Origin of the sequence: Bacteroides pyogenes DSM 20611 = JCM 6294 (genome assembly GCF_000428105.1) — a bacterium.
GTDB classification, from domain to species: Bacteria; Bacteroidota; Bacteroidia; order Bacteroidales; family Bacteroidaceae; genus Bacteroides; species Bacteroides pyogenes.
Window position 1 is genome coordinate 1 of the sequence record NZ_ATZH01000011.1, and the last position, 57671, is coordinate 57671.

At 46.3% G+C, this 57671-nt stretch carries 47 protein-coding genes, 6 tRNA genes, 2 pseudogenes and 1 riboswitch (1 of these 56 running past the window's edge); of the genes and pseudogenes, 22 read left to right on the plus strand and 33 right to left on the minus strand.

Annotation, left to right across the window (positions count from 1 at the left end):
• A pseudogene (locus tag C234_RS15760) lies at positions 1-188 on the plus strand (IS1182 family transposase); the annotation flags it as partial.
• Between the two features lie 67 nt (positions 189-255).
• Here C234_RS15760 and C234_RS17955 read toward each other — a convergent pair.
• Together C234_RS17955 and C234_RS0103010 are read right to left on the minus strand one after the other, a co-directional pair.
• Positions 256-420, minus strand: a pseudogene (locus tag C234_RS17955) (monofunctional biosynthetic peptidoglycan transglycosylase); the annotation flags it as partial.
• Entirely contained in the window at positions 401-1075 is a 675-nt protein-coding gene (locus C234_RS0103010) for an OmpA family protein (protein WP_027324559.1), read from the minus strand. The gene C234_RS0103010 and the pseudogene C234_RS17955, both read right to left, overlap by 20 nt.
• A 342-nt stretch (positions 1076-1417) precedes the next feature.
• Between C234_RS0103010 and C234_RS0103015 the strand changes: the two genes are divergently transcribed.
• The 4 genes from C234_RS0103015 to C234_RS0103030 all read left to right on the plus strand — a co-directional run bounded on the left by C234_RS0103015 (position 1418) and on the right by C234_RS0103030 (position 4058).
• Entirely contained in the window at positions 1418-3718 is a 2301-nt protein-coding gene (locus C234_RS0103015; protein ID WP_027324560.1) for a patatin-like phospholipase family protein, read from the plus strand.
• Positions 3719-3797: 79 nt separating this feature from the next.
• Positions 3798-3871: transfer RNA gene (locus tag C234_RS0103020), tRNA-Arg, on the plus strand.
• Between the two features lie 22 nt (positions 3872-3893).
• A tRNA-Arg gene (locus C234_RS0103025) sits at positions 3894-3967 on the plus strand.
• Between the two features lie 17 nt (positions 3968-3984).
• A tRNA-Arg gene (locus tag C234_RS0103030) sits at positions 3985-4058 on the plus strand.
• Between the two features lie 338 nt (positions 4059-4396).
• Here the strand turns inward: C234_RS0103030 and C234_RS0103035 are convergent.
• The 4 genes from C234_RS0103035 to C234_RS0103050 all read right to left on the minus strand — a co-directional run bounded on the left by C234_RS0103035 (position 4397) and on the right by C234_RS0103050 (position 6934).
• Positions 4397-4469 (minus strand) — tRNA-Lys (locus tag C234_RS0103035).
• Between the two features lie 30 nt (positions 4470-4499).
• A tRNA-Lys gene (locus C234_RS0103040) sits at positions 4500-4572 on the minus strand.
• Positions 4573-4663: 91 nt separating this feature from the next.
• Positions 4664-5467, minus strand: coding sequence for an MBL fold metallo-hydrolase (locus C234_RS0103045; RefSeq protein ID WP_027324561.1), 804 nt, complete (start codon positions 5465-5467; stop codon positions 4664-4666).
• Between the two features lie 78 nt (positions 5468-5545).
• On the minus strand, positions 5546-6934 hold the full coding sequence (locus C234_RS0103050; RefSeq protein WP_027324562.1) for an MFS transporter: 1389 nt from the start codon (positions 6932-6934) through the stop codon (positions 5546-5548).
• Between the two features lie 96 nt (positions 6935-7030).
• Between C234_RS0103050 and C234_RS0103055 the strand changes: the two genes are divergently transcribed.
• From C234_RS0103055 to C234_RS0103065, 3 genes are all read left to right on the plus strand, one after another.
• The gene (locus C234_RS0103055) at positions 7031-7450 is read left to right on the plus strand and encodes a BT0820 family HAD-type phosphatase (RefSeq protein WP_027324563.1); all 420 of its coding nucleotides are present in this window, start codon (positions 7031-7033) and stop codon (positions 7448-7450) included.
• A gap of 182 nt (positions 7451-7632) precedes the next feature.
• Positions 7633-8070, plus strand: a complete 438-nt coding sequence (locus C234_RS0103060) for a DoxX family protein (protein WP_027324564.1) — start codon at positions 7633-7635, stop codon at positions 8068-8070.
• Positions 8071-8160: 90 nt separating this feature from the next.
• Positions 8161-8715 (plus strand): DUF3332 domain-containing protein, encoded by a 555-nt coding sequence (locus C234_RS0103065; RefSeq protein WP_027324565.1) that lies wholly within the window; start codon positions 8161-8163, stop codon positions 8713-8715.
• Between the two features lie 144 nt (positions 8716-8859).
• Here C234_RS0103065 and tamL read toward each other — a convergent pair whose 3' ends face one another.
• Positions 8860-11169 (minus strand): translocation and assembly module lipoprotein TamL, encoded by a 2310-nt coding sequence (tamL, locus tag C234_RS0103070; RefSeq protein ID WP_027324566.1) that lies wholly within the window; start codon positions 11167-11169, stop codon positions 8860-8862.
• 185 nt (positions 11170-11354) lie between these two features.
• Here tamL and C234_RS0103075 point away from each other — a divergent pair, with 185 nt between their 5' ends.
• Complete coding sequence (locus tag C234_RS0103075; protein ID WP_027324567.1) at positions 11355-12119, plus strand: TrmH family RNA methyltransferase; 765 nt, start codon at positions 11355-11357, stop codon at positions 12117-12119.
• On the opposite strand, the gene C234_RS0103080 is transcribed toward C234_RS0103075, so the two are convergent.
• From C234_RS0103080 to C234_RS0103120, 8 genes are all read right to left on the minus strand, one after another.
• A complete protein-coding gene (locus C234_RS0103080) occupies positions 12070-12522 on the minus strand; it encodes a hypothetical protein (RefSeq protein ID WP_027324568.1) in 453 nt (150 codons plus the stop codon). The genes C234_RS0103075 and C234_RS0103080 overlap by 50 nt on opposite strands.
• 9 nt (positions 12523-12531) lie before the next feature.
• Positions 12532-13605, minus strand: coding sequence for a DUF4296 domain-containing protein (locus tag C234_RS0103085; protein ID WP_027324569.1), 1074 nt, complete (start codon positions 13603-13605; stop codon positions 12532-12534).
• A complete protein-coding gene (locus C234_RS0103090) occupies positions 13595-14251 on the minus strand; it encodes a lipoprotein signal peptidase (protein ID WP_021647014.1) in 657 nt (218 codons plus the stop codon). The genes C234_RS0103085 and C234_RS0103090 overlap by 11 nt, the downstream gene beginning before the upstream one ends.
• A gap of 120 nt (positions 14252-14371) precedes the next feature.
• Positions 14372-14752, minus strand: a complete 381-nt coding sequence (locus tag C234_RS0103095) for a TraR/DksA family transcriptional regulator (RefSeq protein ID WP_021647013.1) — start codon at positions 14750-14752, stop codon at positions 14372-14374.
• A gap of 42 nt (positions 14753-14794) precedes the next feature.
• Positions 14795-18283 (minus strand): isoleucine--tRNA ligase, encoded by a 3489-nt coding sequence (ileS, locus tag C234_RS0103100; RefSeq protein WP_027324570.1) that lies wholly within the window; start codon positions 18281-18283, stop codon positions 14795-14797.
• Positions 18284-18672: 389 nt separating this feature from the next.
• The gene (locus tag C234_RS0103110) at positions 18673-19722 is read right to left on the minus strand and encodes a ribonucleotide-diphosphate reductase subunit beta (protein ID WP_027324571.1); all 1050 of its coding nucleotides are present in this window, start codon (positions 19720-19722) and stop codon (positions 18673-18675) included.
• A 31-nt stretch (positions 19723-19753) separates the two neighbouring features.
• Positions 19754-22273, minus strand: coding sequence for a ribonucleoside-diphosphate reductase subunit alpha (locus C234_RS0103115; RefSeq protein ID WP_027324572.1), 2520 nt, complete (start codon positions 22271-22273; stop codon positions 19754-19756).
• Positions 22274-22331: 58 nt separating this feature from the next.
• Positions 22332-22552, minus strand: a riboswitch (cobalamin riboswitch).
• Between the two features lie 11 nt (positions 22553-22563).
• A complete protein-coding gene (locus tag C234_RS0103120; protein ID WP_027324573.1) occupies positions 22564-24102 on the minus strand; it encodes a carbon-nitrogen hydrolase family protein in 1539 nt (512 codons plus the stop codon).
• A gap of 223 nt (positions 24103-24325) precedes the next feature.
• Here C234_RS0103120 and thiD point away from each other — a divergent pair, with 223 nt between their 5' ends.
• From thiD to C234_RS0103150, 5 genes are all read left to right on the plus strand, one after another.
• Entirely contained in the window at positions 24326-25120 is a 795-nt protein-coding gene (thiD, locus tag C234_RS0103125) for a bifunctional hydroxymethylpyrimidine kinase/phosphomethylpyrimidine kinase (RefSeq protein WP_027324574.1), read from the plus strand.
• A 90-nt stretch (positions 25121-25210) separates the two neighbouring features.
• Positions 25211-26098, plus strand: coding sequence for an ACP S-malonyltransferase (fabD, locus tag C234_RS0103130; RefSeq protein ID WP_027324575.1), 888 nt, complete (start codon positions 25211-25213; stop codon positions 26096-26098).
• A 982-nt stretch (positions 26099-27080) separates the two neighbouring features.
• The gene (locus C234_RS0103140; RefSeq protein ID WP_027324577.1) at positions 27081-27344 is read left to right on the plus strand and encodes a hypothetical protein; all 264 of its coding nucleotides are present in this window, start codon (positions 27081-27083) and stop codon (positions 27342-27344) included.
• A gap of 23 nt (positions 27345-27367) precedes the next feature.
• Positions 27368-28165 carry a patatin-like phospholipase family protein gene (locus tag C234_RS0103145; RefSeq protein WP_027324578.1) on the plus strand — a complete coding sequence of 266 codons (798 nt, stop codon included), beginning with the start codon at positions 27368-27370 and terminating at the stop codon, positions 28163-28165.
• A 59-nt stretch (positions 28166-28224) separates the two neighbouring features.
• Positions 28225-29922: an alpha-amylase family protein gene (locus C234_RS0103150; RefSeq protein ID WP_027324579.1), complete on the plus strand. Its 1698-nt coding sequence runs from the start codon at positions 28225-28227 to the stop codon at positions 29920-29922.
• Positions 29923-30036: 114 nt separating this feature from the next.
• On the opposite strand, the gene C234_RS0103155 is transcribed toward C234_RS0103150, so the two are convergent.
• The 12 genes from C234_RS0103155 to C234_RS0103215 all read right to left on the minus strand — a co-directional run bounded on the left by C234_RS0103155 (position 30037) and on the right by C234_RS0103215 (position 44152).
• A complete protein-coding gene (locus C234_RS0103155; protein ID WP_027324580.1) occupies positions 30037-32049 on the minus strand; it encodes an alpha amylase C-terminal domain-containing protein in 2013 nt (670 codons plus the stop codon).
• Between the two features lie 19 nt (positions 32050-32068).
• Entirely contained in the window at positions 32069-32515 is a 447-nt protein-coding gene (locus tag C234_RS0103160) for a NanQ anomerase/TabA/YiaL family protein (RefSeq protein WP_027324581.1), read from the minus strand.
• A gap of 40 nt (positions 32516-32555) precedes the next feature.
• Positions 32556-33221, minus strand: coding sequence for a DUF2461 domain-containing protein (locus C234_RS0103165; protein WP_021646997.1), 666 nt, complete (start codon positions 33219-33221; stop codon positions 32556-32558).
• A gap of 75 nt (positions 33222-33296) precedes the next feature.
• Entirely contained in the window at positions 33297-33893 is a 597-nt protein-coding gene (locus tag C234_RS0103170) for an aminotransferase class IV family protein (RefSeq protein ID WP_027324582.1), read from the minus strand.
• Positions 33877-34875: an aminodeoxychorismate synthase component I gene (locus tag C234_RS0103175; protein ID WP_027324583.1), complete on the minus strand. Its 999-nt coding sequence runs from the start codon at positions 34873-34875 to the stop codon at positions 33877-33879. Before C234_RS0103175 ends, C234_RS0103170 begins: the two co-directional genes overlap by 17 nt.
• A gap of 447 nt (positions 34876-35322) precedes the next feature.
• Positions 35323-36054, minus strand: coding sequence for a tetratricopeptide repeat protein (locus C234_RS0103185; RefSeq protein WP_027324584.1), 732 nt, complete (start codon positions 36052-36054; stop codon positions 35323-35325).
• 399 nt (positions 36055-36453) lie between these two features.
• Positions 36454-36816: a helix-turn-helix domain-containing protein gene (locus C234_RS0103190; RefSeq protein WP_027324585.1), complete on the minus strand. Its 363-nt coding sequence runs from the start codon at positions 36814-36816 to the stop codon at positions 36454-36456.
• A 14-nt stretch (positions 36817-36830) separates the two neighbouring features.
• A complete protein-coding gene (locus C234_RS0103195) occupies positions 36831-37130 on the minus strand; it encodes a type II toxin-antitoxin system HigB family toxin (protein ID WP_027324586.1) in 300 nt (99 codons plus the stop codon).
• 226 nt (positions 37131-37356) lie between these two features.
• A tRNA-Arg gene (locus tag C234_RS0103200) sits at positions 37357-37430 on the minus strand.
• A 201-nt stretch (positions 37431-37631) separates the two neighbouring features.
• Entirely contained in the window at positions 37632-39086 is a 1455-nt protein-coding gene (locus C234_RS0103205) for an AbgT family transporter (protein ID WP_027324587.1), read from the minus strand.
• Complete coding sequence (locus tag C234_RS0103210) at positions 39076-39804, minus strand: DUF5932 domain-containing protein (protein ID WP_021645822.1); 729 nt, start codon at positions 39802-39804, stop codon at positions 39076-39078. Before C234_RS0103210 ends, C234_RS0103205 begins: the two co-directional genes overlap by 11 nt.
• Before the next feature lie 37 nt (positions 39805-39841).
• The gene (locus tag C234_RS0103215) at positions 39842-44152 is read right to left on the minus strand and encodes a DUF5113 domain-containing protein (protein WP_081688102.1); all 4311 of its coding nucleotides are present in this window, start codon (positions 44150-44152) and stop codon (positions 39842-39844) included.
• Between the two features lie 152 nt (positions 44153-44304).
• Between C234_RS0103215 and C234_RS0103220 the strand changes: the two genes are divergently transcribed.
• Positions 44305-45243, plus strand: a complete 939-nt coding sequence (locus tag C234_RS0103220; protein ID WP_027324589.1) for a ribose-phosphate pyrophosphokinase — start codon at positions 44305-44307, stop codon at positions 45241-45243.
• A 464-nt stretch (positions 45244-45707) separates the two neighbouring features.
• Entirely contained in the window at positions 45708-46244 is a 537-nt protein-coding gene (locus C234_RS0103225) for a hypothetical protein (RefSeq protein ID WP_027324590.1), read from the plus strand.
• 61 nt (positions 46245-46305) lie between these two features.
• Here C234_RS0103225 and hemG read toward each other — a convergent pair whose 3' ends face one another.
• From hemG to C234_RS0103245, 4 genes are read right to left on the minus strand one after another with little or no spacing between them, the layout of a single operon-like run.
• The gene (gene hemG, locus C234_RS0103230; protein ID WP_027324591.1) at positions 46306-47697 is read right to left on the minus strand and encodes a protoporphyrinogen oxidase; all 1392 of its coding nucleotides are present in this window, start codon (positions 47695-47697) and stop codon (positions 46306-46308) included.
• A 14-nt stretch (positions 47698-47711) separates the two neighbouring features.
• Complete coding sequence (gene hemN, locus C234_RS0103235) at positions 47712-49076, minus strand: oxygen-independent coproporphyrinogen III oxidase (protein WP_027324592.1); 1365 nt, start codon at positions 49074-49076, stop codon at positions 47712-47714.
• Entirely contained in the window at positions 49073-50311 is a 1239-nt protein-coding gene (locus tag C234_RS0103240) for an MFS transporter (protein WP_051290136.1), read from the minus strand. The genes hemN and C234_RS0103240 overlap by 4 nt, the downstream gene beginning before the upstream one ends.
• A gap of 11 nt (positions 50312-50322) precedes the next feature.
• Positions 50323-52389: a TonB-dependent receptor gene (locus C234_RS0103245; protein ID WP_081688106.1), complete on the minus strand. Its 2067-nt coding sequence runs from the start codon at positions 52387-52389 to the stop codon at positions 50323-50325.
• Between the two features lie 295 nt (positions 52390-52684).
• On the opposite strand from C234_RS0103245, the gene C234_RS0103250 reads away from it, so the two are divergent.
• The 5 genes from C234_RS0103250 to C234_RS0103275 all read left to right on the plus strand — a co-directional run bounded on the left by C234_RS0103250 (position 52685) and on the right by C234_RS0103275 (position 56888).
• Positions 52685-53629, plus strand: coding sequence for a tyrosine-type recombinase/integrase (locus C234_RS0103250; RefSeq protein ID WP_027324595.1), 945 nt, complete (start codon positions 52685-52687; stop codon positions 53627-53629).
• A gap of 413 nt (positions 53630-54042) precedes the next feature.
• Positions 54043-54540: a DUF3575 domain-containing protein gene (locus C234_RS15765; RefSeq protein ID WP_051290137.1), complete on the plus strand. Its 498-nt coding sequence runs from the start codon at positions 54043-54045 to the stop codon at positions 54538-54540.
• A 273-nt stretch (positions 54541-54813) separates the two neighbouring features.
• Entirely contained in the window at positions 54814-55311 is a 498-nt protein-coding gene (locus C234_RS0103260; RefSeq protein ID WP_027324596.1) for an HU family DNA-binding protein, read from the plus strand.
• 231 nt (positions 55312-55542) lie between these two features.
• A complete protein-coding gene (locus tag C234_RS0103270) occupies positions 55543-56496 on the plus strand; it encodes a peroxiredoxin family protein (RefSeq protein ID WP_027324597.1) in 954 nt (317 codons plus the stop codon).
• An 11-nt stretch (positions 56497-56507) separates the two neighbouring features.
• Positions 56508-56888, plus strand: a complete 381-nt coding sequence (locus tag C234_RS0103275; RefSeq protein WP_154656390.1) for a hypothetical protein — start codon at positions 56508-56510, stop codon at positions 56886-56888.
• A 24-nt stretch (positions 56889-56912) separates the two neighbouring features.
• Here the strand turns inward: C234_RS0103275 and C234_RS0103280 are convergent, their stop codons facing one another.
• Positions 56913-57107 (minus strand): hypothetical protein, encoded by a 195-nt coding sequence (locus C234_RS0103280; protein ID WP_158330244.1) that lies wholly within the window; start codon positions 57105-57107, stop codon positions 56913-56915.
• Positions 57104-57301, minus strand: coding sequence for a hypothetical protein (locus tag C234_RS0103285; protein WP_152532481.1), 198 nt, complete (start codon positions 57299-57301; stop codon positions 57104-57106). The genes C234_RS0103280 and C234_RS0103285 overlap by 4 nt, the downstream gene beginning before the upstream one ends.
• 356 nt (positions 57302-57657) lie before the next feature.
• Here C234_RS0103285 and C234_RS15770 point away from each other — a divergent pair, with 356 nt between their 5' ends.
• A protein-coding gene (locus tag C234_RS15770; RefSeq protein WP_034537287.1) for a hypothetical protein crosses the window boundary here: on the plus strand, positions 57658-57671 show its beginning. 178 nt of this gene lie beyond the right edge of the window; the window shows 14 of its 192 coding nt (coding positions 1-14); the start codon lies at positions 57658-57660; the stop codon falls past the right edge of the window.

Below are 57671 nucleotides of genomic sequence, written 5' to 3' on the forward strand. Positions count from 1 at the left end.
TTGGAAAGGACAAGGTCTTTATGGACTTTTCCTTCCTGGCCATTGCCTTCAATATAAAAAAGATGTGTGCAAAAATGACAAAAGAAGGCATGGATTGGCTAATTAGGCTGTTTTATGAGCTTACTGCCGCTTTATTTAAGTGCTGGAAACACATAAATCAAAGAAATCTTCAAAATATCGCAGCTTAAAGATAATGAACCGATTTGTATAGCGATGAACAAAAAAGGAAGTGCATCGTGCATTACGACACACCTCCTTATCTCCTGACATAATCTGTTGAACACTGCGAATAACCATAAGAGGAGTAACGTAAACCGGAACGAATCGGTACACCCAAACAGCTAGAATGGTAGAAGAAAAAAAGAAGATCAACAGATTACGCGCATATCGCAAAGCTTTTTTAATTAGCGGTTTGTGCATTTTTTATCATTTGTTCGCTGGCATACATATAAACTTCCACACGACGGTTCTGATCTGCTGATTTAGATTCGTCGTATTGTGAATAGCCCATTCCTTGCACGACTTTGAACTGAGAGGGAGCTACTCCGCACTGTTGCAAATATTTTTGCACTGCAAATGCGCGGTTGTTGGAGACCTTTTGATTGGCTTCGTAAGTTCCCACTTTGTCGGTATGACCAAGGACGGCTATGTCGATCGTCGGATCTTCTTTCAATACTGTAGCAAATTCGGCCAATGCGCTCTTTGAACTGCTGCTCAATGCAGAAGAGTTAAACGGGAAAAGAATACCGGAACTAAAAGATACTTTTACAGCGTCCAGTCCATTGACATCTTTTACCTTTTCTACTTGAGCACCTTCGATTCTTGCAGCTTCTTCAGCCTTTTTATCCATCTTATGTCCAATTGCAGCACCGGCACCGGCACCTACCGCCGTACCAACAGCCGCACCGATAGCTGCACCTTTACCTTTACCAATAACACCGCCGAGAATAGCTCCTAAAGCTGCTCCCGAACCACCACCGATGGCTGCACCCTTACCAGCATTATTCATACTGGCACAACCGCCCAAAATAATAGCGAGGCTCATAAACAGAACCATAAATTTCATTTTGTTCATAATTTCATTTTTAATTAGTTCATAAAAACAATCCACTTAAGATAATACTGCAAAGATAAATATTATTCGTAAAATCGGTAATTTTTAAATGGTAAAAATGGTTTTATTACGAAACATAATCCTGTTTTTATTTTTTTATATTTGTTTTTCCACACTGTTCTAGTTAGAAATTGTACAAAAGACACTATCTTTATACACCTTGAATTTACCGGGTTTCCATACTGAAACAGCTCTGAAAACAGAGGCTATTAAAGTAAAAAAACGGTCTCGGAGAAGATTCTAAGAAATTATCATGTATCTTTGAAGTCTGAATGAATGAGGGATAAAAGCTTAGTCCAGGATATGAGAAAAATTCTTTTTGTATTTATCGCTTTATATTTATGTATACCTGCTGCATTGGCACAAAAAGTGGGGCTTGTGTTAAGCGGCGGTGGAGCCAAAGGACTTACACATATAGGTGTCATTCGTGCTTTGGAAGAAAATAATATTCCGATCGATTATATTACAGGCACTTCCATGGGAGCCATCGTGGGTTCTCTGTATGCCATGGGGTATACGACGGACGAAATGAGCGATTTGTTGAAGTCGGAAGAGTTCAAGCGATGGTATTCCGGTGAGATAGAAGACAAATATATGTACCATTTTAAGAAAGATCTTCCCACACCGGATTTTTTCAATATACGATTCTCTTTTAAAGACTCATTAAATGCTTTTAAACCTCAATTCCTTCCGGCAAGTGTGGTCGACCCCATACAAATGAATCTGGTTTTTGTCGATTTATACGCGCGCGCTACAGCTGCTTGCAAAGGCGACTTTGACAAACTTTTCGTTCCCTTTCGGTGCATCGCCTCCGATGTGTACAATAAAAAACAACTGATTATGAAAAACGGAGATTTAGGAGATGCCGTAAGAGCTTCCATGAGTTTTCCTTTCATGTTCAAACCTATCGAGATAGGTAATGTGCTCGCATATGACGGAGGTATTTACAATAATTTTCCTACAGATGTAATGAGAGAGGATTTTCATCCGGATATCATCATAGGAAGTGTTGTATCTGCCAACCCGACCAAGCCGAAAGAAAACGATCTTATGAGTCAGATAGAGAACATGGTAATGCAAAGAACCGACTATTCCATCCCCGATTCGACAGGTGTCTTGCTTACATTTAAATATGACAATGTGAATTTAATGGATTTTCAACGCATAGACGAACTCTGTGATAGCGGATATATCCGGACCATCGGCATGATGGATTCTATTAAAAGCCGTATCCATCGACGTGTGAATATAGATAATATACGTTTAAGAAGAATGGTGTATCGCAGCAATTATCCTGAACTGCGTTTTAAAAATATAATTATTGACGGGGCCAATGCTCAACAACAAATTTATATCAAGAGAGAATTTCACCGATCGGCTAACACGGAATTCACTTATGAAGACTTGAAGCGAGGCTATTTCAGGTTGCTTTCAGACAACATGATCTCCGAAATCATCCCTCATGCTGTATATAATCCGGAAGACGATACTTATGATCTCCATTTGAAAGTGAAAATGGAAAGCAACTTTTCGGTGCGGTTGGGAGGCAATATCTCCACATCCAATTCAAACCAGATTTACATGGGAGTGAGTTATCAGAATTTAAACTATTATGCAAAAGAATTTCTTTTAGATGGTCAGATAGGAAAGGTATACAACAACCTGCAATTTATGACAAAGGTGAATTTTGCCACCACCATACCCACCTCATATCGCTTAATTGCGTCTATTACCACTTTCGACTATTTTAAGAAAGATAAACTGTTTTCGAGAAATGACAAGCCTGCGTTGAACCAAAAGGATGAACGCTTTTTGAGAATTCAAGCGGCTTTGCCTTTTCTATCCAACAAACGTGTGGAATTGGGTATAGGAATCGGCAGAATCGAAGACAAATACTTTCAAAAAAATATCATCAATTTCGAAGAAGACAAGTATGACAGAAGCCGCTACGATCTGATAGGCGGACTCATCAGTTTCAATGGAAGTACACTAAACGCACGTCAATATCCCACTCAGGGGTATCGTGAAGCGCTTATTGCACAAGTTTTCACCGGAAGAGAATATTTTCATTCCGGAAGCCATGCGGATGAAAATAAGAATTACAAAGAAAGGCATTCGTGGCTGCAATTATCATATATGAAAGAAGCCTACCACAATATGGGCGAACATTGGACCTTAGGCTGGTATTTTAAAGCTTTGTACGCTTCGAAAAACTTCTCGGAAAATTATATGGCAACAATGATGCAGGCCTGCGAATTCGCTCCCACGCAACATAGCCAAATTAACTATAATAACGCTTTCAGGGCTAATCAATTCGTGGGAGCCGGTATTCGTCCCATATATCGAATCAATCAAATGTTTCACCTGCGTGGAGAATTCTATGGCTTTATGCCCATTTATCCCATCGAAAGAAATTTCCTGAATAAAGCACAGTATGGAAAAACTTTCTCAAAATTCGAATATTTAGGAGAAACTTCCTTCGTCTGTCAACTCCCATTCGGATCTATTTCCATGTATGTAAATCATTATAGCTCACCGAAAAGAGAATGGAACGTGGGATTAAGCATAGGCTGGCAACTATTCAATTATCGTTTTATCGAATAATTATTTTAATCAAAAAGTCGCTGAAAAGCTTGCTAATTCAGGAAAAAGCCGTATCTTTGCACCCGTTAAACAAATAATCGGTCGCGTAGCTCAACTGAATAGAGTAGCTGACTACGGATCAGCCGGTTACAGGTTTGAATCCTGTCGCGATCACTTTTATTTGAATTAACAAAATGGCCGCGTAGCTCAACTGAATAGAGTAGCTGACTACGGATCAGCCGGTTACAGGTTTGAATCCTGTCGCGGTCACTTTTATTTCATTCATTGGTCGCGTAGCTCAACTGAATAGAGTAGCTGACTACGGATCAGCCGGTTACAGGTTTGAATCCTGTCGCGATCACAAGAGAGAATTAAAAAAGTCTCCAAGAGAGAAGCATTAAGAAACAGCCCAAGTTTACGACAATTACGTATGCTTAGGCTGTTTCCTTTTTCCGCTCACCGACCTGAGTCGCACATCAATATAAAAAAAACGGGGTACTTCTTCCTTATATATATCCCGTATAAGAAAACGTTTTCTCTATGCTCTTCTAAACCCTATCCGAAACCTAATAACCGAAATTCAAAAATACATGTTTCGGGATCCCCGCATAAGCACCGACTTTACATATAATCTCAAATTATCCAAAACCGCAATCCGATGAAAATAAAAAGGCGATCGGAAGACGACCGCTTTCAAAGTACACCCTCAGGGATTCGAACCCTGGACCCACTGATTAAGAGTCAGTTGCTCTACCAACTGAGCTAAGAGTGCGACATAATCATTGCTGCAATCTCAAAATTGTACACCCTCAGGGATTCGAACCCTGGACCCACTGATTAAGAGTCAGTTGCTCTACCAACTGAGCTAAGAGTGCGTCAATTCTTTCGTTTGCGGTTGCAAAAGTAGTCCTTTTATTTTATTTAGCCAAACAATCGGACAGCTTTTTCAACAACTTTTTTCTTCGATTATTCGAACACATAAAGTTCAGAAGGTGTATTTCGCTTTAAGGCAAGCAATTGCACATCTTTCCCAACAACAACACCTTTATTTTTCAATTTCCACTCTACGGTTTTATATGCTAATTCCGGATGATTATTGTCTTTACTCAAATGGCATAACCATATATAGCGCAGCTTTTCAGTAATATGCTCCGCAAGAAATTCTGCGGTATCCGCATTGCTCATATGTCCGGTTTTACTTACAATTCGTTCTTTCAGATATTTCGGATAAGGCCCCATCATCAACATCTCTTCGTCATAGTTCGCTTCCAGAATCAGGTAGTTGGCTTTACAGATATAATGCGCCGCTATAGGCGTAATCTCACCGAGATCGGTTAAAAAAGAAAACACTTTATCACCCACTTCGACACAGTATCCTACATTATCCGTTCCATCATGCGGCACTTCAAAAGATTCCAGCCGGAAATCATCGAGCATCATAGGCTCACCTTTTTCCATATACCTGATTGAGGAGCTAAGCTTTTCCGTCATGCAATAACTGCGATTAATCCCTGCATGAATACGTGCGGTAGTATATACCGGAATATGCATTTTTTCACCCAAATGCCCTACCGCTTTTATATGGTCCGCGTGGTCATGTGTAATAAATACGCCACATATGCTTTCCATCGGGATGTTATGTTCTTTCAGCGTTTTTTTTATAGTTCTGATACCTATTCCGGCATCAATCAGTATTCCGTTATTCTCAGTGCCCAGATAGTAGCAGTTACCGCTACTGCCACTTGCCAGGCTTATAAATTTTACTTTCATACCTTTTCTGTTAAAATACAAAATGCCGTCAGCTTTTACGACAAAGTGACGGCAAATATACATAAAAAAGAAGAGACCTTACTGAGAAAGTTCTTTCTTTTTATCTATAGATTCGGTGATTTTTGCAAACGCCAGCAAGGCTATTGCAGCTATCAATCCGATGGCAGCAAAGTAATACCATATGTAATGCGCATTTACACTCGCTTCTTTCCATGCTTCGTGAGATTCGAACAAAACAGGATCGGGACAATATTTAGTCAACAATACTCCTGCTATCCCAAAACCAAACACCGATGATAAAAACGAATGCAAATGACTAAAGCCCAAATACATGCCTTCTTCTCCCTCGGGGGCTTGCAAAGAGAAATACTCTAAATAGCGTGGAGAAATAAAACATTCGGCAAGAGCCTGCACCACAATTCCTGCAATCATCATCAAAGTGATATTACTCATCCCCGCAATGAGGTCATTGCCGAGCAAGTTTCCGCAAGCCATAAGCAAAGCGGATACCGGAATCAGGAACATACCTACATTCATCGAAGTAATAGCGCTTCGCTTCGCCATCAAACGCGTAACGAAACTCACACAACATACAACGACAAAAGGATTTACATTGGCAATCCAACCCGGTTTGGCTGTTTCACCGGCCATTCGGATTACGTATTTAGGCATCGTAGCGTATAATTGTTGTTGTACCATCCAGAATCCTGTAACAATCAGAATAAGAATCAAGAGACGCCAATTGGTAAGAATACGTACAAACCCCTGCCCTATTTCACGCAGGCTTTTTCCTTCGCCGGCTGTGTGAGCAGATTTATATAAAAAAAATACTGCCAGCAAAGCAATAAGCGTCATGCTACCCGAAAAGTAATTAATATAGATATAGGCTTTTTCTCCTATCACATTTCTCAAAGGATCTATAATCGTCTTTCCTGTAAAAGCGCCAATGTTTACCATCATGTAAAAAATCGAATATCCGCGAGCGCGAGTGGCTTCGGTTGTTTCTTTGGCAACAGACGCCGAAATAATCGATTTGATAAACGAACCGCCTATCATAAGAACTGTCAGCACCGGAACAATCATCCATCGAAGGGTGCTGTCGGGCAATCCGTTGAAACGTGTTGTCGCCCCGTAAGTCACCAATCCTGTGGCTTCCAGCAAAGTGGGCAATGCTGCCAAGCCCAGATAGCCTACAGACAATAACGAAAAAGCTATAATCATAGATTTCCGGAAACCTATCTTGTCGGCGTAAGCTCCGGAAAAGATAGGAAGCAAATAGAGTCCTCCCGAAAAGAGACCGGAAATCATACTGGCTTCAAAATCATTAAAACCTAAAATTGTAGACAGATAGATGGTGAGAACGATAAAAATGGCATAATATGCCATACGTTCAAACAGTTCGACTGTGTTGCTCACCCAAAAAGCTCTTGAGAAGCCTCCGGCTGTGCGCTGAGGAGAATTGTTCATATTTTACGGTTTGTTAAAATGTTAATTTGGCGCAAAGATACATTTTTTTGACGTACTGTCCGTATCTTTGCCGACAATTACATTTTTTAATATATTATGATCATAGCAGTTGATTTTGACGGAACCATCGTAGAACATCGTTATCCGCATATCGGTGAAGAAATTCCATTTGCAATCGACACATTAAAATTATTGCAACAAGAAAAACATCGTTTAATTTTGTGGAGTGTACGCGAAGGGGCGTTATTGGATGAAGCGGTAGAATGGTGCAAAAGTCGGGGACTGGAATTTTATGCAGTAAACAAAGATTATCCGGAAGAAGAACGCAATCATCAAGGATTTTCCCGTAAATTGAAAGCCGATATGTTCATTGACGATCGAAATCTGGGCGGGCTTCCGGATTGGGGCGTTATCTACGAAATGATAAAAGGCAGAAAAACATTTGCGGATATGTACAACCTGCAATCCATAGAGAAGCCGGTGCAAAAGAAAAAGAAACGGTGGTTTTCTTTTTAGATATCGTTTTTTATTTTTTGTTCTTTGAACTCAAATAAGGTTTTTCCGCAATTGCTTGCGAGATAAGGGAGACTGCAAGCCATCGGACGAAGAGATGAAGTAATCCTTTTTTGTGGGGAATACGAACAATTCTAATAAATTTCGTGTTTATTTAGACGTAGATAATCTAAAAATAGAAATTTATGATTTATAAATTATTATTTCCGACAAAGCCCAATCAAAACAACATTTCTTTTTTGCTGTTGACAGCCCGAATCGTTTTCGGTTTGTTATTTTTATTTCATGGAGTAGCCAAATGGAATAATTTCGAAAATCTATCCGCTTCTTTCCCCGATCCTTTGGGAGTAGGAAGTTCGGTCTCATTAGGGTTAGCCATCTTTGGCGAGCTGATATGTTCCATCGGATTTATCATTGGCATTTTATATCGCTTAGCCATGATTCCCATGATTTTCACGATGGCAATGGCTTTTTTCGTGATTCATGCCGATGATCCGTTTGCAGTAAAAGAATTAGCATTGGTATATCTATTCATCTTTATATTAATGTATATTGCCGGCCCCGGTAAATTTTCAATCGATTCTTTTATCGGAACAGCAATTACACAAAAGCAAAGAAAATAGAACAATTGCTTTAATAAGTCGAAAAAAGACTATATTTGCATGTATTCAGAGAAAAACATTTTTATTTTATTCATTAAAAACTTTTTAGCTATGAGAAAGAATAAACTAACGTTAGTGGCATTCGTGCTGAGCGGAAGCATACTGCTAAGTTCTTGCGTAGGATCATTCGGGTTGTTCAACCGCTTGAGTTCATGGAATCGGACTTTGGGAAATAAATTTGTAAACGAACTTGTTTTTTTGGCTTTTAACATTGTGCCCGTATATGGTGTTGCAGCTTTGGCAGATATGTTGGTTATCAACTCAATCGAGTTCTGGACAGGTTCCAACCCCATGGCGAGCGTAGGTGACGTGAAAAAAGTTAAAGGCGAAGACGGGAGCAATTATCTGGTAACAACGCTTGAAAACGGATATTCCATTACAAAAGAAGGCGAAAGCGCTTCGATGGATCTCATTTACGATCAGGAAAACAATACATGGAATGTGGAAGCCAACGGAGAAAAGACCGAACTTTTGAAGATGAACAACAACGGAACAGCCGATTTATTCCTGCCCAACGGAGAAAAGATGAATGTGACGCTTGACAATCAAGGAATGATGGCTGCCCGTCAGGCTGTGATGAGCAATCAGATGTTCGCTGCCCGATAAAGAATCATTGGTAAGAAGCAACACAAGCTTTCTCGTCGAAAAGGCTGTATGCTTCTATCAAGACAATACTGAAGCGCAGATTTACACGAACCGCATGTACGAATTCATGCAAGCGATGTGTGTAAATCTGCGCTTTTATTTCTATCAGAAAGGATATCCCACGGCAAAGTGGAAAGCAAAATCGCGGCTGAACTTGGGTGAAGTAAAAGGGTAACGATCTTTACCGCTTTCATAAACAGGATTAATCGCTTTCATTCCTCCATCGAAACGGAGAATAAAGAAATCCAGATCCAGTCGAAGTCCCAAACCGTAGGCTACAGCAATTTGCTTATAAAACTTATTGAATTTAAATACGCCTCCGGGCTGACTGTCGTAATTGCGAATGGTCCAGATATTTCCCGCATCCACAAACGCAGCTCCCTGAAATTTCCAAAACAAACGGCTCCGGTATTCGATGCTGGCATCCAGTTTAATGTCTCCCGAGCGCTCGAGCAAACTGTTCCTCTCTTCCGACTCTTTGAAAAACGAGCCCGGTCCCAACGTACGTACCCCCCATCCCCGTACACTATTTGCCCCGCCCGAAAAATATTGTTTCTCAAACGGTATGGTTTTTGCGTTTCCGTAAGGAACCGCTACCCCAAGTCCTACATGAAAAGCGAACCAGTTTCTATGATCGATTCTTATATTTTTTGAAAAATCGAATTCTCCCTTCATATATTGGGCGTAAGGAATTCCTAAAATAGCATATTCTCCATCGCTGTTCTTACGGATATGAGTCGCTTTCGACAGAGCATACATAATATTTCCCGCCGATTCCAGATTGAAACGTATGGAATAAGAGTCGGAAGCTATTGTGTTGTTCAAGATAGAACGCCCCACACTGCTATAGTAATAGTTATATCCCATATTAATAATCAGGCGATCCTGATAGCTGTATCTGAAAAGATCATTCTTGTCAATATAGACTTCTTTGAATTTTCCGGAAATCCAAGGCAGATACAGGAAACCTATGTTTATCAGGTCGAACCGATGCTGAATTTTCTGCCGCCGGCTCCATTTATAACTCCAAAAGGCCGAAGCCATCGTGCGCGAGAATTCGGGGCGTATCTGATAATTATACTGTAACCCCACTTCGGTAGTGGCTCTGATTCTGCGTTTATAATCCGATGAAAGAAAAGGGAACAGGAAATTTGGGAAATTAATGCCGGTTTCCACTCCATATTCCGTGTAATTATTCTTGGAATATCCGGGCTGAAGTCCGGATATCACTTCATAAGCTCCTCTGAATTTAATCATAAAAGTCTCCGAACCGCGAAAGATATTCCGGTTTTGAAACGAAACAGAAGCGGCCGCTCCCAAATCTCCGGCAGAATTGGTTCCTTCTACTTCAAAAGTAACGGATCTATGCTTGCTTTTAGTCAGCATCACATAGCAATTCAAGTCTGCGGTATCTTTTGCCGAGGTTTCGAGAAAACGGATATTGGTATATTTCAAAGCGGAAAGACGACCGAAGTTGGAATAAGTTTGTTGCACATGCGACTCGTTATACATATCGCCCGGCGCAAAGCGCAGATTATCGACAAGCACCTTGGGACGCAAATAAAGTTTATTCTGGTAATAGATGGGATATCCTTTATAATCTACCGAGTCGTTGATGTTCATACTGCTTGACAAAGACTGCAATACATCATAATCGGTAATAAAATGAACCTTGCCAATCCGGTACTGTTTATGAGGCTGCATCGAATCGACGAGACTCGCTTTGAATCCTTGCAAATGTAACGTCAAATCCACCAGATAAGTACCTCGAACGGTATCGGCCGTATAGGCAATATAATCCTTATTGAACTTATAGTAACTGTTTCGCAACAAATAGCCGGTAATTCGCTGGCGTTCTTCATCCAAGACGTTCACGTCCAGATTCATCCCTCTTTTCAGCAGGCTGTTCGCCGAATCCGGTTTTAAAAGACCGGCTATCTTAGCATCTTGTATATCGTATTTGACAGAATTCACCGTATAAGGTTTCCCTACTGTCACATCGAAGTACTGCTTGATCTTTTTCTTCTTGATTTTTGTGGAACGCTCCACTGTGGCGGCCATGTATCCCATGTTATGAACCGCTTTCGCTATTTCCTCCTGCGAGCGTTGCGCTTCTTCTTCGTTGTAAATCACCGGCGCGTCGCCGATTCTACGCAGAAAACGGTTCCATTTCGTAGAGTCCCGCCCCGAAAGGTTATAAATATAGAGTTGGGTTTTAATAAGGCTGAACCATTTCGAATTCGGATTCTGCCGCACATACATGCGCAAAGAAGAAGGGCGCACATCTTTATTGTCCGTACGGATACGCACTTCGTCGAGCAGATATGAACCTTCCGGCACAAACTTGGTGGAGGAACACGAAGCCAGTGAAAAAAGAATAGTTAAAGTCAAGAGTTTACGAATACGTTCCTTCATATGCGGTTGCCATCCAATACGATGGAAAATTTAATGCATACAAAGATAATTGATATTTCCAGATGCAAAAAATAACAGGATAAAAACTTTGAAAAGAAGAAAAATAAGAAAATCAGACAAATAAAAACAGAAAAGTAAAGACGGATTGCAAATATCTTTATAGCTTTGCCGTAAAGTATGACAGAATGGGCACATTAAGCAAAAACAAAATCAAATATATCCGTTCGCTGGAAGTAAAGAAAGTACGAAAAGAAGAGCGTGTTTTTTTGGCGGAAGGGCCTAAGCTCGTAGGCGATCTGCTCGGACATTTCCACTGTCGCTTTTTAGCCGCTACTTCTTCATGGTTCCGAAAGCACACAAACGTCTCTGCCGATGAACTGATCGAAATTTCTTCGGAAGAACTTTCCCGCGCCAGCCTTTTAAAGACACCGCAAGAGGTACTTGCCGTATTCGAGCAACCGGTATATGAATTAAGCGATCGATTCGTCCGCCGTTCGCTTTGTCTGGCTTTAGACGATATTCAGGATCCGGGCAACTTGGGAACAATCATCCGGATTGCCGATTGGTTCGGTATCGAGCACGTCATTTGCTCGGCAAACACGGTGGATGTGTATAACCCCAAGACGATTCAGGCAACCATGGGGGCAATCGCACGAGTAAAGGTACACTACACTTCACTCCCCGAGTTTATCCGTTCATTAGGAGACGTTCCCGTATTCGGAACTTTTCTGGATGGAAAGAACATATACCAACAGCCTTTATCCGCTCATGGACTGATTGTGATGGGAAACGAAGGGAACGGGATAGGAAAGGAAACCGGAGAATTGATTAACCGCCGCCTCTATATACCCAACTATCCGGAAGGGCAAGAAACATCCGAATCGCTCAATGTAGCCATCGCTACCGCAGTAATTTGTGCCGAGTTCCGGCGACAGGCTGCATGGAAGTAAAATCGAAAGGATAAAATACGCAAGGGTACAAGAATATGCTTTCTTCTTTCAAGGCTTTTATCGTTGCCTGAAAGTGTCGGGATGACTGCTCGCAACCATCTTGATGGTTGTGAGCAAAGCCCGCCGCCTTTTTTTCAAAGCCCGCCGCCTTTTTTTCAAAGCCCGCCGCCTTTTTTTCAAAGCCCGCCGCCTTTTTTTCAAAGCCCGCCGTGTTTTTTTTCAAAGCCTCCAATTGTTCTGCGGAAAACAAGGCAATCACTCCCGGAATCCATTCCACCGACTCTACTTCATGCGTCAATGGAGCTATCGCTTCCACGAACCCTTCGTCGGAAACGGTTATGACTTGCTGTTTCAGGAACCCTGTACCGGGCAAATAAAGATAATGGGAAGCAAAATGTTTCATAATGAGGAATCAGCGACGCGTTTGAGATCTCTGTTGGTGGATTCTGCGTTGATTTATTTCCCGCTCCTTTCTTTGCTGTTCCTGCTCTTCCTGAATATGGCGCTCCACTTCTATCTGTTCCTGCCTTTTTTCGGGACGAACGCCTGTGCGTCTGCGGTTCATTTCTTCGGGAGACAAACGTATGGGAGTTTCTTTAGGCTCGGCTTGCTGCAAAGAATCGGAGGGTTGCGCAGAAGGTTGCTGCTTCAACGAGTCGGTTTTCAGTTTTTCCGCCTTATTCACCGAGTCTCTCGCAGCGATGGAAAACGTGTCCGTACAATGATAGCGAAGAAGGCTGAACCGGTCCGCCAACAGCGTTCCTCCTTGCAACGAATCGTTCGATGCATAATAAATAAAACCTTTCACTTCTCTTATCGTACCCAAAGTATCGGCAAACAGACGTATCCGGTAAACACCCGGGCCATCTATATGTTCCAAACGGCTGATCGTATCTTTGTCGTATACGATCTGCATCGCCATGGCAGCCCCTCCGGTCGAGTCCGCAGGCATCGTATGCAGGAAATGATACCGTGCCTCCCAAACCAATGTGTCGCGGTCTTTGTAATTCGAGTCGCCCGGCAACACGAACGTATAATAATTATTCAACTTTTTGCCGGTCAGCCGCAACATCCGCCTCCAAGGCCATACATCTATACTATCCCCCGGCTCGCTCATCTTCGGCTTTTTGTCGCGTAGCGCAATCAGATGATTTATTTCATCCTGATTGGCTTTCATCCGTTTATTGATTTTCTCATAAATTTTGGAAAGGACTTCCGTATTTCGCGTGTACCAGACAAGGGAAGAGTCGAACACGGCTTCCGTAGTGCCGTACTTTTGAAATACAGCGTCAATGTACAACACCTTTTTATAGCTTTCGTTATAAGGCAGATAATCGCCCATGGCTTTTGCAATATGATAATCATAAAGCAAGTTCTCCATTTCCGGCTCCGACAATACATTGTCGGGTCTTTTCACTTTGCATGCCGTTAAAGAAAACGCAAGAAACGAAACGAAACACAGATGAAACCAAAATTTATTTTTCATTGCTTACAGCCGCTTTTTCATCTCTACGGGATGAATGACAAGATTCGTTCAGGTATTTACTATAGAAAATCAATAAGGCGATAATGCCGCAACTGATGGCGGCGTCCGCAAAATTGAAAATCGGGCTGAAAAAGATGAAATGCTCTCCTCCCACAAACGGCATCCATGCCGGCCAATTGGTTTCAATAATCGGGAAATAGAACATATCTACCACTTTCCCGTAAAACCAACCGGCATATCCCCCGTCGTGGGGCATGAAAGAGGCTATCTGAGAATGGGTACTTTCATTGAAAACGACACCATAGAAAACACTGTCGATGATATTTCCCAAAGCGCCCGCCAGAATCAAAGAAACACAAACGATATATCCGGTTTTGAATCCTCGTTTGACAATTCTGTAAAGATACCAGCCGATAAGTCCGACGGCAAAAATACGAAAAGTAGTCAGAAAGAGCTTTCCGATAAATTCCATACCGAAAGCCATGCCGTTGTTCTCGGTAAAATAGATATAAAACCAATCGGTCACTCGGATACTTTCGTGCCAATACATGTGAGTTTTAACCCAAATCTTGATTATCTGGTCGATAATCAGTACGGAAAAGATAATGAGCAGGGCCGTTCTCCCCTTCGTAAAAAAATTCTTCATCATTTTTAATTGTCAAAATTACAAACTGCGGACTACAGGCAAAACAACGAGCTACAAGTTGCCGTGCGTAAATATTGCGCAGCTACTTGTAGCTCGTCACTCGTAGCCTTCAGCTATCTGTTATCTTTTACCGCTGTTTTTAGCTTCGATGCTCAATGTAGCATGAGGAACAGCGCGCAAACGTTCTGCAGGAATCAGTTTTCCCGTTTCGCGACAGACACCGTAGGTTTTATTCTCTATACGAACCAAAGCGGCCTGCAATCCTTGGATGAATTTCAACTGGCGTTGTGCCAGGCGTGTCGTTTCTTCTTTAGAAAGCGTATTGGCTCCTTCTTCCAACACCTTATATGTGGGAGAGGTATCGTCGGTGTCATTGCCATCCAATCCCATCAGGCTCATTTTCAACTGTTCGTAATCACGCTGAGCCAACTCCAATTTATCCATTATGATGGCACGGAACTCCTCGAGCTCCGCATCCGAATATCTGGTTTTTTCTGCCATATCTTTACTGGTTTAAAAGGTTAATCAATATTTCATTCAGTATTATTCTTTCATTACATCTACAAACAACGAAAAATCATCGAAACTAAGTTCTACCCCATCTTTTACTTCGTCCGACAATTCGAGAGAGGTGCCTAAAACTTGGTTGCAAATATAGCCATTATATTCATTTACCGCATCATCTGTTTGCTTATTTTTCGAGATTGTGATTTTAATCTTGTCGGTTATCTCGAATCCGCTCGATTTTCGTATGTTCTGAATACGATTTACTAGTTCGCGGGCAATGCCTTCACGGCGAAGTTCTTCTGTAACCACTACTTCGAGCGCCACGGTCAGTTTGCCTTCGTTGGCAACCAACCAGCCGGGAATATCTTCGCTGATGATTTCCACATCCGACGCTTCGATTGTCGCTTCCATTCCGTCCAACGACAAGGTGTAACGGCCGTCTTTTTCCAACCGGGCAATGGCTTCCTGAGACATTTCGGCTACGGAAGCGGCAACCGCCTTCATCTGCTTTCCGAATTTGGGTCCCATCTTCTTAAAGTCGCACTTCACTTTCTTCACCAGAATGCCCTGAGCATCGTCAACAAACTTAATGTCTTTTACATTCACCTCGCTCATGATCAGGTTTTTCACTGCCTCGATGTGCATTTTTTGCTCTTCATCCACCGCCGGTATCATAATGCATTGCAGCGGTTGACGCACTTTGATATTGACTTTACGGCGCAAAGCCAATACCATGGAGGTGACATCCTGCGCCATCTTCATACGGGCTTCCAATTCTCCGTTGATCATTTCTTCCCGGTATTGCGGGAATTGGGCCAAATGAACGGAAACAACCTGCTCATGGCCGGATGCGGCAATCAAATCGGTATAGAGACGATCGGCATAGAACGGAGAGATAGGAGCCATCAATTTGGCTACGGTTTCAAGGCAAGTATACAATGTCTGATAGGCGGAGAGCTTATCTTGCGTGAATTCGCCTCCCCAAAAACGTTTGCGGTTGAGACGCACGTACCAGTTAGACAAATTGTCGTTCACAAAATCGGCAATCAACCGGCCTGCCTTAGTAGGCTCATATTCGTTGTAGCAGTTGTCTACTTCCTTAATCAGGCTATTCAGCACCGATAAGATCCAGCGGTCGATTTCCGGACGCTCTTCCATCGGCACATCCGCTTCTTTATATTCGAATCCGTCTACATTGGCGTAAAGCGCGAAGAACGAATATGTATTGTACAGTGTTCCGAAGAATTTGCGGCGGACCTCCTCTACTCCCTCCACATCGAACTTCAGGTTATCCCACGGGGAAGCATTGGTAATCATGTACCAACGCAACGGGTCGGAACCGTATTTCTCGATAGTGGCGAACGGATCGACCGCATTGCCCAAGCGCTTCGACATTTTGTTTCCATTCTTGTCGAGCACCAGTCCGTTGGAAATAACCGCTTTATACGAAACACTGTCGAAAACCATGGTCGCAATGGCATGCAAAGTAAAGAACCAACCGCGTGTCTGGTCCACTCCTTCGGCAATGAAGTCGGCGGGATATACCTGGCGGTTGTCCAACAACTCTTTGTTTTCGAACGGATAATGGATTTGAGCGTAAGGCATGGAACCCGAATCGAACCAAACGTCGATAAGGTCGGATTCGCGCTTCATGGGGCGGCCATCTTTAGAAACGAGAATAATATCGTCGACATACGGACGGTGAAGGTCGATCTTGTCATAGTTCGCTTCGGTGTATTCGCCCGGCACGAAACCTTTTTCCTTGTACGGATTCGACTTCATGAATCCGGCAGCCACCGATTTCTCTATTTCGTTATAAAGTTCTTCTACAGACTCGATACATTTTTCGTCCGAATGATCTTCTGTGCGCCAGATAGGAAGCGGCGTTCCCCAATAACGCGAACGGCTCAGGTTCCAGTCGTTCAGATTCTCCAGCCATTTGCCGAAACGTCCGGTTCCGGTAGATTCCGGTTTCCAGTTGATGGTCTTATTCAGTTCCATCATCCTTTCCCTGCAAGCAGTGGAACGGATAAACCAGCTGTCGAGCGGATAATAAAGTATCGGTTTGTCCGTACGCCAGCAATGCGGATAATTGTGAACATGCTTTTCGATCTTGAAAGCCAGATTGCTCATCTTCATCATCATGACAAGGGCGATATCCAGCGACTCCGCCGCCTGCGCCGCGTTCTCGTCGTACTTTCCGTCGACGGTAAACTGAGGATCGTAAGCGTTCTTCACCCATGCTCCCTGATATTCCTTATATTTGTCTGCATCTATACATTCTTTGACGAATGTTTCGTCCAGTTCATCGAGAGTATAGAATTTGCCGGTGAGATCCACCATCGGGCGGGTCTCCCCTTTTTTATTAATCATGAAAAGAGAAGGGATGCCTGCCGCACGTGCCACATTGGCGTCGTCGGCACCGAAAGTAGGCGCGATGTGTACGATACCCGTACCGTCTTCCGTCGTTACATAATCGCCGGGAATGACACGGAAACCGTTATCGCTTCTCGTCCAGTTTCCTTCTTCGGATACTTCTACCGGCTTCACCCATGGAATCAACTGTTCGTATTCCATGCCGATAAGGTCGGTACCTTTATATTCGGCTATTACTCTGAAAGGTACGAGCTTGTCTCCCGCTTTATAATCTTCGAGCTTCAGCTCGGCAGCCTTCGGATTGAAGTGCGCGTTCAGCAACGCTTTTGCCAGAATCACGGTGATGGGATCGCCTGTATAGGCATTGTACGACTGCACGGCAACGTAATCGATTTTCGGTCCTACGCAGAGTGCCGTATTCGAGGGCAGCGTCCACGGAGTCGTAGTCCAGGCGATAAAATAAGGAGTTCCCCATCCGGCCATTTCCGCTTTGGGATTTTTTATCTTAAACTGAGCGACAACAGTGGTATCTTTTACATCGCGATAGCATCCGGGCTGGTTCAACTCATGAGAGCTCAGGCCTGTTCCCGCAGCCGGCGAGTAAGGCTGAATGGTATATCCCTTGTATAGCAAACCTTTCTTGTAGAGCTGTTTCAGCAGCCACCACAAGGTTTCGATATAACGGTTGTCGTAGGTGATGTAAGGATGCTGCATATCCACCCAATACCCCATTTTATGTGTCAGATCTTCCCACTCTTTGGTGTACTTCATCACCTCCTTGCGGCAGGCGGCATTATATTCGGCAACGGAAATCTTTTTTCCGATATCCTCTTTCGTAATGCCCAACGCTTTTTCCACGCCCAACTCCACAGGAAGACCATGCGTATCCCAACCGGCTTTACGCTTTACCTGGTATCCTTTCATCGTTTTGTAACGGCAAAAGATATCTTTAATGGTACGAGCCATTACGTGGTGAATACCCGGCATACCGTTTGCCGAGGGGGGTCCTTCGAAAAAAACAAACGAAGGACAGCCTTCACGTTCTGTCATACTTTTGGCGAAAACATGGTTCTCGTCCCATTTCTTCAATACCTCTTTGTTCACCTGAGAGAGGTCAAACTGCGAATACTCAGTAAATCTCTTACCCATGAGTTTATTTATCTATTTAACTATTTTACAATTACCGTTTTAGGAATATCCCATTTTTAAGGGTGCAAAGTTACAAAAAACATTTATTTACTGATATAAAGACGAAAGGAAAAAATAAAATTCTTCTGTTTCCCGATCATTCGGAAGAAAAAAATCAGTTGCCCGACAGAGTGCGTTCGGACAACTGATTCAACTTTATTCAAGCAGAGCTTTATTTCAACAGAGTATTTATGTTGCAATGCATATTTCATTGTAAAACAGCGATATAACAGATTGAATAACATTCGGAATTATATACGATACAGAAAGGAGATAGAATCGCTTTCCGAAGATTATGTTTTCTTTTTCCGGTATCGCCACTTTTTTCTCACAAACGATGCCGTAATCTGCTACAAGTCGTCTTCCAACGCGGTACTCTTTGCGTAAGCGGTGCTTTTCGCTTCGAAGAAATCGGTTTTCACCATGTTGGCATTCGAATATTGCGACACCCAATGCATGCTTTCCGGCTCTTTCCGGTTGTCTTCGTACAAAGGGTCGAAGCCGAGACTGCTCCAACGCAGATTTCCAAGGAAGCGAATGTAGTCGGCAATCATCTTCTTATTCAACCCTTGTATATGATCACCTATCACATATTGCCCCCACTCTATTTCCTGCTGCACGCCTTCGCGCATCATGGCCTCGTACACTTTCACCTTATCGGGAGTGAACAAATCGGGCTCTTCTTTCTTCAGTTCCAGAATAATATTGCGGAACAACCAGAGATGCGTATTCTCATCACGGTTGATGTAGCGGATTTCCTGAGCCGATCCGGACATTTTCCCGTTGCGGCTGAGGTTGTAGAAAAACATAAAACCGCTGTAAAAGTAAATGCCTTCGAGAATATAATTGGCGATGAGCGTCTTCATGAGCGTAAACCCGTCCTGACTTTCCTGAAACTCGTTATAGCAGTTGCCGATAAACGTATTCCGCTTCAGCAGATGCTCGTCGGTCTTCCATTGATACAGAATTTCATTCCGTTCTTCGGGACTGCAAATCGTATCGAGCATATAGCTGTAGCTCTGACTGTGCACACACTCCTGAAACGCCTGAATATGAAGGCAAAGGTTCACCTCGTTGGCGGTGATATACTCGCTAATGGTTGGCAGGTTGTTGCTCTGCAAAGAATCGAGGAACACGAGGAAGCTCAGAATCTTGTCATACGCAGTCCGCTCCACTTTGTCCAGATGCGGATAGTCTTTGGTATCTTGCGTTAAGTTGATTTCTTCGGGTATCCAGAAGTTGTTCATCGCCTGACGATACCAATCGCTTACCCATTTATAGCGCATGTTGTTGAAGTCGTTCAGATTGGTTGTATTTCCCCCGATCATTCGCCTCAGCCGTATTTCCGTGTCGCCCTGCGGATTGAAGAGGGCATTCTTCTTTAATTTCTTGATTTCCATCATTCTATTTCTTTTTTATTTTTCTTCTTCTTTAAGATGCACAGCTTTCGCATTCTTCCACTTCCAGCGATTTGCCGCGCACGTAATACAATGTTTTCACGCCGCACTCCCATGCCAGCAGATATAAATTAAGAACCTGCCTCATGCTGAAATCATTGGTTATATAAAGGTTCAGACTTTGAGATTGGTCGATATGCAGCTGCCGAATGCCGGCGGCGCGGATACTCCATTGCTGGTCGATCAAGTAAGCTCCTTTGTACATCCAGAAAGTCTTGTCGGACAAAGCCGGAGCCACACGGGGAAGCATCGCCCCTTTCTTCTCCTCCAGAAAGAAACGTTTCATTACCGGATCGATACCTGCCGTAGTTCCCGCAATGATGCCGGTGCTGCTGGTAGGAGCGATGGCAAGCAAATAAGCGTTTCGCATGCCGCATGCGGCAACCTTTACCGCCAGTTCGTTCCAAGCCTGCGAAACGTACCCCCGTTTGGAGAAATAAGCTCCGGTCTGCCAGTCGCTTCCTTCGAAATAAGCATAGCTTCCTTTTTCTTTAGCCAGCTCGGCACTTGCTTCGATAGCGGCATAGTTGATGTTTTCGAATACCCTATCGGCAAAGCGGAGGTGCTCTTCGCTCTCCCACGCAATGCCGCGAATGGCCAAAGCATGATGATAACCGCTCACTCCCAGTCCGATGCTGCGATAGCGATGATTCGTTATCTTAGCATATGGAAGGGGATAAAAGTTCAGATCGATCACGTTATCGAGTGCGCGCACCACTGTTGCCACCTTCTCTTTCATCTGCGCTTTGTCTTCCAACGGCAGGTGTCCCAACGACAGGCTGGCGAGGTTGCATACGACAAAGTCGCCGGGACGGACAGTATTCACCACTATCGTATCGCCCTCTTCCGAGCGGATTTCGGTGGAAACCGTTTCTATGGGCGACATATTCTGGGCGATTTCCGTACACAGGTTCGAACAATAAATAATGCCGCGGTGGTTGTTCGGATTGGCCCGGTTCACCGTATCGCGGTTGAACGTGAACGGAGTGCCCGTTTCGACCGCCGATCGCAACGTCAGCCTCACGATATCCTTAATGCTGATGGTACGCTTGGAGATGCGGGCATCTTTCACACAATCCAGATATCTTTTCTCCCACTCTTTCCCGTAATAATCTTCCAGACAATAACCTTTGATTTTCAGAATCTCATTGGGGCAGAATAAATGCCAAGTCTGGTTCAGATCCTCTTTCGCCATTTTCCAAAAGAGGTCGGGGTAGCAAACGGCCGGGAAGATGTCGTGCGCTTTCATGCGGTCGTCTCCGTTGTTCGTGCGGAGCTGTAAAAATTCGGGCAGGTCTTTGTGCCAAACATCGAGATAGACGGCTACGGCACCTTGCCTCATACCCAGCTGATCGACCGCAACAGCCGTATCATTGACCAGCTTCATCCAGCGAATGACTCCGCCCGCCACTCCTTTAAAGCCACGAATGTCACCGCCTGCAGCGCGAACCTTGCCGAAGTACAGCCCCATTCCACCGCCGAACTTGCTGACCATCGCAAAGTTGTCGATGCTCCGGTAGATTCCTTCCAGACTGTCGGGAACCGTATCGATGAAGCAACTGGAAAGCTGGTGGTAAGGTTTACGCGCATTAGCCAGCGTTGGCGTAGCCATCGTCACTTCCAGTTTGCTAAGCAAGTCGTAGAACTTACGAACCCACTGAAGCCTGTCGTTCTTTTCGGGCATCGCCAGATGCAAGGCTATGCCCAGGTACATTTCCTGTACCGACTCCACCGGCTCATGCGAATGGGTACGGATGAGATAACGCTTCGCTAATAAATCCAGTCCCGAATAGTTCAGCAACTTATCCCGTTCGGGCTGCATAAAGCCGGCGGCCTCCTCAATCTCTTCCTGCGAATACGTATTGAGTATATAGCTGCCATACAACCCTTCTTCCGTAAGATAGCGCAATTTGTCGTAGAAAGAACCGATTCCCGCGGCTTCGGCTTGCCGTTCGAGCTTTGCCTTCAACTGATGGGCGAGCAAGCGCGCGGCGATGAATTCCCATGAAGGCGCATCCTGCGTAGTAAGTTCCACAGCCGCTTTGATAAGCGCTTCCAATCGTTCGCCGGACGACATCTCCGGTTTGCAAAAGCCGGAAAATTTCTCGGCAAGTGCAGCCGGATTGTATTCGTTCTCCGGAAAATCCGCCTGTATGCCCTTTAGCACATGCGTAATGCTTTCATCACGCAGTTCGTCTGCAATATGATTCAACGCTTTTCTACGTTCCGTCCGTTGCCAGCGATACAGGATATAGTTTTTCGCCTCGGCGTAGAAACCGTGCTCCATCAAAACTTTTTCCACCTCATCCTGAATCTTTTCTACGCTGCGGTTGTCTATGTGGCTGCGGACAAACGTTTCCACCTCGTCGGCCATAGCGTAAATGATCTGATCGGCGACTTGCTGCCCGGTGCTTGAGAAACTTTTTCGCATGGCGACGGCAATCTTCTCTTTCTCATAAAGCTCCGTCGTCCCATTTCTCTTGATTATTTCCATGAAATGTTTTTAATGAATTATGAAATCTTTCGCACTGCTTCCCTATCCCACGAGTAGAAACAGCCTTTGATGAACGGCAGGTCTTCTGACTGACTCCTCATTTCCGACGCCTTCCCGGCGCTTCGTCTCCTCGAAGCAGCCAGTGGCCATTATAGTATTTATCGTAATTTATAAAAACGGAGTTTCACAGCAGCGGGACTGTCCGGGATTTGCACCCGATTCCCTTTTCATCCGGATAGAGGAAGAACTCTGCCCGGAACCAATTCGGCAACAAAGATAATGGAATTTAGTTATTTCTTATATCTTACTTCATACAAATCATTTCTGCGATCTTTCAAATTACGCACGCTTCCGTAAGTATGAAGTTCGTTCAGCAAATCAAGGTCTACGTCCGAAACCAAAATCATTTCCGTATTCGGTGTCGCTTCCGCACGTTTCCCGTCTGTAGGGAAAGGGAAGTCGCACGGAGTAAACACTCCCGACTGCGCATATTGGATATCCATGTTATGTACACGCGGAAGATTACCCACAGAACCGGCAATCACCACAAAACATTCGTTTTCGATGGCACGTGCCTGGGCGCAGGCACGAACACGGGAATAGGCATTTTGCGTATCTGTTACAAACGGAACAAACAAAATCTGCATGCCTTGATCGGCCATCAATCGCGAAAGTTCGGGAAACTCCACATCGTAGCAAATCAATACACCGATTCTGGCACAATCGGTGTCGAAGGTTCTCAAAGATTTTCCGCCCCTTAGTCCCCAGCTTTTGATTTCGTCCGGAGTAACATGCAATTTCTCATACATTTCATACGTCCCGTCACGGCGGCAAAGAAAGCCAACGTTATACAACATTCCGTCTTCCTTCAGCAATGGCATGCTGCCGGTAATGATATTGATGTTGTAGCTGATGGCCAGATTGACGAATCGCTCGCGAATTTCCTCGGTATATCCCGCCAGCCCGCGAATGGCTTGCGATTCGCCCTGATCATTATATTTAGACATCAGCGGAGCGTTGAAATATTCGGGGAAAAGAATAAAATCGCTCTTATAATCGGATACCGCATCTACAAAAAACTCTACTTGTTCGAACAGGTCATCCAATGTATGATAGCTGCGCATCTGCCATTGCACCAAGCCTACGCGAACGGTCGTCTTAGGCGATATGTATTCCTGAGTAGGCGCCTGATAATAAATATTGTCCCATTGCAGCAAACAGGCGTAATGCTTCGATTCTTCATCATTGGGCAAGTAGTTTGTCATAACCTTGCGAACGTGAAAATCATTAGACAGTTGGAAAGTCAACACCGGGTCGTATATTTCACGCTGCCGCACGCGCGCGATATACTCTTTCGGACGCATCCGATCGGCATATTTATAGTAATTCGGAATGCGACCGCCAAACATGATCGCTTTTAAATTCAACGTTTCACAAAGCTCTTTGCGATATTCGTACATGCGGCGGGCCAGTCGCAGACCGCGGTATTCGGGATGGATAAAGACTTCAATTCCATATAGAATATTGCCGTTGGGATTATGCGTGTTAAATGTTTCTTTGCCTGTGACTTGGGCGTATGTATGATCGTTCTTCACTTTATCATAATCGACAATGATAGACAACGCACAGCCGACAATCTTATTGTCCACAATAGTGACAATCTGACCTTCCGGGAAAATTCGAATCAGAGTTTCGATTTGCCGGCGTGTCCAAAAAACGTCACTCCCTCCCGAATAAACACGAGTAAATGATTGGGACAATTGCGAATAATCTTCTATCTGAAGATTTCTAAGTTCCACTTTATTAATTTTAATCGGATGCTGTTCCATGACATATATATTTAGTAGGTATAAAAGCAAATATACGAATTATACTTATCAATTGCACATACTTCATAGAGAAAGTTAGAAATACCCGCAAAGCACCACCGGTAAATCTAATTTGGAGAAAAAAAACGACATAGATTGAAGCTCTTCATGCTGCTTCTCCCCAAAATCTGTTTGACATTTTCTTCTTTTTCTCTATCTTTACCGCAAATCTGCAAACAGCGAAATGAAAAGTCATCCGGTCATTTTATCCATTGCCGGTTCCGACTGCTCCGGAGGAGCCGGAATACAGGCGGACATGAAGACAATCTCGGCATTGGGCGGGTATGCGGCAACCGCCATCACGGCGATTACCGTACAGAACACGTGGGGCGTAGCGGCGGTATATCCGGTTCCTGCGGATGTCGTACGCGGGCAAATAGAAGCGGTAATGGATGATCTGAAGCCTTCCGCCGTGAAAATCGGGATGATTTATGACGCCGATATGGTAGGAACCATAGCCGCCTGCCTGCGGAAATACCGTCCGGCACACGTTGTTTACGACCCGGTAATGGTATCTACCAGCGGAAAGAGGCTGATGACGGAAGAGGCCGTAGGAAGGGTGAAGCAGGAATTGTTGCCCCTCACCACCCTTGTCACGCCGAATCTTAACGAGGCGGAAATCCTTTCCGGCGAAACGGCGGAGGGCCTGCAAGAGATGCGGGAGGTTGCCCGCAAGTTGGCAGATACTTACCATACTTCGGTGTTGATAAAAGGAGGACATCTGCCGGGCGACAAGGCGTGCGACCTGCTTTGCGCCTCGGGCACAACGTTCGGCTACGAGCAACCGAAGATAGAAAGCCGCAATCTGCACGGAACGGGATGCACGCTTTCTTCCGCCATAGCCACCTATCTTGCGCGGGGATGTTCTTTGCAAGATTCGGTGCGGCAGGCGAAAGACTACATCACCCGCTCCATCCTCGCCGCAAAGGAACTCAACATCGGACACGGCAACGGTCCGTTGTGGCATTTCCATAAGTGAATTGCATAAAAAGCGGTTTTTTGTGCCGCCGTATTGTAAAAAAGTATACCTTTGCGATGCAATTAACAATAAATTAAAAATAGAAAAGACATGAAAGCATTCGTATTTCCCGGTCAAGGCGCCCAATTTGTCGGAATGGGCAAAGACCTGTATGAGAATTCAGCTTTAGCAAAGGACTTGTTTGAAAAAGCCAATGGTATCCTCGGATACCGTATCACAGATATTATGTTCGAAGGAACGGAGGAAGACCTCCGTCAGACAAAGGTAACCCAGCCTGCCGTGTTCCTGCATTCGGTTATCTCTGCGCTTTGCATGGGCGACGACTTCAAACCTGAAATGACCGCCGGGCATTCGCTCGGAGAGTTTTCGGCATTGGTGGCCGCCGGCGCGCTGAGCTTCGAAGACGGTTTGAAGCTGGTTTACGCACGTGCGATGGCGATGCAGAAAGCCTGCGAGAAAACGCCTTCTACAATGGCAGCCATCCTTGCGTTGCCCGACGAAAAGGTGGAAGAGATCTGCGCCTCAGTGTCTGCGGAAGACGAAGTGTGCGTGGCTGCCAACTACAACTGCCCGGGACAAATCGTAATTTCCGGTTCGGTTCCCGGCATCGAAAAGGCGTGCGAACTGATGAAAGCAGCCGGAGCCAAACGCGCGTTGCCGTTGAAAGTCGGCGGAGCGTTTCATTCTCCGTTGATGGATCCGGCAAAGATAGAACTCGCCGCAGCCATTAATGCCACCCATTTCCACACTCCGAAATGCCCGGTATACCAAAACGTAGACGCTTTGCCGCACACCGATCCGGAGGAAATCAAGCAGAATCTGGTGGCGCAACTCACCGCTCCCGTACGTTGGACACAGACTGTTGTAAAAATGATAGCCGACGGTGCGACAGACTTCACCGAGTGCGGTCCCGGCGCAGTGCTTCAAGGGTTGATTAAAAAGATCGACTCTACCGCAAATGCGCACGGTATCGAATAAACAGGCGTAACTTCGGGAGATTCGTTTCGCCGAAAAGCAAACCGGCTCGAAACCAAGCGAGAAGCGGCAGAGGGTGAAAAAAGATTTTGCGGGAAACGAAAAACGAATCGGCGGGGAACCTGACGAGAAATTTCCCAAACGCGCAACGTGGATTGATACAATAATCACAAGATTTATAAGCGAGTGATTATGAAGTTTCCAATTTTACTCCATGCGGATTTATACAATCACCGCAAGCTCAAGGGCTTGTCTCCTATGTATAAATCCGCATTTTTCTGTTTCCGCCATACGGAATCCCCTTACTTCCGCTGCTTCACCGGATTCGTCCCGTCGGTTTTAAAAGTCGTGCTTTGTGCCGGTAAAACCTAACGTTCCATCCGGTTAGAAACTCTTTCCGGATGGACGAAAACCCGGCGCAGGACAGATGAAAATTCCACCTGCTCTTAAATAGAGAGTCTATTGGGGCCGAATAGAAGTTCTGTTTACTCCGGACAGAAGCTCTGCTTTCGAAGAATAGCGCCTCTGATTTCACAGAACAACCTCTCTGATTTCGAAGAATAACGTCTCTGCTCTCGCAGAATAACCCCTCTGATTTCGCAGAACAGAGCTTTGGCTTTCATCAGTGAGAAGCTCTGTTTTCACCCGGCAAAAGCTCTACATCACCTGGACAGAGTCTTCGTTTTTAATCCGACAAAGTGATAGCTTTCATCAAAAGCCTGCCGATTCAGTCCGGCAGAATCATGCTCTTTCTTCCAGACAAAGTTTGTCTACGAGCACACCTATTTCAACACATCCCGCAGAGAATCACACTTTTTCGGGAAAAATCTCCCCGCTTCAAACCGGCAAAACCCCTGTTCCGTTCCCGAAAAAAGCAACGCCCCAATTTGGAACACTTCTGTTTGTTCAAAACCTGTTCTTCTCAAGTTTCCCGGAAAATCTTGTTTCAGACTGCTGCGCCTCTGTTTCTTTCCCCAAAAAGAAGATGAATGAGGCATCCCTCTCCTCCATCGCATCCAAAATCTGCCGCAAATCCGCCGATCCATCACCCTCGAAGAGGGCTTTCGGCAGCATACTTCCACTCGGAATACGTATTGCCGCCCGATTCACAGCGCAGAAAACCTCAAACAACACCATATCATCGCAGTTTCAACCGTATATCCGTTCGGCCGGATTGCAAATCGGACAAAAAACTATCTCCTATCCTTCCGTTACTTTCAATAAATTCATTAAATTCGTGGCGAAGTAAATGAAAAGCAAGAGTAGTTAGTTATGAACGAGAAATGGAATAGCCGGAAATATCAGATAGGCTATGCGCTAAGCGGGGGATTTATCAAAGGATTTGCTCATTTGGGAGTCATGCAGTCCTTGTTGGAACACGACATCAAGCCGGATATCATCTCCGGAGTAAGCGCGGGCGCGCTTGCGGGGGTGTTCTGCGCCGACGGCAACGAGCCTTATCAGGTTATCGAATATTTTGCAGGACATAAGTTTCTCGACCTTACCAAACTTACGATTCCTAAAAGGGGATTGTTCGAATTGAGCGAATTTATGGACTTTCTTCGCACCCATCTGAGGGCCCAACGAATGGAGGAGCTGCAAATACCGCTGATTGTCACAGCCACCGATCTCGACCACGGGCGCATGGTACACTTTCATCGCGGGCCGATAGCCGAACGCATCGCAGCCTCCTGCTGCATGCCCGTGATGTTCGCCCCCGTGAAAATAAACGGTACGAACTACGTAGACGGGGGGCTCCTGATGAATCTTCCCGTTTCTACCCTTCGCAGAGTATGCGACAAGGTGGTCGGGGTAAACGTAAGCCCGCTCATGGCGGAAGACTATAAAATGAATATCCTGACCATCGCCATGCGTTCTTTCCACTTCATGTTCCGCGCAAACACTTTTCCCGAAAGAGCAAAATGCGACTTGCTGATCGAGCCGTACAACCTGAACGGATATAGCAACACGGAACTGGAAAAAGCGGAAGAAATATTCAATCAGGGATACGAAACCGCCAACCGGCTGCTCGGCTCGTTGCTCGAAGAGAAAGGGAAAATATGGAAGTAAAGCCGTTGCGCTTTGCAATACCCAAAAAGAATATCGACACTGAAGAAAAAAACAACATAATGGACAACGAAAAGAAAATCATCATCTATCAGGTTTTTACCCGCCTGTTCGGAAACAACAACAACCATTGCGTGCGCAACGGGGATATCGTTACCAACGGCTGCGGTAAAATGGGAGACTTTACGCTCAAGGCTTTGGGAGAAATCAAAAAGACGGGAGCGACGCATATCTGGTATACCGGCATCATCGAGCATGCCACGCAGACCGATTACCGCCGCTACAACATCCGCCCCGACCATCCCGCCATCGTGAAAGGAAAAGCGGGCTCGCCCTACGCCATTAAGGATTATTACGATGTAGACCCCGATCTGGTGAACGACATACCCGAACGGATGAAGGAATTCGAGAATCTGGTTCGCCGCACGCACCGTGCAGGACTAAAGGTGATAATCGATTTCGTTCCGAACCACGTGTCGCGTCAGTACCATTCGGACATGCAACCCGACGGGACTGTAAACCTCGGAGCCAACGACGACCCGGCGCAATCATTCAGTCCTTACAATAACTTTTATTACATTCCCAAAGCCGAACTCCGCGGACAGTTCGACATGACGGCGGGAGCAGCGGAACCTTACCGGGAGTTTCCCGCCAAGGCGACAGGCAACAACCGGTTCGACGCGACGCCAACGGTGAACGACTGGTATGAAACCATAAAGCTGAATTATGGCATAGACTATCAGAACGGAGGCACGTGCCACTTCTCGCCCACTCCGGATACATGGTTCAAAATGTTGGACATACTGCTGTTCTGGGCTTCGAAAAAGATAGACGCTTTCCGGTGCGACATGGCGGAAATGGTTCCCGTAGAGTTCTGGGAATGGGCGATTCCACAAGTAAAAGAGGCTTATCCCGACATCCTTTTCATCGCCGAAGTCTACAATCCCGCCGAATACCGTAATTACCTGCAACGGGGAAAATTCGATTACCTGTACGATAAAGTCGGCTTGTACGAAACACTTCGCAATGTAATCTGCGGCTTTCAGTCGGCAACAGCCATCACCCAATGTTGGCAAAGCCTGAACGGAATGGAGAAATATATGCTCAACTTCCTCGAAAACCACGACGAGCAGCGCATCGCTTCCGATTTCTTTGCGGGAAACCCGCGCAAAGGTATTCCGGGTCTCATCGTTTCGGCCTGCATGAACACCAATCCGATGATGATCTATTTCGGACAGGAATTCGGCGAACGGGGCATGGACAACGAAGGATTCAGCGGTAAAGACGGGCGAACCACCATATTCGACTATTGGAGCGTGGACACCATCCGAAGGTGGCGGAACGGAGGCAAGTTCGACGGAAAGATGTTATCCGAAGAACACAAGCGTTTGTACACCGTCTACCGGAAAGTGCTCACCCTTTGCAACGAAGAGCAAGCCATCGCTCAAGGGCTTTTCTTCGATCTGATGTACGCGAATATCAACGGATGGAAGTTCAACGAACACCGGCAGTACACATTCATGCGGAAGTTCGGCAATGAGTTGTTGTTTTTTGTAGTCAACTTCGACAGCCAGCCGGTCGACGTTGCCATCAACATACCTTCGCACGCTTTCGACTATCTGCAAATGCCGCAGACCGACGTTTGCAAAGCCACCGAACTGCTGACCGGAAAAGAGGAAGAAATCAGTCTGCTGCCGTATAAAGCCACAGAAGTATCCGTAGGCGGATACAGCGGCAAAATACTGAAAATCATCTTTTGACGGCTTATTCGGGGATATATCACAAAACGACAGCTTTACACCGCCCCGTCGGAATCCCGACACGAGAACAACCGGTGTAAAGCTGTCGCCTGTATCCTACACATCTCCGCTCGCCTACTTCTTCTTCCTCAGCACCACTGCGGTACGGGCGGGGATATAAAGTTTCAGCCATTCTTTCTTTTCTTTCTTATACAAGGGGTCGGCGATGGTAAAGTGAACGACGGAATCATCGGCGAAACCGTTTCCGCCAAACGACACGCTGTCCGTATTCAAGATTGCTTCATACGCTCCGGGAGCAACGAGGAAACCATAGTCGGTAAACGACTGCTTCGGATTGAAGTTGAATACAAACAGCAAATCCTTGCGCGCGTAAGCCAGAATCTGATCGCCGTCGTTGTGCCAGATTTCCTGAACCGGCGTTGCCTGAAAGTCCTTCACGCTTTTGATGGCCTTCAGCATTTCCCTGTCGAAATCCCCCAGATAGTGATAAGCCAGATTCTTATTGTCCACCAAATCCCACTGACGGCGGGCGTACTTATACGACCATCCGTTTCCTTCACGCGGGAAATCGATCCATTCGGGATGCCCGAACTCGTTTCCCATAAAGTTGAGATAACCGCCGTTGATAGTGGATGCGGTCAACAAGCGAATCATTTTGTGCAAAGCTATTCCTCTGTGAACCACATAATTCTCGTCTCCCTTCTGCATGTGCCAATACATATCGGCATCGATCAGGCGGAAAATGATCGTCTTATCGCCTACCAATGCCTGATCATGACTTTCGGTATACGAAACGGTCTTTTCGTCCCGACGGCGATTGGTCACTTCCCAGAACATGCTCGAAGGCTTCCAGTCCTCGTCCACTTTCTCTTTGATCGTTTTAATCCAGTAATCGGGAATATTCATCGCCATGCGGTAATCGAATCCGTAGCCGCCGTCTTCCGCTTTGGCGGCAAGTCCCGGCATCCCCGATACTTCTTCGGCAATGGTTATCGCCTTCGGGTTCACCTGATGAATCAACTTATTGGCCAACGTCAGATAACAAATGGCATTATCATCCTGATGACCGTTGAAGTAATCGCCGTAATTGCAAAAAGCCTCGCCCAATCCGTGACTGTAATAAAGCATGGAAGTAACTCCGTCGAAGCGGAACCCGTCGAATTTGTACTCTTCCAACCAATATTTACAGTTAGACAGCAGGAAGTGAATCACTTCGTTTTTGCCGTAATCAAAGCATAGAGAGTCCCAAGCCGGATGCTCACGCTGCTCGCCCTGATAAAAATACTGGTGAGGATCGCCGGCAAAATTGCCCAATCCTTCCACTTCATTCTTCACAGCATGCGAATGTACGATATCCATGATGACGGCAATGCCCATTTCATGAGCCGTATCGATGAGTTCTTTCAGCTCATCGGGAGTGCCGAATCTTGAAGAGGCCGCAAAGAAGTTGGAAACGTGATAACCGAAACTTCCGTAGTAAGGATGCTCCTGTATGGCCATAATCTGAATACAGTTGTATCCGTCTTCGGCTACACGCGGAAGAATTTTTTCGCGGAATTCGGCATAGCTGCCTACCTTCTCTTCGTTTTGCGCCATTCCGATGTGGCATTCGTAAATAAGCAAAGGAGAAGTGTTCGGCTTGAACGCTTTCTTTTTGAATCGATACGGATTCTCGGGCGCCCATACCTGTGCGCTGAATATATGAGTGCGTTCATCCTGAACCACATAATTGGCCCATGCCGGAATGCGTTCGCCCTGTCCGCCTTCCCAATAGATGTTCAGCTTGTACAAATCGCCGTGATGAATAGCTTCTTCGGGGAGATTGATTTCCCAGTTTCCGTTTTTCAGCTTTTTCAGCTTATAAGCAGCCTGTTCTTCCCAGTTATTGAATGTGCCTACAAGATAAATATGTGTAGCGTTTGGCGCCCATTCACGGAAAACCCATCCTTGCACTGTGCGATGCAATCCAAAATAAAGATAACCCGAAGCAAAGTCGGCAAGGCTTTGCTTCCCTTTGTCGGTCAACTCGGCTTCCTTTTTCAACGCATGCCCGTAACGACCGATAATCGCTTCGGCATAAGGTTCCAGCCAGGGATCATTTTTAATAAGATTCAGAGTCTTTTCCATATCAGAGCAGAATAAAAGGTTATGCTTTCACTTTTACGATTACTTTTTTCACGCCGTCGGGGGTAATGCCGGGCGCATGTCCGTCTTGCGGAAAGAAGATAGCGAACATCCCCGGTTTCAGGGAAACGTAGGTTTCGGCCGCTCCGTCGAAAAATACGATATCGTCTTCGGCATTAAACGGAGCGTCTGCCGGAACACAACGGGCCAAAGGAGTATACCCGATGACTTCAGTCCCCGACAAAGGCAGCTGAATATCGATAAACTCCCTGTGGGCTTCGAGCCTGGCTTCTTCTTTCTTTTTAGGCTTTGTCCGGACGATATTGACTACCAGCTCTTTCCCTTTCACTTCTGTTTTGCCCGCTTCCATGGCTTGCAGGTCGTGCGATTTCAAAAACTCGACAGCTTGTGCGAACAAAGGATTCAAAACCACGTATTTCTCAATGTTTTCTAACGTATCTACTATCATAATAATCTCTCTTTTTAATGTATATATTTTAAAGTTTCAGTCATTCGAAATCATCGATGGTATAGTTGATAAAATCGGCAAAACGCTTGAATTGCCTGAACACCTTTTCTATTTCGTCCAAAGCGCCGGGACGGGTGAAAAAGTCGTCGGGCACTTCATGCGCGCAAATATATTGCTTGCACTTCAAATAGTCGATGTAAGGAAAGTCTTTCGGAAATCCTTTCGGAGCAGTCTTCAGGAAATCATCGCCCACAACGGGAAAATATGTTTTAAACTCCGGATCTTCTACAATCGAGATGTATTCTTCCACGTTGTCGTAAATAGATTGTCTGACAGCCTTCAACACATTCGGGGGCAAGCAGTAGCTTCCTCCCGCGAGCATACACCCGCCGGGCTGCAAATGTATATAATAACCGCAATGATCGGATTTCTTGCCTTTCGCATTGATGTAGCCGCCGAAATGATTCTTGTAAGGGGTTTTATCGGCAGAGAAGCGTGTGTCGCGGTAAATACGGTACGTACAGTCTTTCGGCCGGATTCCCCGGATTGTTTCGTCGAAGAGTGAGAGACGTCCGATGACGGCCTCCAGCAATTTATCAAACTCATTGCGGGCTGTCTCATATTCTTCCCGGTGTTCGTTAAACCATTCGCGATTGTTGTTCGCCGAAAGATCTTTTAAAAACCGGAAGATAAAAGGTGCATTCATTTTAATTGTTTTCAATGATTCACCTACAAACGTACGAATTTTATTTTAAAAAACACACAAAACAGGCAATTATCGCTATAGCATTAAGCTGTTTCCGTCCACCGGAATAATGAGTCGCTCCCAGTCGATCAGGGCATTGAACAGCATGATACGTGAAAAGCAGCCTAATTGCAGCCACGTGATTTCCCGTTCTACTATCAGACCTTTATCCAGAAGTTCCGCACGCTTGGTACCTTTCAGCAAAGGAAAAGCCGGAGTACACCACTTGTTGCCGTCGTAAAGAGCCACATTGGCTATCGAAGTGTCCGTCAGGTATCCGTTCCTCACAATCAATACATCATCTGCCCGACCTCTTTGCCCGAACAAAGCATTCAGTTCGCTCCGGTCGGCACTTTTATAAGTATAGTCGATCGTGTCCGAAGCAATCAGGCGCAAGGAACTTACCTCCCTCATCCGGTAAGGAGCGTATGTCACCTCTTCAATCTCTTCGCCGTACACCACACGGCATTTATAAACGCCTTCCGCAGAAGGTGGCGAGACCACATCGGACAGGGCAACCGGAGCGGAATCTTTCCCGAAAGCCGCACGCGTGCGGTTGAACCGCGCGGCATGATAGTCGAGATTGCATATCCGTCCGTTCTCTATCCTGATGGTTTCAATAAATAGGCACATATACTTTTTGCTTCATTTCATCATACTCGCTTTTCGCTTCACTCCGGCAAGTGATGCCGCCCCCGCTTTTGAAAAAGAGCTTTCCTCCCTCCTGCTCCACAAAACGTATCATGACGGCGCTATCCAGTACGTCGCCATCGAAATATCCCATGACTCCGGTATAAAACCCTCTTTCGTAAGTTTCCGCCTCGGCGATAATCTCCGTTGTCTTCTTTTTAGGCGCGCCGGTAATCGATCCCGCAGGCAAAAGCCGGAAGACGATTTCTCCCAGTCTTTCCTGAAAACGCTCCGGCAAAACTCCCTGAATTTCGGAACTTGTTTGAAGAATCCTTCCCCGATTAGTCTGCAACTCGTCTATATATCGGTAGCGGAATACCGCGACTTGTTCGGCTACCATGCTCAGGTCGTTGCGGATCAAATCGACAATGGTGGCATGTTCGGCAGTTTCCTTCGGGTCTTCCATCAACATCCGGGCCGCATCGGGCAGAGTGGCGTCGATGGTTCCTTTCATCGGATAAGAACTTATTCTCCCCTGCCGTATCCGAACGAATATTTCGGGAGAGAAGACAGTGAACGAGTCTTTTACCCAAAGTTTATACAACGCTTTCGACCGAAAGAAAATGTCTTTCAAACTCAGATTTGTCTCTATCGGCGTGCAACAAGTCAGGTTGGTCAGAAAGCTGTTTCCCGCCAGAATATTTTGCCTGACCACTTGAAACGAACGCCGGTATGCTTCGAAAGATTCCGGAAAAGGTTTCCATAAAACGGGTTCCGCCGAAGGAACCGAACACTCTCTTCGGTCTTTCCCGCTAAGGTTGCTGAAGCCGTTCAGATCGTACAGCACTTCGTTGCCGTCTACCGACGACACTTCTTCTATATAAGAGGCGTTCCGGGCATAATTAATAATAAAAACGAAGGGTGAACCGCTCTTCCCCAATTCATTCATCCGACCGATAGCCTGATTTTTGGTATATAATCGCATATAGCTTTCTTCTTGTTGAAACAAAATAAAGATGAGCAAATGTACGAAACAGAATGCGATAAAAAAACACATAAGGTTGCTTTTTTATTCGTTACCGTGGTTCGGAAAAAAGGCGGCGGGCTTTGAAAAAAACACGGCGGGCTTTGAAAAAAAGGCGGCGGGCTTTGAAAACAAAGACGGCGGGCTTTGAAAACAAAGACGGGCGAGTTTCAGAATCAAGCATGACAGGCTTAGAGATGAGCAGAGAATCTTTGAAGAAAACCCGATAACGAAATATCATTCAATCAACTTGAGAATATTGCTTTACCTGCTTGGAAATAAGGACGATTCCACCTTTTTCACTTTTAAACGGCAAGCAAAAGAAAGGGGTTGCCCACTTCGGCCAGCCCCAACTTCCGGAAACAATCGCAGAAAAGAATGTTTCCGCTATGCGAGTTTCATCAAAAATTACATTGCGCTTTTCACCTGAGTAAGCATCTGCTTTATTTCGGCTCGCTCCGGAGAAACTTTCGCCGCTTCATCCAAGTAACCGACCGATTCTTTGAATCTGGCATCGGCAACAGCTTTTTCAGCCGCATATTTCTCTGCATCGGTATTAGCTAGCGGAGCGGCTTTCTTCAGAATATCGGCGCCATTGTTATAACACAGAACACCAAGGCTGTACAAAGCATCTGTCTTATATTTCTTGTTGTTCAGCGTGCTTACTTTTTTATAACACTCTTCGGCTTCGGCAAGTTTACCGGCTTTTTGAGCGTTAACTCCTGCTTTCAGCAGATAAACGCCATAGCTTTTTTCCAGCGCCTCGTTGCCCGGAACAGCCTTTAGCCCCTCTTCCAAAGTTGCCACATATTCATCATTTTTTTGCTGCGCTTCCAAAGCCATCGCTTTGCGGACGTATGAATTTCCCGTATTATAATTCTTCTGAATAGCTATATCGAAATAAGTTACCGCTTCCGCATACTTCTTCAGCTTATCCGCTGCAATACCGCAATAATAAGCCACTGCAGAGTCATTATTATCGGTAAGTTTCAGGTATTCGCTGAACTTCTCATATGCTACCGGATAGTTTTTCGCATTAAACGCGCTTCCCCCTTCTTTTTTCAGTTGGTTAGGATCATTTTGTGCAAAAAGACCGGATACAGTTATACAAAAGACAAATAAAGGAATTAATTTCTTCATAATTTTAATGTGTTTTTAGTTATTATTCTCTCAAAAGTAAAAGTAATAATAGAAAGGCATATAATAATTTTAGGTTTTTTGTATTTTTTGAATGCTATATAACGTTCGTTCCTTTAGCCGGACAACAAAAAAAGCAGCTACCGGAGTAACTGCTTCACTGTGATTCCGAAGCGATTCGAACGCTTGACCCATAGTTCGGGAATGTCCCCTCGAATCATAAAATAATATCATTTACCCTCAATCGTTACATTGAATAAAGCTGATCTTAAGGAGAATCTTTCTTACCCAGAACATTGATTTTTCGCTCAGCTCAAGTTTAGGGCTATAGCTCTAAAGCCAATAAATATTATTTCTATTCGTATTGCTCAAAAAGGTTATTCGCAAGAGCATCTTAAGCGATCAGTATCCCAACATTGCCTCAGGAGAGATATTAAGTACCCGACAAAGCAATCGCGCTATTCTCAAAGTAGGTTCCGAACGCCCTGATATGTAATCATTCACTCGTGAGGGACTTACACCTATTTCACCGGCAAGTTGCTTTTGAGTCATCCCTTTTTCATTCAAAGAAAATTCGATCAACTCAGCTACAGTTGGCTTTTCTATCGGATAGTGTTCTTTTTCGTAAGCTATCACTATGTCTGAAACAACGGATAGCTCTACCGATTTTTTATCATTTGCAGGGGTGTTCTCGTCAATCAATGGCAAAAGTTCCTCTACTCTTGCCAATGCAAATTCGTATTGCTCTCTTGTAATATTACTCATAACTTTCTCTTCCTTTATATAGTTGAACAATCTATTTTATCATATTCTTTATGAGTACCGACCCAGCGGATAAAGATATATCCGATTGTAAACTTGATCACTACAACCAAGCGGTAATTGTTTCCTTTGACATTGAAAACATAGTGCTGGTTACCGACATAATCAGTAGCGGGAAAATCCACCTTTATATCAGAAAGGGTTTTCCATTCTGCTTTTTCTGTAATATCATACCAACGTTCAAGAGCGATACGACAATCCTCATGACCTTTTGTTTCGTAAAACTCTTTTAATCGTTTATGTGATACAATTCTCATTCTTCTTTTCTTTATTGCAAATATAGGTAATAACTTTGAATTATAGAATATTATACAGGAATAATTCTATAAAACAGATTTTTTCATAGTATTTTCTACATGTTTTCTACAATTTTGCGAAACACCGCACGATTTTCCCCTGAAAAGTAAAGGTAGTAATCAATTGATAATCATATAAATGACGAAAGGCAAGCAGTCTTTTAATCGACTACTTGCCTGTGAGCTGTGATTCCGAAGCGATTCGAACGCTTGACCCACGCCTTAGAAGGGCGTTGCTCTATCCAGCTGAGCTACGGAACCATCCTTAATTGCGGTGCAAAGGTAGTGTTTTTTATAGAATCTCAAAAACATTCCGCCATTTTTTTATGAATAAAAATCTTTATTATTTATTTGTCAACCGCTTACCGATCGAACGTCTTATCGGAAGAATATTGCAATACACGTGTTACCGGGAAAATTGAAAGAAGAAATCCGGATAGAGATATATATTTTTTCCAAAATCTACAATCCCATCGGCAAACCCGACAAGTACCAACATACAAACAAGAGGGTCCATACCAATAATATACACAATGAATACCTCCATGTGTATTTCAACAGCGAACCATAAGTGATGTTTTTATCGTATTGCCGCATGTAAGTCAGCACCAGAGGCATATAGAACAGAAAAGGAGTGATGGCGTTCGTCGAACTGTCTCCGATTCGGAATGCACATTGAGTGACGTCCGGAGAAATACCCATTTGGGCAAATATCGGAATGAAAATGAATGACATGAAAGTCCACTTCGAGGTAGCGGATACCATAATCAGGTTGACAAAGGTAGTGAAGCCGATGAATAAAACAAGCGCGGAGAGCGGAGCGGGTTCAAACGAAGACAATAAATCGGCTCCCATGATGGCCAGGCATTTATCCAGATGGGAATATTCGAAACAAGCGAACATTTGCGCCGCGAAAAAAGCGATGACGAAATAAACGCCCAATAGCTTTATCGGAAGGGTAAGGCCTTCGATCACATCGTTGTCGCCACGATAGTTGCCGGAGCTGAACCCGTATGCCATACCCGTGATTCCTATTCCCAAAGAAAGCAGGAAGAGAATGCCTGCAATGAAAGGCGAGTGCATGAGTCCGCCGTTTACACCGCGCAGAATGCCGTAAGAAGAAAAAGTCAGCCATAAAATGATCGCCACATAAATAGCCGCCACAACCACCGACATCATGATTCCCCGGCGTTCTTTGCGCGATAAGGGCCGATAGGCTTCTACTTTCACCTTTCCTCCGTATTCACCCAAAGCAGGAAGCAGATAACGTATCGTAACCCAATAAACGACACCGGCAATCACCGCAGTCGACACGCTCATAAAGAAGTAATTGCAGAGCGGTTCTGTGTTGCCTTGATATCCGATCAATGTCAAGGCTGCTTCCTGAGTGATATGGGCCAGCAGAGGATCTACCGTACTCAGCACGATATTCGCGCTATAACCGCAAGCCACCGACGCGTATGCCGTCACAATCCCTGCTATGGGATGAAGCCCCACCCATTGAAACAGCATCGCTGCAATAGGGAGCAAAATGATATATCCGCCGTCTCCGATGGCATTCGACAGCAGCCCCAGAATAATCACTCCCCAAATAATCTTCTTTTTATCATGGTTCTTCCCCACCCCCATGCGGATGCATGCATCAATAAAGCCGGAGTGTTGCGCGACTCCCAAGCCGAACATGGCGATAATCACCATGCCCAACGGGGCAAACCCCGTAAAATTCTTGATGGCATTCCGCAACCACCAGCGAATCCCTTCGGGACTCAGCAGGCTTTGCACACGAATGTCTTCGCCGGACTGCGGCAATGTCACCTTTAAACCGTAAATATCACATATCCACGATAAGAAAACGACTGCCAGCGTCAGCAGGAAAAACATCGTCGCCGGGTGAGGTATGCGCCATCTATTCTTCATCCGCTTCCAAATTATCCAGATCAAGAATACGCAATTCCAATGCCCGCACAGCCAGACGGGTGGCATTTACCCCGACACGCTCTCCGTTCGGGAAAAGCCGGCCGATAAGATCGTTCTGTCGCTTTTCCAACGATTTCACACCGAAAGGCATTCCTTTCAGGTTGGCGATCATTTCTTTGGTATATCCCAAAGCCAGGTGACGGAGGAAACGCTCGTCGTATTCATCAATGTCGTAGTTTATCACGGCTTCCTGCCGTTTGGCGTCATTCACCACCGACTGTTTAAAACGGTCTACGATCTTTTCCAGAATAGGATAGTTGAACACGAGCTTCTTTCCGTCCATCACCGCCTGAACATCCGTTTTAGTGAGCAGTTCGCCCGTTTTTAGAATGATTCCGTCGGCTCCGGCGTTCAGCACGTCGACCCATAGTTTCTCATTCAATATTTCGCCGGTAAAGATAAGCACGCGCACGCCCTTATAACGTTTGAAGATGTTTCGGCAAATCTCTACCCCGATAGTGGTAGAGCCTCCGAGTCCGAGATCCAACAATACCAGATCCGGCAATTGAACCTCCATCAACGGCCAGAATTCGCTTTCGGTCATGGCCGTACCGATGACTTCCGCATTCGGAATCTCATGGCGGAAAATCTCTTCCGTCCCTTTCAATTCCAGTTTTACATCTTCTACAATGATGACTTTAAACTTTTTTTCTTCCATTTTCTCTTATTCAAATAACTTTTTATGTGTGTTTCTTTTATTTGCGGGGAACAGTAAAGTAAACGGTAAACCCGCCCTCTTCGGCAGGCTCCGCATTGATGCGGCATCCTCTGCGTCCGGCAAACTCGTCATGATCGCGGATAATCTGTTTGCAGACCAGATATTCCGTTCCTTGAAGCTCGCCTTTGCTTCCGGACGTCATACGCTCCAAATCGGGATAGAAAAGCCTGTTCAGTTCGTCTACGCTCTTTTCACGGCGGGTATCGGTGAAAAGAAAACGAACAAACTCGTCTTCCACGCGAACCTCTAAACGAATCACTCCTTCGCTGCGAACTGTGAGCGCTTCGTCAATCAGGTTTTCCAGCAAGAAGCGAAGCTGATTGACATCACCCAGCACTTTTGCTTCGGCGGATACCGTAACAAACTCGATTTTCTCTTTCAGGTTTTTCGATACTTTCCGGAAATATTTCGCGGTAGCGTCCAGAAGTTCCCGCACCTCAACCGTGCTTCTCCTGAAAGTCACCTCCTCCAGTTGCCGCGACGCGCACGAACTCAATATCGTAAAAATGCCCTTATAGTATTCAATCAATTCAGTAATGGTTTCCACAGCCTCTTTCTCTTCATCCGCAGGAAGATTCTGCCAATGAAGCCGTCCGATGATTTGCTTGATCTTATTGGGATAATACACCGTCTCGTGCTTAATCGTCGACAAACAATTATCGAGCACCATATTCTGCACATGAAGCATGCTGTCTTCCCATGAAGCGCGCCGGGCTTCCTCATGCGCCGACTCGATATCCCTGTACTTGGTAGCCAGTTTTACTACCGCGTTGAATACGACAATAGCCACATAGCGGGCGATAAGCTCGAGAAGCAGATGATCGGTCTCCTGTTCTGTTCCTTCTCTTCGTTCCAGATAGAAGACTCCCACGCACTGATGCTCTCCTCCCGCCTCCACCATCAAAGGCAAAGCCCGGCGGTTCTCTTCATAAAGATACCTGCGAACGTCGAAACACTGCTCTACCAATTCCGGCATTTCCCCGCGGGGATGTGAAGCATACTCCAACTGATGCGTGCTCTCATTGTATACGGCAATTCCCATCCTGTCGATCGAAAGCAGTTCGTTCACCGCTCTGAACGACTTATCCACAATGCTTTGCGGAATCTCCCGAAGCGTGTCTTCTTCTCGTTGAAGCGCTTCGGAGTTCTCCTTGGGCCGAATCAAAGAAGCCGCGAAAACTTTCTGATTGATCTCGAGCACTTGCTCCAGATTCAACCTGTTCTGCAGCCGCTTTCTTAAATATAGGAAATAATAGCCGACGAGAGAGACGATCAGCAAAACGATGCAAAGGATAATACCCACGATTTTGTTATTGTTCGACCGTTCCAACTGCCTGCAATAGCCTTCCAGACTTTTATCCTCCCCCTGCAACTTATACAGGTCGGTAAATGCGGCGTTGTTGTAGCGATAGGCGTTGATCCGTTTCAAAGCCAGAAAAGCGACAGCCGCTTCATTGCGTATGTCGAGAATAACATGGTAGTCGGAATCGAAAAGTTCGTTCCACCAGACAATCTCCGCTGCGGTCCCCTCACCTTCCAACGTCATGTACCGATGCGGACGGGCGCTCCGCGAATACCTCTTGTAATGAGTATTGAGTAGGGTCATCGCAGAGTCTATATATTGCAAAGCCGTCTCGTACTTTTTATCCACATTGGCAAAGTAGGCAGCATTGGCATAATCGGATGCCTCGTCCAGCAACTCTTCGTAAACAGAGTCGGCAATATGGGGCATCACGGTATCCGTTTGCGGATTCGCCGGATGAGATTTATGCACGCACGACGGAAATGCGAAGGGAACCAACATGCAAAGCAATATTCCCAGCGCCTTTCGCACTCCCAGAGGCAGCCGGAAATAGAAACGGCTTCCTTTACCCGGCTCACTTTCCACGTCAAACAAGCAAACCCGGAACAGTTCGTTCGTTTTTTTGTATTTCTCGATAATTCCCTTGCAATTCATCAGTCCGAACCCGCTCCCCTTGTTTTCTTTCAGTTCTTCAGGATCGGCCGCATCTTTCATGCCTATGCTGCGAGAATCATACACCTTTTCACCGATGATGTGGGCAACGTCTTCCGCCGAAAGCCCTCTTCCGTTGTCTTCAACCGAAATCTCCACATACTCGTCCACCGCCTTTGCGTAAATCTTCACATGTCCCCCCTCCGGAGTGTACTTGCGAGCGTTCTCGGCCAGCGTGTTGATCATGAAAAGCGTCAACGCCCGGTCGGCTTTCACCATAAAGTCGGTAGGCTCTATCTCCAGTTTCTGCTTTTTCATCTCGAAGGCTCTGCGCCCCTTTCCCACCAACTCAAAAAGTTCATCGAGCCCGAATGTTTCGATATTGAGGCTGAGCGATCCCTGCTTCATCTTGATCCACAAGGCAAGTATATCGTTATATTCATTGATGGTAGTCACCAGTTCATCGATATACTGATACTTCTCTTTTTTTATCTTTTCATTATTGATATATCCCTTGCCGGTCAACTTGTGAACCTCATTCAAAATACGGTCGATGTAGGGAGTTATACCGTTCACGATGGCCATACAAGCCTTCTTTTCCAGATTCCGGCGTTTATTTCCGGCAATGTGCTGTTCGTAAATATACCGTTGCTTTTCCAATTGGCTGCGTTCATCGCTCAACACCGCAACCATCTGCTCATTGTCCACCGCCCATTCGATATAAGGCTGCAATACATGCACCAATGCCCTTTCATCGCGGCTTAAACGACCCGACGGAACCAATGCCGCTTTCCCGTCTTCCGGTATTTCCAAAGCCATCCTGCCTTCTCCGAACAGTTGATCGATTCCTTTCTGAATCAACGGTACGTTCATCGGTATGGAAGACGTAATATCCTTACAAAGGGAAAGCACCCGTTGCAGACGTTCTATCTCCGCAAGATTGGTTACTTTGGAACGTTTATTGAAGAACCACCATAAAATAATAACCAATACCAGTCCGGAAATTACCAAAAGAAGAACCAGCGTCACCTGTCTCGAACCGGCTTCCAGCGAAAGGTATCGACTCTCCAATTCTTTATCCTGACGGGTATAATTAAGTATATCCAGATAAATATTCCGGTTGTAATCGGAAGCAGCCTTTTGTCCCAACCCGGCATACGAAACACTTAATTGTTCCCTGATACGCGATATCCATTCCGGAACGGTCTTTACCTTATTTTTTCCAATCCATGCCGCACCCATATCCCAAGTCGTATCCCGATCGTCATAAGGGCGCAGTTTATCCGGCGTATCGCTCGAATGATAGTATCGGTAATGATGCCGGTTCACGCACTCCAACGCTTTCGACAAGGTATCCAATGCTTCCGCATAATGGCCGTGCACATTCAGATACCTGCCGATGGTGACATAGGCTCCCGCTATCTGATACAAGTCATCGTACGCACGAAACTTCTGCAAGGAAAGCTGAGCCAGCCGCAAAGGGAGAAGCGAGTCGTGCGGATATCCGAGCTGATTCAGCGCATGCATTCTCCGGCTTCCGAAGAAGTCGACATTGCCGGAAGGAATCATCAGATTGGCAAGTCCCTGCAACCCGTTGCCTTCAAAATAAATCCGGTTGTTTTGAACCGACAAACGCCAAGTCAGGTACAGTTCGTCGAACTCATTCAGTTTCTGCTCATCGGGTGTTTTGCCTTCGGTAAGCGAAGCCGATCCTTTTATATAGTGATAATATAACAGCTGGCTCGTATCATTCCGGATCTCTTCTTCCGGTATTTCTCCGAGCGAAGCCAATGCTTCCCGACGCTGTTGGAGATAATAATAATAAATGGAAGAAACAATGTGAAACTCTGAAAAAGCATAATTCATACGAAGCCTTTCATGGCGTCCGGTAAACAGGTCGCTGTCTTCACGAACGCGCTTCATCCGCCGCAAAGCGCTGTTGCGGTAATCATAGAACTCTTTGTTCATGGCCGTCCGCTGATAGATCTTCATCAATCCGATGTCGGCAATGAGCAGTTCCAGTTCATTTTTGGTCAGTTTATACACTTCTTTATGAAGCGTTTCGGCGCGGTCGAAGTCCATCCTCATGAAAGCGCAAAACCCCAGATTATTGCAAGCCTCGGCTTTCCCCGAATTATAAAATTTCACTTTCCGGTAAGCATAGTCGGCATATTGATAAGAAGAGTCCAGGCTCCGGTAACGAAAAGCATAAGCTTTTCCATTCAACGAATCGATGAGGCTCACCTCTTTCGTCGGCACCATGTCGGTACACGAAAAGAAAGAGGTAAAAAGCAATATACCCGTTACTATATATACAGAAAAACGCGAACTCATTTCATCCGTTGTCTATTTTCAAAGAGCAAATCTACAAATATTTCCGATAAGTTGGAGAGAAATCGTTTTTTTCTACAACAAGTCTTTCAAAATGATAATAGAAATTCCTACCTTTGCAATGAAATTAACAAACAGGTAACAACCATTATACAATGAGCGAAAAAGAACCTTTTATGATATTTTCGGGAACAAACTCGAGATATCTGGCAGAAAAAATCTGCGCAAGCCTTAATTGTCCTTTGGGAAAAATGAACATCACCCATTTCGCCGACGGCGAATTTGCGGTATCTTACGAAGAATCTATTCGCGGAGCACACGTATTTCTTGTTCAATCCACTTTCCCCAATTCCGACAACTTAATGGAACTTCTCCTGATGATCGACGCCGCCAAGCGGGCATCCGCCAAAAGCGTCATAGCAGTCATCCCGTACTTCGGATGGGCCCGTCAGGACAGAAAAGACAAACCACGCGTATCTATCGGCGCGAAACTGGTGGCCGATCTGCTTTCGGTAGCGGGAATCGACCGCTTGATCACGATGGATTTGCACGCAGACCAGATTCAAGGGTTCTTCAATATTCCGGTCGATCACCTTTACGCTTCGGCCGTATTCCTGCCGTACATCGAATCGCTGGAACTGGAAGATTTGGTGATTGCCACGCCCGACGTGGGAGGTTCGAAGCGTGCCAGCACATTCTCCAAATATCTGGGAGTTCCCCTGGTGCTTTGCAACAAATCGCGCGAAAAAGCCAATGAGGTGGCTTCCATGCAGATTATCGGCGATGTGGAAAACAAGAATGTGGTTTTGGTAGACGATATCGTAGATACTGCCGGAACAATTACAAAAGCGGCGAACATCATGCTGGAAGCCGGAGCCAAATCCGTGCGCGCCATTGCCAGCCACTGTGTAATGTCCGACCCTGCTTCATTCCGCGTACAGGAATCGGGCTTGTCTGAAATGGTTTTCACCGACAGTATTCCTTATTCCAAGAAATGTGCGAAAGTAAAACAGCTGAGCATCGCCGATATGTTTGCCGAAACGATTAAAAGAGTGGTAAACAACGAATCCATCAGTTCGCAATACATCATCTGACCGGACACGCAAACCGGAACAATCATCGTGATGTTTCATTTGTTTCATGCCGATGAAACTTTTGTTTCCCACTGGGGAAACTTTTGTTTCATCAGCATGAAACTTTTGTTTCCCGCCGGGGAAACTTTTCTTCCATTTACTTCTTCATAAAGCACATGTGGTTTAATGTTTTTAGTTGATCGCTTTACGGCTTATTTTTAAAGTCGGTTGACTCAGTTAATACTTATTTTTATTATAAGTTGACGCTCGTTTACTTCTTCATAAAGCGACGGCATTATCTCTTTCTCCCGCAAACCGGCACCTCCCGTTGCCCTCTCTCCGTTTTATTTGCAAGCGGGCTGATTCGAAAGGCGGGGAAATCTGAAAAACCGGCAAAGGTCGATAAAACTTGTCAACCCGCTGATCAGGAAGCAAAGTTTATCGCATAAAATTTCTACCTTTGCGTGAAACCAATCTTTACCGGGATGAAAAAGCTGATTCTATTCTTTATCTTGTTATGTCCGGCGGTGTATGTTTCCGCACAAACGGAAATTCCTTCCGATACCCTGCGCCGTTCTCCTTCGGCAAACATCAAAGAGTTCGGAGGCTTTCTGCTGGATATGGGATTGATGAGCGTGCTTCCTCCTACCCTCCCCAAACAAATGCAGGAGATGCCTTCGAATTTTACGAAAGACTACAACAAACTGTTTTTTCTGAATAACGATGCCAGCTATACACAAGGATTCAGCAGCGCATTTTCTCCTTTTTCTTCCGGGCTGACAGGAAGATACGGCAGCTTCTCCCCGTCGTCCGACTATCTGCAAATGGGGAGTTTCAAACTAAAGAACGGCATGCGGATAAACACGTACGGGAATTATAATTCCAAAGGATGGAGAGTGCCCGACCGCAACGCGCTTCCCTGGGAAAGGAACAAATTTCAGGGAGCTTTCGAGCTCAAGTCGGCGAACGGGCATTTCGGCGTCCGGCTCGAGGTGCGGCAGGGAACCAACATGGGGTATTGAGACAATTCGGAGACGATGCGCCATGCCGCGCCAGAGCGGGGAAGCGTATGCTTGAAGCACATCAAGACAATCCGGCGGCTACGCTCACGGCTTGGCGAATGCGGTCGGCCATACCGATTCCTCCTTTGATATTTCCCGCCAATACAAGTCCCGGATAAGCACGTTGCAACTTATCGATGGTTTCGAAACGGACGCCACTGCCGACATCGTATTGCGGGATGGCCCGGCGGTGACGGAAGATGCGCACAAGATCGGGCCGAACATCTTCGGGATAACCGAGCATGGAATGCAGCGTCTCCCTTACCATCTGCTCGATCTCCTCATCGGTTTTATCCAGATATTCCGGATGTCTCACCCCTCCCACAAAATAAGAAAACAGCATGCCTCCTTCAGGAGCGCGGCCGTCAAAGCAAGAAGAAGGAAACAATATGCCCAACACATCTTTCTTCTCGCACGAAGGAACAAGTCCACCGAAAGCCGAATGCTTCTTTCCGCCTGTGTCATGCAGACCGACAGCAATTTGCATGATGGGCGCATAATGAAGGGCGGCAATCTTGTCCATGTCTTCTTTTTCCACGAACGGCAGAATCTGCGGCAACGCGTACGCTCCGACGGTAGTCACCACTTTCTCGCAATCGATGCACTGCTTCTCTCCGGCAGCCGACAGAAAAGAGACTCTCCAACCTTGCGCGGCAGGCTCTACCGTCACCCCTTTCACAGACAAGGTTATCCGGTCGTTTCCAATCGCACGCCCCAACGCCTGAACCAAATGGCCGAATCCTCCCCGCGCCGAAAACACTTTCTTCGTAGCCAACTTGTCGCGCTCCGTCTTGGGCACTTTGGCTTTGGCTATCGCTCCCCGTATGAAACTTCCGTGATTCTGCTCCAGATTGTACAGTTTCGGAAGGGCATAACGGGTGACCAGCCTCATGGGATCTCCCGCATATACGCCCGATAAAAACGGATCGACGGCATAATGCAGAAAAGAGTTTCCCAGACGGCGACGGGCAAGCAGCCCGACCGGTTCGTCGGGATCGGTTCCTTTCGGACGAAACGGCTCGCCCAATATCCGGAACTTGTCTTTGAAACTGAACAAAGGCGTGCAAACAGCCGACAGAAGCCCTGAAGGCAACGGGCGGAACTTTCCTTTCTTCCAGATCAACCTCCTTTTGGAATCTTCACAAGCCGTCTCCAGCCGGCATTCAGGCGACAGGCTTTCGAACAGTTCGGCTACTTCGGGACAAGAGATTACCCCCGTGTTCGGCCCGCTCTCGAACGTAAACCCGTTTTCGGTATACGTCCGTATCTGTCCGCCAATGCGGTCTTGCTGCTCGAGTACCTCCACGTCCTTGTTTTTACGTACGAGTTCGTAAGCGACGGTCAGGCCGGTCAGCCCGGCTCCGATTACCACAATTTCACGACGACGTATCGAAGATGTATGTATATCATTCATAACTTGACAGAGAATTAAATGGGTTTGGAGAAAGACCGGGTAGAATGCAGCATCAGCTTATCGAGCGAAGCGGCTACGTTGCGCACGAACGGAGAACCGGAAACGGTCATTGCCAGTTGCCGCTCGTCAAACTCGATCAATCCGTCGGCGGCAAATCCCGAAAGCGTATCTTCATCGTAAGCGGTGGCGCCTTTCACCTCATCGGCAGAAAGGTGCAAACGTCCGGCAAGCTCGTTCCAATCGATCCGGTAGTTGCACATCAGGCTTTCGATCACCTCGCGGGTTATCTGCTCCTCGCGGTTCAACGTATATCCTTTGACGACGGCAAATTCATTCCGGTTCATCGAATCGATATACCTGCCGATGTCTTTCGTGTTTTGCGCATAAGCCGTATCCAACTGGCTGATGCCGGTAACCCCGAAGGCGTACACCTGTGCCGTCGTCCGGCGGGTACAATATCCCTGAAAATTGCGGTGAAGCCGGTGATTGTCCAAAGCTTCCCGGAGTTCATCGTCGGGACGAACGAAATGATCCATACCGATGGAGCAGTACCCCGCATCGTGCAACAACGAAGCTGCCTGCGTAAAGATACGGCTCTTCTCCTCGCTGGCGGGAAGTCCCGCCTTCTCGAGAATAAGCTGCCGTCTGTTCACCCAGGGAACGTGCGCATAGCTGAAAGTGACCAAACGGTCGGGAGCCAGCCCGATGGCTTTGGAGACAGTACGTGAGAAAGAATCCGCCGTTTGTCCGGGCAAACCGTAAAGAAGGTCGAGGTTGATGCGCGCACCCGTTTCACGAATCAGCGAAAAGATTTCTTCCATCGGCAGCAAAGAAGGACGCCGGTTGACTGTTTTCAATACCGCCTGGTTAAAGTCCTGCACGCCTATGCTGTATCGATTGAATCCGCAACGCGTAAGTTCCCGCCAATCTTCCCGGTTCAAGTATCCCGGGTGACATTCGATGGCTATTTCGGGACGTTCGATGGTACGGAATCCGGACAACAAATGCTCGTTCAGTTCACGAATCAACGGTATCGGCAAAGCAGTCGGGCTTCCTCCTCCGTAATGAATCTGAGAAACCAGCCTGTTCTTGTCGAGCAACGGAATCAGCAGGTCGATCTCTTTGTGAAGAGCCTTCACATATTCTTCCACTTTCTCGGGACGAGCCATCGGGAAAGAGTTGCATCCGCAATAATGGCACAGATGACGGCAGAAAGGAATGTGAAGATAAAACGAAACATGATTGTTTTCGGCTGTGTTCGACAGCTTGACGGCATCCGCATACTTCCTGCCGGAATAGGATTCGAAGTAGTTGGCGGGAGGATAACTCGTATACCTCGGGACCGGGATATTGTATTTTTCTATGATGCTTGAGTTCATTCGATTGATTTTTGATAAGAGTCGGTACGGAAGAAATAACGGATATACAACAAAGATACAAGAGCAAGCGCCACTTCAACCGAAAACAAACCTTGGTATCCGAGGCGATCGGCTATCGCGCCGCTCAGCAAGGCGACCAATATTCCGCTTAAATGGGTCAGCACGGTCTGAATGGTGAAGTCGGTCCCCTCACATCCCGGACGCACACAATCCATCGAAGTGGTATAGACTACGATGCTTGCCATCCCGTAGGCGCTCCACAGCAAAACAATGCCGACGCAGATGGCTGCCGTAGACGGATGAAACCACGACAAGCTCCAGAAGTAGACGGTAACGGCAAGCGTGAATACGGCAAAAAGAAAGCGGGCTTTGTGCCGACCGATGCGGCGAACCGCCAGACCGGCGAGAAAAGAAACGACAAAAGCCGCCGCCGTGCCCAACACACCGCTCAGCACTCCGATCTCTTTCATCGAATAGCCCAGATCCACCAGATAGGGACGAAGGACCGAAAGTATGCCGATAAGACTCGAATAGTAGAGCACAAGAAATCCGATCTGCGGCCAGATGCTGCGGCGGGCAAAGAACCATATGAAATCGATAAGCCGCGCTCTGCGCGAAAGTTCTTTGGGCGCTATGCGTATCTTCTTGTTCAACAACAAGGGGATGACGGCGATAAGGACAAATATGCTCAGGCAGGGAAGCACGACATTCCATCCGTAATGCTGCAACACGAGCAGCAACACTCCTCCCCCGATGAGCGTTCCGCCGAAACTGCCCATCGACTGCATGCTGTTGACCATGCTTTTATCCTGTTTGCTGAAAGAAAGCACAGCCAGCGCATCGGTCGCTATATCCTGAGTGGCGGAGGCCACGAGGGAAAGAAAGACAAGCAGCAGAATAAAATAGAAGTCGGATTCGAGATGAAGCAGGCCTGCCAACAGGATCAGCACGGCATATACGATTTCGGAAGCAATGATAAATTTCTTGTAATCGCCGACCGTAATACATTGACGGTCGACCACCGGCGACCATACGAACTTCAATATCCACGGCAGCTTGATAATTTGCAGCATCGCGATGGACGAAAGCGAGTAATCCGCCTGACGCATCATCACCTGTATGGCGGTGGAGAAAAAGCTCATCGGGATGGCTTGGGCAATATACAGGCAGAAGAAAGTACCCAGACCGAATACTTTCTCCCGCGAATGGCACATGGCAGTCAGATTCATTCTCATTGGCGCCTTGTTTACAGATCGACAATGAGCGATACGCCTGCACTGCGAGGCTTGCCTCCCTGCGCATAGCCTCCCGCCCTGAGCCGTGTATAATAACTCAGATAGAAAGTATCCGTCAGATTCTTGCCCCATAGCTCGCAAGTAAAGCGTCCTTTGGATGCGCTGACCTTGGCATTCAGCAGGCCATAGAAGTCTTGCCGAACATCGTTCGTCTCGTTCCAGTAGAGCGGCCCGGCTCCCGTAAAATTGGCATTGAAAGACAAACGGTCGAATATCCGTCCTATATTATATAAGGTATAGGAGGCATTGACGGACAACGTATGTCTCGGAACCAAAGGAAGGAAGTTGCCCGAATAATCGGTCTTCGCATCTTCCATATTCTGCTGATAGGAAAGGAAACGGGCGTAGGTATAACCATAATTCACCTGCACGGCAAAGTTCCGCAACGGCTGTCCTTGCAGCGAGCATTCAAAGCCTTTGCTATCGGAATGCCCGGCATTTCGGGTGACATTCCCCCGCGGTATCCGCTGATCGTACTGCTGGTCTCTCCAGTCGACATAGAAGATGGCTGCCTCGGCGGTAAGCCTGTTGTCGAACAAGGAGGTCTTCGCTCCGATCTCGTAATTCCAGTTATATTCCGGTTTGAAAGTAAATTCATCGTCCTGCGTGAACGTGACGTTGAACCCGCCTGCCTTGTACCCCTTCGAAACGCTTGCATACGCCATGCCGGAGGCTGGAAAAATGTATTGCAACGAAAACTTGGGAGTGAGCTGGCTGAAATGAAGCTTGCTGTCTACCCGCTGTGTTTCTTTCCGTTCTCCTCCGAACGGATGCTTGTAGGCTGCGTAATGATCCGAAGCATGCTCGTAATCGTAGCGCACTCCCACCGAAGCCGAGAGGCCTGCGTAGATGTCATACGTGGACTGATGGTAGAAAGCAATGCCGGTGGTGGGAATATCGTAGTATTTAGGCGTACTGTATCCCTGCGCCAGAAAGCTGACCTCCACCCGGTTATCCACCTTTTGATAGAAGGCAAAGAGTCCGGCTATCCAGCGATAACGGCTTTCATTGTTCGATTTGAACGTAAACTCCTGACTGTACATATTCTGCTTCAGGCGGGTATCGGCAAAGTATAAAGATTCCGGCGTAAAATCCTGATCAACCCCCAATTTCCCGTCGATGTACTGGTAAGCCGTCTGGCTGTTGAAGCTGAATTTCTCTCCTTCATAGCGGAAGTTCAAGCCCGAAGCCAGCAGATTCCGTCGGTAACTGCTGACACTGTCGTAGTTCACCGAAGAGAGTTTTTCGGTCTTCACGTCGTAAGCGCCGTACGGGAAACCTCCTTGATCGGTATAATCGTAAGCGGCGCTGAGCCGTGCCGTCCATTTGTCCGCAGGCTTCCATACCACTCCCGTGCGAAGGCTCACGTCGTCTGCCTTGTCCGCTTTCTTTCCTGTATACAGATTGGTAAAGACGCCGTCGTTGCGGTGGTAATTCCCCGTAACCGAAAATCCCAGCCGGTCGTTCAGTCTGGCATACGAAGAAGCCATCAACAGCACATCATTGCGGCTGCCGTATCCGACTTTGAACCGAGTGTTCCGGTAGTCGAGCGGAGAGCGCGTGTAAACGTTGATGATTCCGCCTATCGTGTTGCGTCCGTATAGCGTTCCCTGCGGGCCGCGAAGCACTTCCACCGTACTGATGTCCGACATATCGACATCGAAAGCCGAATTCTCGAAATGAGGCACTCCGTCTATGTACAATCCTACCGAAGGGGCACCGCGTCGCGATCCTACGCCGCGGATGTAAATGGGCGAACCTTGCTTGGAACCGTAATCAGGCATGTAAAAGTTGGGAAGCATGGCACTCAACTCTTTGATTCCCCGCACCTCATTCTCCCTCAGAAAGCGGCCGTTGATGGAAGAAACCGATAGCGGCGAACGGTTCAACTTATCTTGTTTAAAACCTACCACCGTCACTTCTTCCAAAGCAATCTTCTTAACAGCTACGGTATCGAGGTCGGTGGCAGAAAGCCCGGAAGGCAGTAAAAAAAGAGCGGAACAAATAAACTGTTTCATCATATACTCATCAAATTTCCCGCAAAATTAAAGGTTGACCGCCTTGTACGCAATCCTCATTTCTTAGGATTTTGAAATGATTATTAGCACACACATACGCATAAAATTAAATTCTATATTCTAAAACTTATATACTATAATTATTAGTCTTCAATATAATATTATCCATTATGTAATCAAAAATATATTATATTTGTATATAATTATTCATACATCATCCAAAACCTATCAAAACAAAGATGACAAGTAAAACAAAGAGAGAGAAAGAAACAATAATTATCAACATTAAAAAACAATGAAAAAGAAACAGAGAAGAAACGATTTGATTGGTTTTATGCATGAACTTATATCCCATTTGCATGCAGAAGGACGCTACGGCACCGCACATGTGTATCGGAGCACGTTGAGACGCATCATCGAGTTTGAAGGAGGACGCAAAGAAATCCCTCTTACAAACGTTACCACCTGTTGGCTGAATGCCTTTCAAAATTATCTTTTGAGTCGGGGAGCCGGTTCCAACACCATATCCACATACATACGCATGCTACGGGCTACCTACAACCGAGCCGTACAAAAAGGAATGGCTCCCTATATTCCATTCTTGTTCAATAAGGTGCATACCGGAGTAGAACGTGGAAAGAGCCGTGCCCTATCAGTGGAAATGATGCGCCGAATTATGAAACCGGACCGTGAATTGCCTCCGGAGCTGGAAGACGCACGTTCCCTGTTTGTATTGCTTTTCATGCTCAGGGGGCTTTGTTTCGTAGATTTGTTTTTCCTACAAAGAAACAACCTCCAAGGAAATGTCTTGCGGTACCGACGCCACAAGACAGGTCGTTCTCTACGTATAGAAGCCGGTCCCGAAGCCATGGAGATCATCGATAAGCATGCCGGCGGGGCTGCCGGAAGCGAGCGCTTGTTCTCCCTGTCAGGCACAGCCAAAGGTATGGAATACCACCGATATCAAAGTGCCCTCAGAACATTCAACAAAAGACTCAAACAACTTTCCCGGCATTTGGAACTGGGAGTGAATCTAAGCACATACTGCGCCCGCCACAGTTGGGCTACCATCGCGAACTTTTGCCACTACGACAAAACGTTGATCTGCAATGCCATGGGGCATTCATCCCTTAAAGTGACGGAAACATATTTCCAAGAATTCAGGGATGAAGAGATAAATAGGATGAACCGGGGGATTATTTCATATATAATGCAGGGAGAGCGAAAAATAAGAGCCTGAATCGTATAAAAAAAATCTGATATTTTGAAAAAAAACGATTAAAAGCTATTGTTACTTGGTAGGTAACGGAATCCATTTCAATGCTGCAAAAATAAGCATTTACTTTGATTATCATAAAATTTTTTCTTTTTTTTTCGTAAAACATAAAAAATATATTATATGACTTTCTATAACCCTAAAAAAAAGAGTATAACAGAGCCATCCATATCCCTTAATATGGAGTACAGAAAAACACATTCAAGTTGCAAAACGGAAATATTATATCCTTTTTTTGTGAGCAAACCTTCTTAAAAACTTTTCATAAAAGCTTTTCCAACTGTTTCCGTTACCTACCAAGTAACGGAAACTTTCAGCAACATAGACATAAGTATAGGTAACGAGCGGAATTTCTCCTGCTCCAAAGGTTGAATCTTATGAATAAAAAAAAATTTTTCCTACTTGTATTCCTACTGTGCCTGCTTTTTCCTAAATTCTCCATGGCACAATTCGATTTGGTACATACTAATTTAACGGGGTTGTCAACTGGCAAGCAAGACATAGAAGATTCCATATTTTTTTCGATGCGATGGTCTGCCCATCTCCCCGTACAATATAACCCATTCAACCCTTGGGGAGATGCCAAGCTGAAAGACCTCACCCTTGCTCCGGACATCCGCTACTGGATGAGAGAAGCTTATGCAGGCGGTTGTTGCTTCGGCTGCACGATATCTTTTCCCTGTATAATGCCGGAGGTGTTTTCGGGCACCGTTACCGGTATGAGAGGACTGCATGAGACAGAGGTATTTCCGCAGGATGGGCCCGCCCCCTTTCGAGGAGATGGAACCTCGAGTTCGAACTCTGAGGTAGTATTATATAGGCCGATTGGAAAGATTTTCAGTGCGTCCACTGCGGGAAAGAGAATGAGAGCTTAAAGAAGAGAAAATGATGATTATAATATTTTACATCTGAAAGGTGTGAATGCAGGTACCGGAAACCGGATTTGCCGAGGTACGAACTTCGAGAGTGCCGAGATAGGCACTTCGGGGGTGTCGAGGTAGGCACCTCGAGGGTGTCAAGGTAGGCACTTCGACCATGCCGAGGTAGGCACCTTGGCAAAACGGCTCTGCAAGGGGCTGTGGGGCATGTTCCAACGGAGAGAGTGAAGATGAAGTTTTATGTTTCACTTAATAGTAATAATTATTGATATGTTATTCTTTAAAAAACAGAAATCGCATCTGGCGGGTAAACCCGTCAAGCACTACCCGCAGTTAGTGACTGTGGGCAAGCCTGCCGACACGCAGGAAGTGGCGCGCCGCATTGCGCGCGAGAGTACTTTATCGCCGGCGGACGTGCACGCCGTTGTCCGCGCGTTGCCGGAAGTGATGTCGCAAATCATGTCCGAAGGACGAAGCGTAAGCCTTGACGGGCTGGGTTCGTTCCGCTATGCAGGGGTGGTAGGCAAAACGGTAGACCGTGCCGAGGACGTGAACGCAGACCTTTTCAAAGGGATACGCGTGCGCTTTACTCCCGCGCGTGAACGGAAGGACCTCGGGACGGGATACACCCGGGCACTGGTGAGTGACATCAGCTTTGCCGAGTGGCAGGGAAAACCGTCGAAGAAAAAGCCCGGAACCGGAGGCGGCAGTTCCTCGCCGGGAGGAGGTTCCGGCGGACACGGCGAGGCTCCCGACCCGGGCGCATAAAAGGCGGGCTTGCAGGGTACAGAATCCTGCAAGACGTTTTCATCCGTGAAATCTGTGAAACAGCTGCGGTGTTGCCCGGAACTTTCCTCTCCTCTCCTTTTGCCTCATAACATGTTGTGTACTCACACTCCCGATGCCGGAATTTCCGGAGAGGTAAAGGAAAACAAGGGAATTTCCGGCAACACCACAGAGCAAATTTAAAAGGGGCACCGGTCAAACTTAAAAGAACCTATGAACAAACTACATGCTTTCCTCGCTATATTTCTCTTGTCCGCCCTCTGCGGATGCCGGAGTAAAAAAGAAGAAGAAACGGAAATAGAAAACCGTTACATACAACTGCTACATGCTCTTGTGACAGACGACACGCCTGCCCTCCGCCGTGAACAGCATTACATAACGGACACACTCCCGCCCGACACGCTCCTCGCCTTTCCACACAGAGACGACTACATGCGTGTATGGGCAGATTCGTACATCTTATACGACGCAGTGATGAAAGCGGAGAAACCCGAGGTGGCAACCACTCTTGCTTCCGAACGTTTCTGCACCGATATGAAACGCCTTGCCGCCCGGCTGATCGGCGCAGGCAGGCGGCGGTGTGCGGAAGAGATGTTGCGCCCTGTGGCGGAATGCTTGTCGGAGCATGGCATGAACGATGCGGCAGCAGTTACCGCCGCCGCATGCATGGGCATCGATGCCGACCCTGCCCATCCGGGTGACATTGCCCGCCGTCTGCTCACCCGCCTGCTGCTTGTGGGGAAGAAGGCTCCCTGTTTGTCTCGCACCGCCCCATCGGTCTCGGCGGGGTCCACGTTGTTGCTGTTTTATGAGACGGATTGTCCCGGCTGCGAATCCGTTCTGCGGGACTTGTGCGGATTCTATGCCACCCTTAAAGGAATAGGCATTCGTGTGATTTCCATCGCTTCGGACGAAGACGAACATACATTCTCTTCCCGTGCCGCCTCATTGCCTTGGGCTACGAAATTGCATGATTCCCGTGGTTTCCGCAGTCCCGACTTCGAGGTTTACGGTGTGGCATTTATACCGACCCTTGTATTAGTGAATCCGGACGGGCGTGTGGCCGGTTCGTACTGTACGTTGGAAGAAACAGGGCTGATCCGTAGCTTGCCTGCCTTATCGCCACTTCCTGCATCGGGATGTGGTGAAAGCCGCCCGATATCCTAAAACTCAAAATCATGGATGCTCTTTTATCCCATATTGCGAACATACGCACGGAGTTGTCGATTCTCTACGCCAAGCTCCAAGTTTATTATCTCATGCAAATATTCCTCTGGCGCAAACGCGACCTGAAAAAGGCCCATCTGTTCAATGCCCGCCTGAAGCAGCTGCTGGAGTCTGAAATCGATGAAAACTCGGAGGGGGTAAGCCTACATGCGCTATGCGCCTCTTATTTGCGCATGCAGGAATGCTATGCGTACGAACTGGCTATGGTAGACCGCATTCTGGAGGAATATCCGGCTTTGTTCCTGATGGACAACGATTCCCTGCAGGCTGTTCTGGAAGGAGAAACGGAGGCTTTCTCCCGGGAAAACGCCGGAGACACGGACAGCAATTGAAAAATGTGCCAGCGGTATAAAGGATTATGTCTCTCCTTTTTCTCCGTATCGCTTTTGCAACTTATCGACATGATATATGAACACAACCGTAAGCGAATTGACCGTTACGTGCATAATGGCGCTGAACAGCAGCCCGCCGATGAGTTTGTAAAGCACCCCGACCACTACCGAAGCTCCCGTATAGGTCAGCAGTCCTGAAACAGAGAAACCCGACATCATGTGCATGAGAGCGAACAAGAGTGATACACGAGTGCCAACACACTGACGGTAAACAGCGTGTCTGTCTTTTCGCTGTTGGAAGGGCTCTCCACCTTTTTGCCTAATACAAAAGCCAATACCCCGTATTTTACCACGACCAAGCACAACACAAATAGGAGCATATAAGTCCGATTCGGATTTATCGTTTCAAACATTTCCATAAAATTATTGACTGCAAAGGTAGCATAAGTAAAGGTCGGAAAGAAATATTTTATCCTTTAAAAGGATATACTTACAGTAAAATCACTATTTTGAGGTATTGCATCCTTGCCGTGAAGGGCGTACCTTTGTTTTCGACTTTATTTAATAAAAGAATTGTCATGAACAAACCTCTCAGATACTTTTCGCCATCGCCACCCACTTCATTATACTACAACGGCAAGTACCGTCACGACACAAGGACAGTTATCATCACGATACAATAACAATCTTTCATCACGAGAGAACGACTTGCACCGGTCTCCATAGCGCGGAAACAGACTTCAGAATAATCAACTAAAAACGTAAGAATATGAGTGTGACCAA

Bases quoted from the DNA above. Each gene is read 5' to 3' on its own strand.
- C234_RS0103160 (WP_027324581.1), bottom strand. From the start codon at position 32,515: ATGATAGTAGATACGTTAGAAAACATTGAGAAATACGTGGTTTTGAAT.
- C234_RS0103220 (WP_027324589.1), top strand. From the start codon at position 44,305: ATGAGCGAAAAAGAACCTTTTATGATATTTTCGGGAACAAACTCGAGA.
- C234_RS0103275 (WP_154656390.1), top strand. From the start codon at position 56,508: ATGGATGCTCTTTTATCCCATATTGCGAACATACGCACGGAGTTGTCG.
- C234_RS0103250 (WP_027324595.1), top strand. From the start codon at position 52,685: ATGAAAAAGAAACAGAGAAGAAACGATTTGATTGGTTTTATGCATGAA.
- C234_RS0103285 (WP_152532481.1), bottom strand. From the start codon at position 57,301: ATGTTTGAAACGATAAATCCGAATCGGACTTATATGCTCCTATTTGTG.
- C234_RS0103115 (WP_027324572.1), bottom strand. From the start codon at position 22,273: ATGGAAATAATCAAGAGAAATGGGACGACGGAGCTTTATGAGAAAGAG.
- C234_RS0103260 (WP_027324596.1), top strand. From the start codon at position 54,814: ATGTTATTCTTTAAAAAACAGAAATCGCATCTGGCGGGTAAACCCGTC.
- C234_RS0103055 (WP_027324563.1), top strand. From the start codon at position 7,031: ATGATCATAGCAGTTGATTTTGACGGAACCATCGTAGAACATCGTTAT.
- C234_RS0103280 (WP_158330244.1), bottom strand. From the start codon at position 57,107: ATGATGTCGGGTTTCTCTGTTTCAGGACTGCTGACCTATACGGGAGCT.
- C234_RS0103215 (WP_081688102.1), bottom strand. From the start codon at position 44,152: ATGAGTTCGCGTTTTTCTGTATATATAGTAACGGGTATATTGCTTTTT.
- C234_RS15765 (WP_051290137.1), top strand. From the start codon at position 54,043: ATGAATAAAAAAAAATTTTTCCTACTTGTATTCCTACTGTGCCTGCTT.
- C234_RS0103095 (WP_021647013.1), bottom strand. From the start codon at position 14,752: ATGGCAGAAAAAACCAGATATTCGGATGCGGAGCTCGAGGAGTTCCGT.
- C234_RS0103120 (WP_027324573.1), bottom strand. From the start codon at position 24,102: ATGGAACAGCATCCGATTAAAATTAATAAAGTGGAACTTAGAAATCTT.
- fabD (WP_027324575.1), top strand. From the start codon at position 25,211: ATGAAAGCATTCGTATTTCCCGGTCAAGGCGCCCAATTTGTCGGAATG.
- C234_RS0103195 (WP_027324586.1), bottom strand. From the start codon at position 37,130: ATGAGAATTGTATCACATAAACGATTAAAAGAGTTTTACGAAACAAAA.
- C234_RS0103190 (WP_027324585.1), bottom strand. From the start codon at position 36,816: ATGAGTAATATTACAAGAGAGCAATACGAATTTGCATTGGCAAGAGTA.
- C234_RS0103155 (WP_027324580.1), bottom strand. From the start codon at position 32,049: ATGGAAAAGACTCTGAATCTTATTAAAAATGATCCCTGGCTGGAACCT.
- hemG (WP_027324591.1), bottom strand. From the start codon at position 47,697: ATGAATGATATACATACATCTTCGATACGTCGTCGTGAAATTGTGGTA.
- C234_RS0103110 (WP_027324571.1), bottom strand. From the start codon at position 19,722: ATGGAAATCAAGAAATTAAAGAAGAATGCCCTCTTCAATCCGCAGGGC.
- C234_RS0103045 (WP_027324561.1), bottom strand. From the start codon at position 5,467: ATGAAAGTAAAATTTATAAGCCTGGCAAGTGGCAGTAGCGGTAACTGC.
- C234_RS0103085 (WP_027324569.1), bottom strand. From the start codon at position 13,605: ATGAAAAATAAATTTTGGTTTCATCTGTGTTTCGTTTCGTTTCTTGCG.
- C234_RS0103245 (WP_081688106.1), bottom strand. From the start codon at position 52,389: ATGAAACAGTTTATTTGTTCCGCTCTTTTTTTACTGCCTTCCGGGCTT.
- ileS (WP_027324570.1), bottom strand. From the start codon at position 18,283: ATGGGTAAGAGATTTACTGAGTATTCGCAGTTTGACCTCTCTCAGGTG.
- C234_RS0103010 (WP_027324559.1), bottom strand. From the start codon at position 1,075: ATGAACAAAATGAAATTTATGGTTCTGTTTATGAGCCTCGCTATTATT.
- C234_RS0103210 (WP_021645822.1), bottom strand. From the start codon at position 39,804: ATGGAAGAAAAAAAGTTTAAAGTCATCATTGTAGAAGATGTAAAACTG.
- C234_RS0103165 (WP_021646997.1), bottom strand. From the start codon at position 33,221: ATGAATGCACCTTTTATCTTCCGGTTTTTAAAAGATCTTTCGGCGAAC.
- C234_RS0103065 (WP_027324565.1), top strand. From the start codon at position 8,161: ATGAGAAAGAATAAACTAACGTTAGTGGCATTCGTGCTGAGCGGAAGC.
- C234_RS0103080 (WP_027324568.1), bottom strand. From the start codon at position 12,522: ATGAAACATTTTGCTTCCCATTATCTTTATTTGCCCGGTACAGGGTTC.
- C234_RS0103270 (WP_027324597.1), top strand. From the start codon at position 55,543: ATGAACAAACTACATGCTTTCCTCGCTATATTTCTCTTGTCCGCCCTC.
- C234_RS0103150 (WP_027324579.1), top strand. From the start codon at position 28,225: ATGGACAACGAAAAGAAAATCATCATCTATCAGGTTTTTACCCGCCTG.
- C234_RS0103075 (WP_027324567.1), top strand. From the start codon at position 11,355: ATGGGCACATTAAGCAAAAACAAAATCAAATATATCCGTTCGCTGGAA.
- C234_RS0103060 (WP_027324564.1), top strand. From the start codon at position 7,633: ATGATTTATAAATTATTATTTCCGACAAAGCCCAATCAAAACAACATT.
- C234_RS0103185 (WP_027324584.1), bottom strand. From the start codon at position 36,054: ATGAAGAAATTAATTCCTTTATTTGTCTTTTGTATAACTGTATCCGGT.
- thiD (WP_027324574.1), top strand. From the start codon at position 24,326: ATGAAAAGTCATCCGGTCATTTTATCCATTGCCGGTTCCGACTGCTCC.
- hemN (WP_027324592.1), bottom strand. From the start codon at position 49,076: ATGAACTCAAGCATCATAGAAAAATACAATATCCCGGTCCCGAGGTAT.
- C234_RS0103205 (WP_027324587.1), bottom strand. From the start codon at position 39,086: ATGAAGAATAGATGGCGCATACCTCACCCGGCGACGATGTTTTTCCTG.
- tamL (WP_027324566.1), bottom strand. From the start codon at position 11,169: ATGAAGGAACGTATTCGTAAACTCTTGACTTTAACTATTCTTTTTTCA.
- C234_RS0103175 (WP_027324583.1), bottom strand. From the start codon at position 34,875: ATGCGATTATATACCAAAAATCAGGCTATCGGTCGGATGAATGAATTG.
- C234_RS0103050 (WP_027324562.1), bottom strand. From the start codon at position 6,934: ATGAACAATTCTCCTCAGCGCACAGCCGGAGGCTTCTCAAGAGCTTTT.
- C234_RS0103170 (WP_027324582.1), bottom strand. From the start codon at position 33,893: ATGTGCCTATTTATTGAAACCATCAGGATAGAGAACGGACGGATATGC.
- C234_RS0103240 (WP_051290136.1), bottom strand. From the start codon at position 50,311: ATGAGAATGAATCTGACTGCCATGTGCCATTCGCGGGAGAAAGTATTC.
- C234_RS0103225 (WP_027324590.1), top strand. From the start codon at position 45,708: ATGAAAAAGCTGATTCTATTCTTTATCTTGTTATGTCCGGCGGTGTAT.
- C234_RS0103145 (WP_027324578.1), top strand. From the start codon at position 27,368: ATGAACGAGAAATGGAATAGCCGGAAATATCAGATAGGCTATGCGCTA.
- C234_RS0103090 (WP_021647014.1), bottom strand. From the start codon at position 14,251: ATGAAGAATTTTTTTACGAAGGGGAGAACGGCCCTGCTCATTATCTTT.
- C234_RS0103140 (WP_027324577.1), top strand. From the start codon at position 27,081: ATGAATGAGGCATCCCTCTCCTCCATCGCATCCAAAATCTGCCGCAAA.
- C234_RS0103015 (WP_027324560.1), top strand. From the start codon at position 1,418: ATGAGAAAAATTCTTTTTGTATTTATCGCTTTATATTTATGTATACCT.